This is a genomic window from Nocardia sp. CC213A, from assembly GCF_030766805.1.
Lineage (GTDB): Bacteria > Actinomycetota > Actinomycetes > Mycobacteriales > Mycobacteriaceae > Nocardia > Nocardia otitidiscaviarum.
Window position 1 is genome coordinate 172,537 of record NZ_JASFXA010000009.1, and the last position, 56,154, is coordinate 228,690.

At 68.6% G+C, this 56,154-nt stretch carries 56 protein-coding genes and 3 pseudogenes (2 of these 59 cut by a window edge); 30 read left to right on the top strand and 29 right to left on the bottom strand.

The annotated features are described in order from the left end of the window. The 3 genes from QJS31_RS18600 to QJS31_RS18610 form a co-directional block, all read right to left on the bottom strand. Positions 1–816 carry the 5' portion of a carbohydrate ABC transporter permease gene (locus QJS31_RS18600; RefSeq protein WP_372341573.1) on the bottom strand. 87 nt of this gene lie to the left of the window's left edge, so 816 of the gene's 903 nt are visible here — the first part of the coding sequence; it begins with the start codon at positions 814–816; its stop codon lies off the left edge, out of view. Between the two features lie 319 nt (positions 817–1,135). Beyond that, entirely contained in the window at positions 1,136–2,041 is a 906-nt protein-coding gene (locus tag QJS31_RS18605; protein WP_282782312.1) for an Ig-like domain-containing protein, read from the bottom strand. A gap of 278 nt (positions 2,042–2,319) precedes the next feature. Then, positions 2,320–3,729, bottom strand: coding sequence for a cytochrome P450 (locus QJS31_RS18610; RefSeq protein WP_306357262.1), 1,410 nt, complete (start codon positions 3,727–3,729; stop codon positions 2,320–2,322). A gap of 259 nt (positions 3,730–3,988) precedes the next feature. On the opposite strand from QJS31_RS18610, the gene QJS31_RS18615 reads away from it, so the two are divergent. Next, positions 3,989–4,606, top strand: coding sequence for a hypothetical protein (locus QJS31_RS18615; protein ID WP_306357263.1), 618 nt, complete (start codon positions 3,989–3,991; stop codon positions 4,604–4,606). 101 nt (positions 4,607–4,707) lie between these two features. On the opposite strand, the gene QJS31_RS18620 is transcribed toward QJS31_RS18615, so the two are convergent. Next, complete coding sequence (locus QJS31_RS18620; RefSeq protein WP_306357264.1) at positions 4,708–5,382, bottom strand: S1 family peptidase; 675 nt, start codon at positions 5,380–5,382, stop codon at positions 4,708–4,710. 463 nt (positions 5,383–5,845) lie between these two features. On the opposite strand from QJS31_RS18620, the gene QJS31_RS18625 reads away from it, so the two are divergent. The 9 genes from QJS31_RS18625 to QJS31_RS18665 all read left to right on the top strand — a co-directional run bounded on the left by QJS31_RS18625 (position 5,846) and on the right by QJS31_RS18665 (position 15,545). Next, complete coding sequence (locus QJS31_RS18625; RefSeq protein ID WP_372341572.1) at positions 5,846–6,715, top strand: MlaE family ABC transporter permease; 870 nt, start codon at positions 5,846–5,848, stop codon at positions 6,713–6,715. Between the two features lie 3 nt (positions 6,716–6,718). Continuing rightward, positions 6,719–7,582 carry an ABC transporter permease gene (locus tag QJS31_RS18630; RefSeq protein WP_029932436.1) on the top strand — a complete coding sequence of 288 codons (864 nt, stop codon included), beginning with the start codon at positions 6,719–6,721 and terminating at the stop codon, positions 7,580–7,582. A gap of 9 nt (positions 7,583–7,591) precedes the next feature. Next, complete coding sequence (locus QJS31_RS18635) at positions 7,592–9,091, top strand: MCE family protein (RefSeq protein WP_282782565.1); 1,500 nt, start codon at positions 7,592–7,594, stop codon at positions 9,089–9,091. Further along, positions 9,088–10,116, top strand: coding sequence for an MCE family protein (locus tag QJS31_RS18640; protein ID WP_282782563.1), 1,029 nt, complete (start codon positions 9,088–9,090; stop codon positions 10,114–10,116). Before QJS31_RS18635 ends, QJS31_RS18640 begins: the two co-directional genes overlap by 4 nt. Continuing rightward, positions 10,113–11,108: an MCE family protein gene (locus QJS31_RS18645; RefSeq protein WP_282782561.1), complete on the top strand. Its 996-nt coding sequence runs from the start codon at positions 10,113–10,115 to the stop codon at positions 11,106–11,108. Before QJS31_RS18640 ends, QJS31_RS18645 begins: the two co-directional genes overlap by 4 nt. Continuing rightward, positions 11,108–12,202, top strand: a complete 1,095-nt coding sequence (locus QJS31_RS18650; RefSeq protein WP_306357265.1) for an MlaD family protein — start codon at positions 11,108–11,110, stop codon at positions 12,200–12,202. The genes QJS31_RS18645 and QJS31_RS18650 overlap by 1 nt, the downstream gene beginning before the upstream one ends. Continuing rightward, the gene (locus QJS31_RS18655; RefSeq protein WP_306357266.1) at positions 12,199–13,320 is read left to right on the top strand and encodes an MCE family protein; all 1,122 of its coding nucleotides are present in this window, start codon (positions 12,199–12,201) and stop codon (positions 13,318–13,320) included. Before QJS31_RS18650 ends, QJS31_RS18655 begins: the two co-directional genes overlap by 4 nt. Further along, complete coding sequence (locus QJS31_RS18660; protein ID WP_282782556.1) at positions 13,317–14,489, top strand: MlaD family protein; 1,173 nt, start codon at positions 13,317–13,319, stop codon at positions 14,487–14,489. Before QJS31_RS18655 ends, QJS31_RS18660 begins: the two co-directional genes overlap by 4 nt. 108 nt (positions 14,490–14,597) lie before the next feature. Then, a complete protein-coding gene (locus tag QJS31_RS18665) occupies positions 14,598–15,545 on the top strand; it encodes a hypothetical protein (protein ID WP_306357267.1) in 948 nt (315 codons plus the stop codon). 261 nt (positions 15,546–15,806) lie between these two features. On the opposite strand, the pseudogene QJS31_RS18670 reads toward QJS31_RS18665, so the two are convergent. The 6 genes and pseudogenes from QJS31_RS18670 to QJS31_RS18695 all read right to left on the bottom strand — a co-directional run. Beyond that, positions 15,807–16,322, bottom strand: a pseudogene (locus QJS31_RS18670) (ribonuclease H); the annotation flags it as partial. A 10-nt stretch (positions 16,323–16,332) separates the two neighbouring features. Next, a complete protein-coding gene (locus QJS31_RS18675) occupies positions 16,333–16,932 on the bottom strand; it encodes an SRPBCC family protein (RefSeq protein WP_282782552.1) in 600 nt (199 codons plus the stop codon). Next, positions 16,929–18,113, bottom strand: coding sequence for an L-2-hydroxyglutarate oxidase (gene lhgO, locus QJS31_RS18680; protein ID WP_306357268.1), 1,185 nt, complete (start codon positions 18,111–18,113; stop codon positions 16,929–16,931). The genes QJS31_RS18675 and lhgO overlap by 4 nt, the downstream gene beginning before the upstream one ends. Before the next feature lie 10 nt (positions 18,114–18,123). Then, the gene (locus QJS31_RS18685; protein ID WP_306357269.1) at positions 18,124–19,122 is read right to left on the bottom strand and encodes a hypothetical protein; all 999 of its coding nucleotides are present in this window, start codon (positions 19,120–19,122) and stop codon (positions 18,124–18,126) included. A gap of 332 nt (positions 19,123–19,454) precedes the next feature. Next, entirely contained in the window at positions 19,455–20,246 is a 792-nt protein-coding gene (locus QJS31_RS18690) for a TIGR03084 family metal-binding protein (RefSeq protein WP_306357270.1), read from the bottom strand. A 67-nt stretch (positions 20,247–20,313) separates the two neighbouring features. Beyond that, positions 20,314–21,669: a hypothetical protein gene (locus QJS31_RS18695; protein ID WP_282779026.1), complete on the bottom strand. Its 1,356-nt coding sequence runs from the start codon at positions 21,667–21,669 to the stop codon at positions 20,314–20,316. Between the two features lie 101 nt (positions 21,670–21,770). On the opposite strand from QJS31_RS18695, the gene QJS31_RS18700 reads away from it, so the two are divergent. Beyond that, a complete protein-coding gene (locus QJS31_RS18700; RefSeq protein WP_282779024.1) occupies positions 21,771–22,832 on the top strand; it encodes a metallophosphoesterase in 1,062 nt (353 codons plus the stop codon). Positions 22,833–22,842: 10 nt separating this feature from the next. Here QJS31_RS18700 and QJS31_RS18705 read toward each other — a convergent pair whose 3' ends face one another. Together QJS31_RS18705 and QJS31_RS18710 are read right to left on the bottom strand one after the other, a co-directional pair. After that, a complete protein-coding gene (locus tag QJS31_RS18705; RefSeq protein ID WP_282779022.1) occupies positions 22,843–23,850 on the bottom strand; it encodes a zinc-binding dehydrogenase in 1,008 nt (335 codons plus the stop codon). Positions 23,851–23,902: 52 nt separating this feature from the next. Further along, the gene (locus tag QJS31_RS18710; protein WP_039808019.1) at positions 23,903–24,340 is read right to left on the bottom strand and encodes an Lrp/AsnC family transcriptional regulator; all 438 of its coding nucleotides are present in this window, start codon (positions 24,338–24,340) and stop codon (positions 23,903–23,905) included. A 140-nt stretch (positions 24,341–24,480) separates the two neighbouring features. Here QJS31_RS18710 and ddaH point away from each other — a divergent pair, with 140 nt between their 5' ends. Continuing rightward, positions 24,481–25,338 (top strand): dimethylargininase, encoded by an 858-nt coding sequence (ddaH, locus tag QJS31_RS18715; RefSeq protein WP_282779019.1) that lies wholly within the window; start codon positions 24,481–24,483, stop codon positions 25,336–25,338. Positions 25,339–25,372: 34 nt separating this feature from the next. On the opposite strand, the gene QJS31_RS18720 is transcribed toward ddaH, so the two are convergent. Then, positions 25,373–25,726 carry a hypothetical protein gene (locus QJS31_RS18720; protein WP_282779017.1) on the bottom strand — a complete coding sequence of 118 codons (354 nt, stop codon included), beginning with the start codon at positions 25,724–25,726 and terminating at the stop codon, positions 25,373–25,375. A gap of 145 nt (positions 25,727–25,871) precedes the next feature. Between QJS31_RS18720 and QJS31_RS18725 the strand changes: the two genes are divergently transcribed. Both QJS31_RS18725 and QJS31_RS18730 read left to right on the top strand, forming a co-directional pair. Then, positions 25,872–26,378, top strand: a complete 507-nt coding sequence (locus QJS31_RS18725; protein ID WP_282779015.1) for a VOC family protein — start codon at positions 25,872–25,874, stop codon at positions 26,376–26,378. Then, positions 26,375–27,172: a MerR family transcriptional regulator gene (locus QJS31_RS18730; RefSeq protein WP_306357271.1), complete on the top strand. Its 798-nt coding sequence runs from the start codon at positions 26,375–26,377 to the stop codon at positions 27,170–27,172. The genes QJS31_RS18725 and QJS31_RS18730 overlap by 4 nt, the downstream gene beginning before the upstream one ends. A gap of 11 nt (positions 27,173–27,183) precedes the next feature. Here the strand turns inward: QJS31_RS18730 and QJS31_RS18735 are convergent, their stop codons facing one another. Genes QJS31_RS18735 through QJS31_RS18745 form a run of 3 tightly spaced genes read right to left on the bottom strand, consistent with a single transcriptional unit; the run spans position 27,184 to position 30,042 of the window. Next, on the bottom strand, positions 27,184–28,404 hold the full coding sequence (locus QJS31_RS18735; protein ID WP_282779012.1) for a hypothetical protein: 1,221 nt from the start codon (positions 28,402–28,404) through the stop codon (positions 27,184–27,186). 28 nt (positions 28,405–28,432) lie between these two features. Then, the gene (locus tag QJS31_RS18740; RefSeq protein WP_282779010.1) at positions 28,433–29,689 is read right to left on the bottom strand and encodes a hypothetical protein; all 1,257 of its coding nucleotides are present in this window, start codon (positions 29,687–29,689) and stop codon (positions 28,433–28,435) included. Positions 29,690–29,691: 2 nt separating this feature from the next. Continuing rightward, positions 29,692–30,042, bottom strand: a complete 351-nt coding sequence (locus QJS31_RS18745; RefSeq protein WP_143983424.1) for a hypothetical protein — start codon at positions 30,040–30,042, stop codon at positions 29,692–29,694. 199 nt (positions 30,043–30,241) lie between these two features. Between QJS31_RS18745 and QJS31_RS18750 the strand changes: the two genes are divergently transcribed. Continuing rightward, positions 30,242–30,487 carry a hypothetical protein gene (locus QJS31_RS18750; protein ID WP_282779007.1) on the top strand — a complete coding sequence of 82 codons (246 nt, stop codon included), beginning with the start codon at positions 30,242–30,244 and terminating at the stop codon, positions 30,485–30,487. 203 nt (positions 30,488–30,690) lie between these two features. Beyond that, positions 30,691–33,036 (top strand): endopeptidase La, encoded by a 2,346-nt coding sequence (gene lon, locus QJS31_RS18755; protein ID WP_372341571.1) that lies wholly within the window; start codon positions 30,691–30,693, stop codon positions 33,034–33,036. A 74-nt stretch (positions 33,037–33,110) separates the two neighbouring features. Here the strand turns inward: lon and QJS31_RS18760 are convergent, their stop codons facing one another. Then, a complete protein-coding gene (locus QJS31_RS18760) occupies positions 33,111–33,782 on the bottom strand; it encodes a TetR/AcrR family transcriptional regulator (protein WP_282779004.1) in 672 nt (223 codons plus the stop codon). A gap of 367 nt (positions 33,783–34,149) precedes the next feature. Here QJS31_RS18760 and QJS31_RS18765 point away from each other — a divergent pair, with 367 nt between their 5' ends. The 6 genes and pseudogenes from QJS31_RS18765 to QJS31_RS18790 all read left to right on the top strand — a co-directional run bounded on the left by QJS31_RS18765 (position 34,150) and on the right by QJS31_RS18790 (position 38,147). Next, positions 34,150–35,601, top strand: a complete 1,452-nt coding sequence (locus tag QJS31_RS18765) for an MFS transporter (RefSeq protein ID WP_282779002.1) — start codon at positions 34,150–34,152, stop codon at positions 35,599–35,601. A gap of 99 nt (positions 35,602–35,700) precedes the next feature. After that, entirely contained in the window at positions 35,701–36,306 is a 606-nt protein-coding gene (locus tag QJS31_RS18770; RefSeq protein WP_282779000.1) for a response regulator, read from the top strand. A 211-nt stretch (positions 36,307–36,517) separates the two neighbouring features. Next, positions 36,518–36,740 (top strand): annotated as a pseudogene (gene rpmB, locus QJS31_RS18775) (50S ribosomal protein L28). A 144-nt stretch (positions 36,741–36,884) separates the two neighbouring features. Continuing rightward, the gene (locus QJS31_RS18780; RefSeq protein WP_282778996.1) at positions 36,885–37,112 is read left to right on the top strand and encodes a hypothetical protein; all 228 of its coding nucleotides are present in this window, start codon (positions 36,885–36,887) and stop codon (positions 37,110–37,112) included. Positions 37,113–37,256: 144 nt separating this feature from the next. Further along, positions 37,257–37,691: a GNAT family N-acetyltransferase gene (locus QJS31_RS18785; RefSeq protein WP_306357311.1), complete on the top strand. Its 435-nt coding sequence runs from the start codon at positions 37,257–37,259 to the stop codon at positions 37,689–37,691. Positions 37,692–37,733: 42 nt separating this feature from the next. Further along, entirely contained in the window at positions 37,734–38,147 is a 414-nt protein-coding gene (locus QJS31_RS18790) for a VOC family protein (protein ID WP_282778992.1), read from the top strand. Between the two features lie 53 nt (positions 38,148–38,200). On the opposite strand, the gene QJS31_RS18795 is transcribed toward QJS31_RS18790, so the two are convergent. The 3 genes from QJS31_RS18795 to QJS31_RS18805 form a co-directional block, all read right to left on the bottom strand. Further along, the gene (locus QJS31_RS18795; protein WP_282778990.1) at positions 38,201–38,644 is read right to left on the bottom strand and encodes a PaaI family thioesterase; all 444 of its coding nucleotides are present in this window, start codon (positions 38,642–38,644) and stop codon (positions 38,201–38,203) included. Beyond that, positions 38,641–39,213, bottom strand: a complete 573-nt coding sequence (locus tag QJS31_RS18800) for a TetR/AcrR family transcriptional regulator (RefSeq protein WP_306357272.1) — start codon at positions 39,211–39,213, stop codon at positions 38,641–38,643. The genes QJS31_RS18795 and QJS31_RS18800 overlap by 4 nt, the downstream gene beginning before the upstream one ends. A gap of 61 nt (positions 39,214–39,274) precedes the next feature. Then, positions 39,275–39,697, bottom strand: coding sequence for a hypothetical protein (locus QJS31_RS18805; RefSeq protein ID WP_282778986.1), 423 nt, complete (start codon positions 39,695–39,697; stop codon positions 39,275–39,277). Positions 39,698–39,857: 160 nt separating this feature from the next. Between QJS31_RS18805 and QJS31_RS18810 the strand changes: the two genes are divergently transcribed. Together QJS31_RS18810 and QJS31_RS18815 are read left to right on the top strand one after the other, a co-directional pair. Further along, a complete protein-coding gene (locus QJS31_RS18810) occupies positions 39,858–40,673 on the top strand; it encodes an enoyl-CoA hydratase/isomerase family protein (RefSeq protein WP_195121311.1) in 816 nt (271 codons plus the stop codon). Between the two features lie 81 nt (positions 40,674–40,754). Further along, positions 40,755–41,750: an oxidoreductase gene (locus QJS31_RS18815; protein WP_282778983.1), complete on the top strand. Its 996-nt coding sequence runs from the start codon at positions 40,755–40,757 to the stop codon at positions 41,748–41,750. Between the two features lie 211 nt (positions 41,751–41,961). Here QJS31_RS18815 and QJS31_RS18820 read toward each other — a convergent pair whose 3' ends face one another. The 4 genes from QJS31_RS18820 to QJS31_RS18835 all read right to left on the bottom strand — a co-directional run bounded on the left by QJS31_RS18820 (position 41,962) and on the right by QJS31_RS18835 (position 46,100). After that, positions 41,962–42,918, bottom strand: coding sequence for a class I SAM-dependent methyltransferase (locus tag QJS31_RS18820; RefSeq protein WP_306357273.1), 957 nt, complete (start codon positions 42,916–42,918; stop codon positions 41,962–41,964). Between the two features lie 63 nt (positions 42,919–42,981). Further along, positions 42,982–43,533, bottom strand: coding sequence for a hypothetical protein (locus QJS31_RS18825; protein ID WP_306357274.1), 552 nt, complete (start codon positions 43,531–43,533; stop codon positions 42,982–42,984). Further along, entirely contained in the window at positions 43,530–44,087 is a 558-nt protein-coding gene (locus QJS31_RS18830; RefSeq protein ID WP_282786629.1) for a TetR/AcrR family transcriptional regulator, read from the bottom strand. Before QJS31_RS18830 ends, QJS31_RS18825 begins: the two co-directional genes overlap by 4 nt. Before the next feature lie 132 nt (positions 44,088–44,219). Beyond that, positions 44,220–46,100 carry an ABC transporter ATP-binding protein gene (locus QJS31_RS18835; protein WP_306357275.1) on the bottom strand — a complete coding sequence of 627 codons (1,881 nt, stop codon included), beginning with the start codon at positions 46,098–46,100 and terminating at the stop codon, positions 44,220–44,222. 176 nt (positions 46,101–46,276) lie between these two features. On the opposite strand from QJS31_RS18835, the gene QJS31_RS18840 reads away from it, so the two are divergent. From QJS31_RS18840 to QJS31_RS18850, 3 genes are all read left to right on the top strand, one after another. Beyond that, positions 46,277–46,513: a hypothetical protein gene (locus QJS31_RS18840; RefSeq protein WP_282785740.1), complete on the top strand. Its 237-nt coding sequence runs from the start codon at positions 46,277–46,279 to the stop codon at positions 46,511–46,513. Further along, positions 46,510–46,824 (top strand): hypothetical protein, encoded by a 315-nt coding sequence (locus tag QJS31_RS18845; RefSeq protein ID WP_039807994.1) that lies wholly within the window; start codon positions 46,510–46,512, stop codon positions 46,822–46,824. Before QJS31_RS18840 ends, QJS31_RS18845 begins: the two co-directional genes overlap by 4 nt. Positions 46,825–46,953: 129 nt before the next feature. Further along, positions 46,954–49,713 (top strand): FAD-binding and (Fe-S)-binding domain-containing protein, encoded by a 2,760-nt coding sequence (locus tag QJS31_RS18850; RefSeq protein WP_306357276.1) that lies wholly within the window; start codon positions 46,954–46,956, stop codon positions 49,711–49,713. Between the two features lie 94 nt (positions 49,714–49,807). Here the strand turns inward: QJS31_RS18850 and QJS31_RS18855 are convergent. Beyond that, positions 49,808–50,098: pseudogene (locus tag QJS31_RS18855) on the bottom strand (3-oxoacyl-[acyl-carrier-protein] synthase III C-terminal domain-containing protein); the annotation flags it as partial. 431 nt (positions 50,099–50,529) lie between these two features. Between QJS31_RS18855 and QJS31_RS18860 the strand changes: the two are divergent. Then, complete coding sequence (locus tag QJS31_RS18860) at positions 50,530–51,462, top strand: DNA-3-methyladenine glycosylase (protein WP_306357277.1); 933 nt, start codon at positions 50,530–50,532, stop codon at positions 51,460–51,462. A 246-nt stretch (positions 51,463–51,708) separates the two neighbouring features. On the opposite strand, the gene QJS31_RS18865 is transcribed toward QJS31_RS18860, so the two are convergent. Together QJS31_RS18865 and QJS31_RS18870 are read right to left on the bottom strand one after the other, a co-directional pair. Further along, positions 51,709–51,909, bottom strand: coding sequence for a hypothetical protein (locus QJS31_RS18865; RefSeq protein WP_282784096.1), 201 nt, complete (start codon positions 51,907–51,909; stop codon positions 51,709–51,711). After that, on the bottom strand, positions 51,890–52,093 hold the full coding sequence (locus tag QJS31_RS18870) for a hypothetical protein (RefSeq protein WP_029932399.1): 204 nt from the start codon (positions 52,091–52,093) through the stop codon (positions 51,890–51,892). The genes QJS31_RS18865 and QJS31_RS18870 overlap by 20 nt, the downstream gene beginning before the upstream one ends. A gap of 476 nt (positions 52,094–52,569) precedes the next feature. On the opposite strand from QJS31_RS18870, the gene QJS31_RS18875 reads away from it, so the two are divergent. Continuing rightward, positions 52,570–53,472, top strand: a complete 903-nt coding sequence (locus QJS31_RS18875) for a helix-turn-helix transcriptional regulator (protein ID WP_282784099.1) — start codon at positions 52,570–52,572, stop codon at positions 53,470–53,472. Then, on the top strand, positions 53,469–53,672 hold the full coding sequence (locus QJS31_RS18880; protein ID WP_282784101.1) for a DUF397 domain-containing protein: 204 nt from the start codon (positions 53,469–53,471) through the stop codon (positions 53,670–53,672). The genes QJS31_RS18875 and QJS31_RS18880 overlap by 4 nt, the downstream gene beginning before the upstream one ends. Positions 53,673–54,086: 414 nt before the next feature. On the opposite strand, the gene QJS31_RS18885 is transcribed toward QJS31_RS18880, so the two are convergent. Together QJS31_RS18885 and QJS31_RS18890 are read right to left on the bottom strand one after the other, a co-directional pair. After that, positions 54,087–54,836, bottom strand: coding sequence for a succinate dehydrogenase/fumarate reductase iron-sulfur subunit (locus tag QJS31_RS18885; protein ID WP_282784103.1), 750 nt, complete (start codon positions 54,834–54,836; stop codon positions 54,087–54,089). A 2-nt stretch (positions 54,837–54,838) separates the two neighbouring features. Continuing rightward, positions 54,839–56,154 carry the 3' portion of a fumarate reductase/succinate dehydrogenase flavoprotein subunit gene (locus QJS31_RS18890; RefSeq protein WP_282784105.1) on the bottom strand. It continues 613 nt past the right edge of the window, so the window shows 1,316 of its 1,929 coding nt (coding positions 614–1,929); the start codon falls outside the window, past its right edge; it ends in the stop codon at positions 54,839–54,841.

A 56,154-nucleotide genomic window follows, 5' to 3' on the forward strand; every position in this document is an offset into this window, starting at 1 on the left:
GTATCCGGCACGGAAGTTGACGAAGGATTCGCGGTAGACCTGGACCACCATGGTGGTGGTGCCGGTGCCCAGCGGCCCGCCGCGGGTCATCGTGTAGATGATGTCGAACACCTGCAGCGAGTTGAGCAGCACGGTGATGGACAGGAAGAAGGTGGTGGGCCGCAGCTGCGGCATGAGCACGCGGGTGAAAGTGGTCCGGCGGCTCGCACCGTCGATCTCGGCGGCCTCCATGAGATCCTGCCGAACCCCTTGCAGCGCCGCCAGATAGATGACGAAGGTGTAGCCCAGGTTCTTCCACAGGTAGGTGACGGTCACCATGAACAGGGCCCAGTTCGGGTCCTGGTAGAAGTCGGGCACCGGCAGCCCGACCTTGCGCAGGATGTCCTGCACCAGGCCGAATCCCGGATCGAAGACGAACTGGAAGGCGACGCCGATGGCCGCGCCGGAGATGACGAACGGCGCGAACACCGCGGAGCGGACCACATTGCGGCCGAACAGCTTCCGGTCCAGCAGCAGTGCCAGCGCCAGGCCGAGGGCCATGCTGCCGACCACCGCGGCGAGGGTGAAGATCACCGTATTGGTGACCACCTCCCACGAATCGGCGCGTCCCCACCACTCCCGGTAGTTGTCGAAACCGATGAAGGTGGCGGCGGTGTCGGAGATGTTCCAGTCGAAGAAGGACAGCCGGATATTGTCCAGCAGCGGCCGATACACGAAGACCGACAGCAGGATCAGATTCGGCGCGACCAGCACGACGAACAGCGCGTAGTCCGACCACGGCCGACCCCGCCAGCCGCGGACCTTCGGTTGCGGCAGTACTCGCTCGGGCCTCGATCGCACCGGCGCAGCCTGACGGCTGCGGGCAAACGAGCGGTTACCACCCGATGCCCGGAATCTGAAATGTCGGCGCGAGCGCGGTTCGGCCGGAATGTGATCCAGATCTCTCCGCACCGCACGCATGCGCGAATCGTACGGCCGCCCAGTATGTTCCGTCCGCGTATTCGATCAATGCGGGCTGTGGCCCGGTATCAATGCGGGCTGTGGCCCGGTGGCGAACCCGCCCGCATGCGACTGTGCGCCCTGCCCGTCGGGGGCAGGGCGCACGAGAAGGCTTGTGGTGCGGCGGGGCTCGGAGCTAGTTCCAGTCTCCGTAGCCGTCGCCCGCGTTGAGGGTGCCGCCCTGGGTGTTCACCACGATGACCGGGTCGCCCTTCTGCACGTTCTCGAAGTACCACTTGGCATCGGCGGGGCTGACGTTCAGGCAGCCGTGCGAGGCGTTCGATACGCCCTGCTGCGCCACCGACCACGGGGCGGAGTGCACGAAGATGCCGCTGTTGGACATGCGCACCGCGTACTCGACCTCGAGCTTGTAGCCCTCCGGATCGGTGACCGGCACCCCGTAGGTGGAGGAATCCATGATCATCTTGCGATTGCGCTCGCTGGTGATGTAGGTCCCGTTCGGGGTCTCATGCCCCGGCTTGCCCATCGAGGTCGGCATCACCCGCACCACCTCGCCGTTGCGGGTCACGGTGATCTCGTGGGTGCTGTCGTCGGCGGTGGCGATGAACTCGTCGCCGATCTCGTAGGCGACGTGGGTGCCGCCCGCCTCCACGGTGATCCGCGAACCGGCGGGCCAGAACGACTCGGGCCGCCACCGCACCTGCTTGTCGCCGAACCAGTAGAAGTGGCCGCTCACCTTGTTGGTGGAGGTGATGCGGATGGCCTTCTCGGCGGTCTCGTGATCGGTGACCGGTTCCTTGAAGTTGATGATGATCGGCTGGGCGACGCCCACCACCTCACCGTCGCCGGGGCTGATGTTCGGCGCGGCGAAGTTGGCCGGCGGCACCGGAGCCTTGGCATTGGGTGAGTTCGGGGTGTCACCAGGTTCCGGCTGCGGCATGACGGCCGAGGGAACGCCCGGGATGTCGGGTCCGCCCGGCCACAGCGGGGCGGCCTGTGCGGGGGCGGCGAGCACCAGTCCGGCGGCCGCGGTGGCGGCGAGGGCAAGCAGTCCCGTTCTCCGGTACGTGGTCGTGCGCAAGGCGGTGTCCTCTCCGGTCTTTCGGTTCGCGCGCGGATGTGCGCCACGCGCGCAGAGCGCGAGCAGGTATCTCGCGGCAGGCCCCAACCCCGCATTCATTCCTACCGTGCGATCACCGGCATTCCAATCACGTTCTGGCGGTTATGCATACCGACCAACTGGTGTGAAGCGCGGCACGCTCACGATGGTGGGCGACTCACCGTGAGGCGACACGCTGTTCGCCCCGGCGATTCGCCGTCACGTCCCGGGTGGCGGGCGCGAACCCCACCGATGTGATCTCAAACCTCCATGTGATCGAAATCACCGATATCGCCGTCGGATTTGAGCACATCGAAGGTGATGGCCGCCCGCGGGCCGGTGGCGAGATTGTGCGGCACCGAGATGGGGACACGGCCCGTGCCGAACCGCGGCGACAGCCGCAGCCGCACCCGGCTCAGCAGTGTCGCGAGCACGATGCGCAGTTCGTAATCCGCCAGCGCGGCGCCGATGCAGCGTCGATGCCCGCCCCCGAACGGCGCGAACTCGAACGGGCCGTACCGCCGTTCCAGGAACCGCTCGGGCCGGAACCGCTCCGGTCGCTCCCACACCTGGGGATCGGAGTGCAGCAGCGGCACCGCCAGACCCATGGTGTCGCCCGCCGCCAGTTCCCGGCCGCGCAGCGTGTACCCCGCCCGCAATCGGCGCAGCACGATCGGCACCGGAGGATGCAGTCGCAGCGTCTCCTGGCACACCGCGTCCAAGTACGGCAGCCGCGCCAGCTCGGCGGGTTCGGCCCCGGCATGTGCGGCCAGTTCGGCCCGCAGCCGCGCCAGGACGGGCGGATGCCGGTGCAGTCGGTACAGCGCCCACACCAGGACGGTCGCCGTGGTCTCGTGCCCGGCCACCAGCAGGGTGCGCACCTGATCACGCACCTCGGCCGCACCGAGGCGGCCGCCGTCCGCGCACCGGGCGGCGAGAATCGTGCCGAGCACGTCCGTGCCCGGCGCATCGACGGGGCGAGCGGCGATCTCGGTGTCGATCAGGGCGTCGAGCCGCTCGCGCGCGGCGATGAACCGATCCCACGGCGACAGACCGAACGCGCCGCGCCGCAGCGCGGGCAGCAGCATCAGCGGCCCGCCGTAGGCATTCAGGAATTCCGTTGTCGCGCTCGTATATTCACCGCGCGCGCGAGCATCGTGCACGCCCAGGGCGGCGGCCAGCACCACCCGCAGGGTGATGGCGCGCGCGGCCGCCCGCGCATCCACCCGGGCACCCGCCCGCCATGGCGCACCGGTGCGCTCGCCGGTCAGCTCCGCCACCGTCGCATCCTGGATGACGGTGCCCCAGGCGCGAATTCGGCTGCCGTGGAAGGCGGGCGCGAGCATGGTGCGATCCCGCCGGTGTCGCGCACCCGCCGTCAATATCAGGGAGCCCGTCCCCACCATCGGCTCGATCGGATTCGGCAGCGGCGGTTCGACCGAGTCCGCGGGGGCCCGGAACAGCTCCCGCGCCCCCGCCGCCGTCCCGGTGAACAGTGCCGTCCCGAAGCCGGGAAACCCCACCACGAACGGATCTCCGTCGCGGCCGCGCCGCCACCGGAAGTACCCCTCGAAGTCCATACCGGCCCGCAGCGCGTGCCACAGCACCGGCCGCGGCCCCCGCAACGGTGCGACCGACGGGGTCCCTCGGGTCCCGGCTCCAGCGCTCATGTCCTCCACTACGTTGTCGGCCCCGCGCGGGTTCGAATCCGGACCACGCCGGGCATGTTCTCCGCCGCGGTGTTCACATCCGCCCGGCCGCGCCCGATTACCGAGTGGTTCGCGGTTCTCGATCGAGAACCGCGGGTCCGCCACCGGACGCGGGATGTTCGCCTGCCCCGAGATTCTCGGGGTGACGGTTCCCCGGCGAGTGGTGTATGCATTCCAGGAAGCAGAACCTTGACGTTACTAAGGAAATACAGGACTCATCGTGTCGCGACAGTCGTTCTCTCTCCGGGTCGCCGTTTCCGCGTTCGCAGCAGCGGCCGCCCTGGTCCTCGCGGGCTGTGGGTCCACCGTGACCGGCACTCCGCTGGCGGCCGACAACGCCGGACCCGCCAGCACCGCGCCCACCACCTCGGCAAGTTCTCCGACCACCACCAGTGCCGCGCCCACCACCGGTGTGAACAAGGGCGGGTCCACCGACTTCCAGGCCAATATCGGTGATTGCGTGCAGTTGGGCGGCACCACCGACAACGCCACCATCGTGCGGGCGTCCTGCGGTTCGCAGAGCTCCAACTACAAGGTGGTCGGCAAGGCCCGCACCAACGACCAGTGCCCCACCGACGTCGACCAGGCGTACTACGAGACGCTGAACGGCATCGAGACCGGCGCGCTGTGCCTGGACATCGACTGGGTCATCGGCGGCTGCCTGGAACTCGGCGGTGAGGATCCCGAGCGCATCGACTGCTCCTCGACCACCGCCATCGAGGGCGTGCAGGTGCTGGCCATCGAGCGCAACACCACCAGCGTCGACGACTGCACCCAGGGCGACCAGGGCTACGTCTACGACGAGCGCCGCTTCGTCGTCTGCGTGACGCCGCTCTGAGACGGGGCTTTCGACAGGCCGGGTGGTCCGTACAGCAGCGGGGCGGTGATCCGGATGGATCACCGCCCCGCTCGGCTTTCGTCGGTGCTACCGCCCGCCGCTCAGATCGGATGGTAGCCCGCGCCCGCGCCGCCGCGGGCATTGATATCCGCCATGATGGCGTCCATATTGGTGCCCACCTCGGGGCCGAAGCAGGCGATGGCCAGGTAGGCGTTCACCATGCCCACGAGGGTGCTGCCCACCACGACGGGCGCGCCGGAATCGCCCTCGACCACGCACATCTGGGTCCACGTCTCGTAGTTGGTGGCGAAGACGTCGCCCCAGGTGACACCGCAGGTGTTGCCGGTGGTCCGGCCTTCCTTGCAGACGATCATCGGGAACTGCGGCGGTGCGCCGAGACCGGTGATGGTCACGTTCCCGATCCGGTTGACCGGGATGACCCGACCGGGCTGGAATTCGATGACGGCGTAGTCGAGCGCGTGATTGGAGTACACGAACTTCCCGATCACGCCGTAGCCGCGGGCCGCCTCCGCGTACACCTGCGCGCCCGGGTCACCGCAGTGTCCGGCGGTCAGTCCGACCAGTCGGCCGGCGGCGTCGTGCCCGATCGTCGTGAGGGTGCATTCGTACTCGTTGTCGATGACGATTCCGGAGCCGCCGCCCAACACGGGGGGTGCGGGATCTGCTAGTGCGGTCCCGGCTCCCGACCCGAGCAGCGCCGCGCTCATGGCGACGGCGAAGGCGGCCTGGGCCACCTTGGCGAGTTTCCTGATCATGTCCCTCCAGACGTCGGATGCCGATCTGTCAACGGTGTCAGCACATCCTGTCAGTATTCGTCCCCGATCGCCCCTTGTACTGCCACATGTTGCGTAGCCGTGTCCTGACTCATCGCTGCGGACCGGTCGGATGTTGCCGACTCGACACCAACTCGCGGAATCATTACGCACCCTGGGTGGATTTCGGATAAATTATTTCCACTTAATTAATGGGGCGGGGGTTGTGATTGTGCTGAGATCGGTGAACGATTGTTCAAGAACTAGAACGAGTTCTAGACCCCTGCCTGGTTCTTTGTGATATTTCCCAACCATGTTGTCGCTGTTCACATCAGTTTGCGGAAAGTGATCCGGCTCTATGACGGACAGCACAAGAGCGTGATGTGTTTTTCCTAACTCCGTAGTAAGGTGCGTCAAGCAACAGTCGCCGGAGGCAGGTCACCGGCGTCGAGAGGGGTAGCCAGTGGTGCAGTTGACCAAGAGTCCGGGCGGGGCGGGGTCATCAACGGAATCACGTCTGAACACAGCGGTTGACTGGACCAAGAGGTACTGGGAAGACCATCCGAAACGGTCTCTGGAGACCGGCGGCCGCATGATGGCCATGGGGGTCTCGGCCGTCGCCGAACTCTTCATCGCCATCTTCCGCAAGCGTTTTCCGTTCGGTGAGTTCGTCCGGCAGTGCGCCTTCATGGCCAATGTCGCCGCGGCACCCACCCTGCTGGTCGCCATTCCCATCGGTGTCATCGTGTCGATCCAGGTCGGTTCGGTCGCCGGACAGGTCGGCGCCACCTCGTTCATCGGCGCGGCCAACGGCCTCGGCATCATTCAACAGGGCGCGCCACTGGTCACCTCGCTCATGATCGCGGGAGCGGTCGGCTCGGCCATCACCGCCGATCTCGGTTCGCGCACCATCCGCGAGGAGATCGACGCCATGAAGGTGATGGGCGTCGACCCCATGCGCCGCCTGGTCGCCCCGCGCCTGGGCGCGGCCATGCTGGTGTCGGTGCTGCTGTGCGGTTTCGTGGTCTTCGTCGGCTTCCTCACCGGCTACGTGTTCAACATCTTCGCCCAGGGCGGTACGCCGGGTTCCTACGTCGGCACCTTCTCGTCCTTCGCGGTGACCCTGGATCTGCTTGTCGCGCTGCTCAAGTCGCTCATCTTCGGCCTGCTCGCGGCTATCATCGCCTGCGATACCGGCCTGAACACCCGGGGCGGCCCGGGCGGTGTCGCGAACTCGGTCAACACCGCGGTCGTCATGTCCGCGGTGATGCTCTTCGGCGTGAACCTGATCCTCACCCAGGTCTACAACACCCTCTTCCCCCCACAGATGGTCTGAGTCGTGTCAGCAACGTATGTTCCGCCGCTGCTGCGGCCGTTCCAGAAGATCAGGAGCACCGGGCGGGCTCCGGTCGACTTCATCGCGCGGGTGGGCCACCAGGTCTTCTTCTTCCTGCGCTCGCTCGCCTCCATCCCGTTGGCCTTCAAGCAGTACCCCAAGGAGGTTTGGCGGCTGCTGTCCGACGTCACCTGGGGCAACGGCAATCTCGTCGTGGGCGGCGGCACCATCGGCGTGGTGATCATCCTGTCGGCCTTCGGCGGTATGACCGTCGGCATCCAGGGGCACACCTCCCTGAACCTGCTGGGCCTGAGCCCGATCACGGGCGCGATCTCCGCCTTCGCCACCACCCGCGAACTGGGGCCGCTGCTGGCGGCGCTGGCCTTCGCGGCCCAGGCGGGCTGCCGCTTCACCGCACAACTGGGCGCCATGCGCATCTCCGAGGAGATCGACGCGCTGGAGTCGGTCGCCATCCGGCCGCTGCCGTATCTGGTGAGCACCCGCATGATCGCGGCCATGATCGCCATCGTGCCGCTGTACTGCCTGGCGCTGCCGGTGGCCTACATCTCCTGCTCGATCACCGTGCAGCTGATCGGCGGCACGGCCGCGGGCACGTTCCAGCACTACTTCTATCAGTTCCTGGTACCGCAGGACGTGCTGTATTCGATGCTGAAGGCGATCCTGTTCGTCGCCATCACCACCTTCATCCAGTGCTACTACGGCTTCTTCGCCTCCGGCGGCCCCGAGGGCGTGGGCGTGGCGGCCGGTCGCGCGATCAAGCTCTGCATCATCGCGGTGGTGTTCGCCGACCTGTTCATGACATTGGCCATCTGGGGCGTCGACCCCGGCATCCGGATCTCGGGATAGGGGGCGAGCATGATCATCGATCCGAGTGGGCGTGGACCGACCATGCGCCAGCTGCTCGTCGCGGGCATCTGCGGGCTGGCCGTCTTCGCCTTGATCCTGGGCTTTCTGATGGCGCGCTATCAGGGCTATTTCGTCGAGAAGGTCAATGTCACGGCCAATCTCACCACCACCGGTGACGGCCTGCCGCAGAACGCCGACGTGAAGTTCCGCGGTGTGCTGGTCGGCGTGGTCGACGAGGTGTCGGTGGCCGCCAAGGGCGAGCTGCAGAAGGTGCACATCGAGATGAAGCCGGAGTACGTCTCCGGCATCCCGGCCAATGTGACCGCCCGGGTGGTGCCCTCCAACCTGTTCGCCGTGACCTCGGTCGAATTGGTCTACAACGGACCCGATCCCGCCAATGCGCACCTGAAGGAGGGTTCGGAGATCCCGGAGGACCGCTCCAAGGGCACCATCGCGCTGCAGGACACCCTCACTACGGTGCGCGACATCCTCAGCAAGATCGATCCGATCCAGTTCGGCCGCGTGCTGGGCACCCTGTCCTACGCCCTGGACGGCAGCGGGCGCGTGCCCGGCTCCACCGTCGAGCGGGTGGACCGCTGGCTGCTGGCGGTGGACGAGTCCATTCCGGACCTCGGCGTCATGCTGGACGACTTCTCGCAGTCGTTCCGGGCACTGAACCAGTCGGCGCCCGAACTCATGAACGTGCTGGCGGACTCGGTGCAGACCGCGCAGACCATCTCCGACCGGCGCAGCGAACTGGCCGCGCTCATCACGGGCACGGGCGGCACCGTCGACAAGGTCAACGACCTGTTCGCCCGCAACCCCGATGTGGGCAAGGAGGTCACCGTCGGCACCAGTGCGCTGTTCGGCGCGATGTCCGACGATCCCGGCGCCATTCCGCAGGCCATCGAGAACCTGAACAACTCGGTGCGCGCGCTGGCCAGCACCTTCCACTGGGGTCCGCAGCGGCAGATGGTGTGGAATATGGGCCTCACCTTCACGCCGTACAAGCCCTACACCCAGGCCGACTGCCCGCGCTACGGCGAGCTGGCCGCGCCCAGTTGCGCCACCGCGCCGGCGGAGTCGAGTCCGGGCGAGCTGCCGGAGTCGTTGCGGCCCAGGGCCCTGGAGTCGGCGGCCGGGCTGCCGCCGGTGCAGCTGCCGGAGGGCTTCCCCGGCATTCCGGGACTGACCACCGCCGAGACCACCGAGCCGGGCGCACCGGGCGCACCGGGTGCGCAGCCGGGCAACCCGCTCAGCGGTACTCCGCTGGAAGGGCTGTTCCCGAACCTGTTCGGAGCAGCTCCGGCCCCCGCGCCCGCCCCGGCCCCGGATCCCGCCGCGCAGCCGCAGACCACGCCGGCCGCGGCCGGGCCGATCTCCTACGCCGGTGACGACGCGATCGTGGCCCTGCTGGGTCGCAAGCCGACCATCGCCGAGTACCTGTTGTTGAGCTCGATCCTGAGGGGTGGAACCTTGCAAGTGACCGAAACCGGAGGCGGCCGATGAGCATTCGCAAACCGCTGATCGGGTTCAGTCTCTTCGCGGTCGTCGCGATCCTGGTGACCACGGTCATCTGGAACACCCTCGCGCGCACCGTGGAGGGCTCCACCAACACCTACAACGCCACCTTCTCCGATGTCCTCGGGCTGCGGGAAGGGGACGACGTGCGCATGGCGGGCGTGCGGGTCGGCAAGGTCGAGGCGATCGAACTGGATTCCGACAACAACGCCCGGGTGAGCTTCATCGTGCAGCGCGACCAGTCGCTGTTCAACAACACCAAGGCACTGGTGCGCTACCAGAACCTGATCGGCCAGCGCTACATCGCGCTGGCCCCGGGACAGGGCGGCGACACCTCGGAACTGAAGAACAACGGGTCCATCCCGATCGAGCGCACCGAACCGTCCTTCGACATCTCGGGCCTGCTCAACGGGTTCCAACCGCTGTTCCAGGTGCTGTCCCCGGAGCAGGTGAACAACCTGTCGGAGACCTTCATCCTGGCGCTGCAGGGTGACGGAGTCTCGTTGAGCGCCTTCATCACCCAGGCCGCGGCCCTGGCCACCGACTTCCAGCGCCGCGACGCCATCCTGTCGGACGTGATCACGAACCTGTCCGGCGTGATGTCCGGCCTGGCCCGGCGCGGCGGCGAACTGGAGACCCTGGTCGCCCAGACCCGGGCGCTGATCGGCGGGCTGTACGCGCAGGGTCAGTCGCTGCAGGCGTCCACGGTGCAGATCGCCGACGCCACCGGCGCGCTGGTGAACATGCTCGGCGTGATCCAGCCGAAACTGGCGGTGGCGCAGAGTTCCACCCGCGACGCCCTGACCCTGCTGCTCGCCAATGGCGCGAAGTTGGATCAGGCCGCGATCGACCTGCCCGCCATCCTGGCCAATGTCGGCAAGTTCACCCAGAACGGCACCTACGCCAACGCGTACGTGTGCTCCCTGGACGTGTCCCTGTACGGCGTGCTCTTCCCGCGCGGTCTGTTCAACCAGATCGGCGGCAACTCCCACTCGGCGGTGTGCCGGCCATGATCGAGACAATCAAGAACCGCTTCCACAGCAATCGCAACTTCTGGCTCGGCCTGATCGGTGCGCTGGTCATCGTGGCGCTGCTGCTGGCCTCCAATGCCTATCGCCTGATCGGCGTGGGTGAGCAGTCCATCGAGGCCGAGTTCGCCCAGACCGCCGGTGTGAAGGTCGGCGACAAGGTGGACGTCTCCGGCGTTCCGGTCGGCCGGGTGGCCGGTATGGAACTCGAGGGTGACCACGTGCTGATCACCCTCCAGATCAGCGATGACGTGAAGCTCGGGCCCGATGCGCGGGCGGCCATCAAGATGGCCACCCTGCTGGGCGCGCGCTACATCGACCTCGATCCGGGCGACGGCTCCGGACTGCCGGGCGACCGGATTCCCGTGAACAACACCGATGTCCCCTACAACCTGGCCGACGTGGTGCAGGAGGGCACGCCCAAGTTCGCGGCCCTCGACACCCAGAAACTGGCCGAATCGCTGAACCTGATCAACCAGCAGCTCGGCGACACCCCGCAGCTCACGGTGCAGGCCCTGGACGCGGTCGGTGCGCTGGCCAAGACCATGAACGACCGCAAGAACGACGTCGACCAGCTGCTGAAGGATCTGGACAAGGTCACCAGGATTCTGGCCGACAACCGCAACAGCGTGCTGCTGGTGATCACCCAGGGTGAGGCCATCGCCAATCGGGTGATGGAGCGCCAGGGCCTGCTGCGCTCGCTGCTGGACAACATCGCCACCCTCAGCCGCCAGCTGCAGGAGATCGGCGCGCAGAACGACAACCAGTTCGGCCCGACACTCCAGCAGCTCAACACCATGGCCGAGGGTCTGCAGAAGAACAAGGACAACCTGGACCGGCTGCTGTCGATCATGCCGCCGTCGGTTCGGCAGTTCAACAATGTGTTCGGCAACGGCAATTACGGCGAGGTCGGTCTGCCGTGGCTGTTCCCGGACAACTGGCTGTGCTTCGCGCATGTGGCAGAGGGGTGCCAGTAATGACCAAGTTCACGCGAATCGCCAAGGCCGTCATGATCGGCGCGGCGGCCCTGGCCGTCGGCAGCTGCTCCGTCGTGCCCATCGGGGTGAAGGACGCCGTCGGACAGACCCAGCACTTCACCGCCGACTTCCTCAATATCGCGGGCATGTTCGAGGGCAACCCGATCACCGTGCTCGGCCTCGAGGTCGGCAAGGTCGACAAGATCGTGCCCAAGGGTGAGTACGTCGAGGTCCACATGACCGTGGACAAGGGCATCAAGATTCCGAAGGACGTGACGGCGGCGCTCATCTCGCCCTCCATCGTCACCGACCGGCACATCGAGCTGACCCCGGTGTACACCGGCGGTGAGACCCTGCCCGAGGACGCGCACCTGACCACCCAGCAGACCCGGACGCCGGTCGAGCTGGACCAGATGATCAAGACCATCGACGCCTTCGCCGAGGCGCTCAAACCGCAGGAGGGGCAGGAGGGCATCGGCCCGCTGTCCGGTCGGGTGCTCTACCCGATGCTCAACGGCCAGGGCGAGAAGATGCGCGACACCCTCGACGCCCTCTCCGGTGCGCTGAAGGTGGGTGTGGACAACAAGGACGCGGTCTCCAGCATCATCATCAAGCTCAATGAGCTGACCACCATGCTGGCCGAGAACGACCAGGCGGTCCGGGATTTCAGCGACAAGATGACGCAGATGTCCACGCTGCTGGCCGAGCAGGCGCCCGGCCTGCAGGCCACGCTGGATCAGCTCAATGCCTTCCTGGCCAATACCAGCGGTGCGTTCGCGGAGTACCAGAACGAACTCAACGGCACGCTCACCGGTCTCACCAATGTCACCCAGCAGCTGCGCGACAACGCGGCCGGTGTGGTCGAGATCGTGGACGTGGCACCGCTGCTCATGCAGAACCTGGACCGCTCGGTCAACCGTCAGGGCCGGTTCATCCGCCTGCACGCCGTGCTCGGCACCGCGCTCTCCGGTGAGATCGTCAGCCTGTTCTGCGAGCGCATCCAGATGCGGGCAGACGGCTGCCGCACCGGCAAGATTGAAGATTTCGGACCCGATCTCGGGCTCACCGCGGCAATGTTGGGACTGACACGATGAGCAACCGACTGAGCCGGGACGCCCGGCGCACCAAGCGGATTCGCCGCGGCGTGGTCGCACTGGCCGCGACCGTCTCGACGCTGGCGGTCTCCGGCTGCGGTGTCACGGTCGAGAACCTGCCGCTGCCGAAACCCGGTGCGGGGCGAGATACGTACACGATCCACGCCGTTTTCGAGAATGCGCTGAACCTGCCGGACCAGGCCAAGGTCAAGATCGGCGGCTCCGACGTCGGTGTGGTCACCAAGATCGAGACCAAGAATTTCGAAGCGCATGTGGATCTGGCGATCCGCACCGATATCGAACTCCCGGCCAACAGCACCGCCGAACTCCGCCAGGCCACCCCGCTCGGCGATGTCTTCGTGGCGGTGTCCAAGCCCAAGGACGAACCGGGGCAGCAGGTCTTGGAGGACGGCGACACCCTCAGCCGCGAGCAGACCTCCGCGGGCGCGACGGTCGAGGAACTGCTGCTGTCGGTCTCGCTGCTGTTCAACGGCGGCGGCATCGCCAGCCTGACCAAGATCACCAACGAGCTGGAATCCATTGTGGGCGGGCGAGGTCCGCAGCTGGCCCACCTCATCACCCAGATGACCGGTATCACCGCCAGCCTCAACGACAACAGCGCCCGGGTGGACCAGACCCTCGCGGGATTCAGCGCGCTGGCCACCACCCTCGAGGCCAATCACAACGAACTGGGCCAGGTGGCCGACAGCCTGCCGAACATGATCGGCGCCATCGCCGAGAACAACCAGGCCCTCGGCGAACTGCTCACCAAGGTCTCGACAACCAGTGCGGCCCTGGGCGACTACGCCAACACCACCTCCGCCGAACTGGCCAGCCTGCTCGACAACGTGCGGCAGCTCATGGACGCACTGGCGCAGACGGAACCGAATCTCGGCCCGGCGCTCGACGCCCTGCGCGAGATCCGTCCCATGGCCGACGCGTCCTTCAAGGGCAACACCCTCGCCGTGGCCGCCACCCTGACCATGCTCGACATCGGCCTGCTCACCGATCCGGCCAACAGCAAGTTCCCGGACCTGAAGGACTTCAGCGATTTCGCGGGCAGCCTCATCCAGGTGTTGCAGATCGTCCAGGGCCGGATCTCGGGGGGCCACCGATGAGCTGGGTGAAGGCGCACAAGAATCTGGTGTCGAACGCCGCGCTGGTGCTCATTCTGCTGGTGGGTGCGTCCTACCTGGCGGTGAGCGTCATGCGGGTGAATCCGCTGCGCGATACCTACCGGGTGACGGTCAACCTGGACCGTTCCGGCGGTCTGCAACCGGGCAACGACGTGACCCTGCGCGGCTACCGCGTCGGCAAGGTCGCCGAGATCTCGCTGGTCGACAATGGCGCGGGCATCGCCGCCATCGCGGAGATCGACACCAAATACAAGATCTCCTCCGATACCCGGATCGCCGTCCAGGCGCTCTCGGGCGCCGGTGAGCAGTACATCGACTTCCGGCCGAACACCGACCAGGGCCCGTACCTGCGCGACGGTTCGGTGGTGGCCTTCGATCCGGAGGCCGTGCGGACCCCCACGCCGGTATGGGCGGTGCTGGACAACTCCAGCGAGCTGATCGCCCAGGTCGATCCGGACAAGTTCAGTGTGATCCTCAACGAGTTGGACATCGCCTTGTCCGGCGGCCAGGACCAGTTGCGCGCCATGATCAACGGCATCAGCCTGGCCGCCGCCGGGCTGGACGGCCTGTTGCCGCAGACCACCAATCTCATTACGAACCTGCGCACCATCGCCGACACCACCTCGCTGGCCCAGCCGGATCTGGGTACGCTGACCGCGAATTCGGGTGTGCTGTTCCAGCAATTCAACGACGCCAACGCCGAACTCCAGCGGATCCTGGAGCAGGCGCCGGGCCAGATGGAGACCCTCGGCGCGGTGCTCGACAAGACCGCCGATCCGATGACCAGCCTGGCCCAGAACTTCGCGGCCATCACCAAGGCCGCGCAGTTGCGGGTCCCCGCGTTGCGGGCGCTGTTCCCGTCGCTCGTGGTGGGCACCTCGGCCATGGGCGTACCCGCGCACGACGGCGAGTTCTACACCATCGTGGATATCTGGCCGCGCCCGTACTGCCAGTACCCGGCCAAGACGGTGCGGCCCGAGGTCGCCACCGACAACACCTTCCCTCGGTGGACGGGCACCTGCCTCAACCCTCCGGCGGATCAGCAGATTCGCGGTTCGGCCAACGCGCCGCGGCCGGATGTGCCGAACAACGGCGCCAATCCGCCCACGGATGTCGACCTGAACGAGCGCACCCTGCCGCCCGTGAAGTGAGCGCGAGCATCCCGGTACGGTGGTGTGGGTCACCGGGCCGGGCTTACTCGCCGAGCAGAACCTAGACGGTGCGTCCGCAGCGCACCGGGAAAAGTGAGAGCAATTTCCATGTCGGATGACGCTGCCCAGAAGAAGACAACCGAAGAAGACGATTCGACGGCCGGGGCCGATGCCGTGGGCAGCGCCGACACTGCTGCTACGGAGAAGATCGAGGCCGCCGACGCCACCGCGGAATCGACGCCGGACCTGAGCAAGAAGGCCGATGCGGCCGAGCCGAAGGCCCCGGAAGCCAAGGCCCCCGAAGCCAAGGCCCCCGAAGCCAAGGCCCCCGAAGCCAAGGCCACCGAAGCCAAGGCCACCGAAGCCAAGGTCCCGGCAGCGAAGGTCTCGACCTCGAAGAGCGCCCAGCCGACCCCGCCACCCCCGCCGCGGGAGCCGCAGCGCCCCGCCGCCACCGGAGGGGGCTCGGGTGGTGGATCGCTACCGCTCATCGCCGCGTTCACCGCGGGTGTGCTGCTGGTCGCCGCCATCGCCACCGGCGTGTGGTTCTTCCTGCAGAACCGCACGCACGAGAACGAACTCGCCGCCCGCGACGAGGCCACCGCGGCCGCCTGCGAATTCGGCAAGGCGGTCTCCAGCTATGACGCCGCGAATCTGGGCGACTACTTCGACAATGTGAAGTCGCGCTCCACCGGACAGTGGGGCCAGTTCTTCAGCGGTGCGGCCGACACCCTCGAAACGGCCATGAAGAGCGTCAACGCCCGCTCCACCCTGGACGAGATCCACTGCGCCTACGAGTCCGGCGACGAGAACAAGGCGTCCATCGTGCTGATCATCACCCAGGTCCGCTCCAATTCGGTGGTGCCGCAGCCGGACATGCTGACCGTGCCCGGTGTGGCGGAGATGGAGAAGAAGGACGGCAAGTGGCTGGTGGCCAACTTCGACTCCCCCACGCTCAAGGGCCTGAACCCGGTCGCCCCCACCGGCCCGCAGCCCGGCCAGACCGAACCCGAGCAGCCCGCCCCCGACGCCGAGACCCCGGCGCCCGGTAACTGACCCCACATCCGATAGCGGACGCCCCACTCGCAACCATGCGGGTGGGGCGTCTGTCGTTCGGGGGCGGTCGCCTCAGAACAGTGTCAGGGCGTCCGGGTCGGGTGCCGCGGTGGCCGACCGGCGACGCATCGGCGGCGGGGCGGGAATGGTGTCCTGCAATGCGGCCGGATCGGCGACGGTCGCGGCCGTGGTCGCCGCATGGGCGGGCACCACCGGAATCGGCGTGGTCGGCGGGGTGGCGTCGGCGGCTCGGGTGTGGGGCGGTGTCGCGGGCTCCGCCGCGGCGGGTTCGGTGAGGTCCGGTTCGGGCAGGTCCGGATCGGGCAGGTCCGGATCGGGCAGCGCGCCCGCGGCCACCTTGCGCGCGGCCTGTCCCGCCAGCGTGTCGGCCTGTTCGTTGAAGTAGTTGCCCACATGTCCGCGTACCCAGCGGAAGCGCACGGGCCCGGGGCGAGTGGAGATGGCCTCGTCGATCAGGCGGATGAGTTCGACATTCTTGACCGCGCCACCGGTGGAGGTGCGCCAGCCATTGCGTCGCCAGCCGTTGATCCACTCCGAGGCGCATTTGATGGCGTAGAGGGAATCGCTCTCGATGAGCAGGGGTTCGGATCCGTGATGGGCGCGTACCGCCTCGAGTAGCGCGCGTAGCTCGGCGATCTGATTGGTGCCGGTGGGAGCTCCGCCACTGGCCGATCCGCCCGCGTGATTGACCCAGGCCCACCCGATGGCGCCACCCGGGTTACGCAGGCACGATCCGTCGGTGCTCACGATGATCATGCTTGGCACCCTACGCAATCCGGCCGACAAGATCCGTTCCGTGGAATCCCTCTATCTCCCTTCGCAATTGCGATTCGGTCCGTCGCACCGCCGATTGTACGGCCGGATGCAGCATTCGTGAGCACAGGCGGCCTAGAAGACCTGGCGGTTTGAAATACTCCGCCTCGGAGGTGATCACCGAACGACCGTAGCCCAGCGGATCGAATCGCAGGCTGACCACCGCGAGCGGGGAGTCCGCAGGCGCCGCCTTCCCCGGTCGGCGCCTGCGGAGTGTGTACTCGATGACCGCGTTGCGGCGGTACTCGGTGATCTCACACTCGACCGTCGGATGCCACGGGCCCACCCGGAGGGTGCACGCGAAGGTCGCCCCCGCACCGTGGTCGGTCTCCCCGACGGGTTCGAAGGCGGCGACGGCGAAGGCCCAGTCCGGCACGAACTGATGGTTGTCCGTGTATCTGAACGCGACCTCCACGGGCGCTCCGACGTCGCTCGCGAGTTTGATATGGCCCATAGGTGCTCCCTGTCCCACGGCTGCGGTTAAAAGTACTACATCCGTCCTCTTTATTGTCAGGGTTACCGAGCCTTTGCCGCATTCCCGATATGTGATCAACCGTCCAATTCATTGACGATGTGAGCCGCGATGGGCAGCGCCGATGTCGCGGCGGGTGAGGGGGCGTTCAGGACGTGAACCGACCGATCCGTTTTCTCGAGCAGGAAATCGTGGACGAGCGTGCCGTCGCGCAGCACTGCCTGCGCCCGGATGCCCGCCTCGCGCGGCAGCAGGTCGTCGAGCGTGAGCTCCGGGCAGTAGCGCCGACATTCGGCCAGGTAGCCGCGCTTGAACAGCGAATTGCGCAGCTCCCGAACGCCGGTCCGCACATTGGCCGCCGCCACCCGGTGAAAACCCCGGAATCCCAGGATCTCCCGCACATCACGCAGATCGACGCTGCCCTTGCGGTAGCCCTCGCGGGCCAGACCCAATACCGCGTTCGGCCCGACGGTCAGGTCACCGTCGATGGTGGGGCTCAAATGCACACCCAGGAAGGGCAATTCGGGGTCCGGGATGGGATAGATGAGGGTGCGCACCAGATCTTTGCGGGCCGGCGGCAGCTGGTAGTACTCGCCCCGGAACGGCACGATGCGCAGCTGGGTCCGCAGGCCCGCCAGCCGCGCCAGCCGATCGGCCTGCAGACCCGCGCACACCACCAGCCGCCGGGCCCGCCAACGTCCGGCCGGGCCGGAAACGGTGACCGCGTCGCCGGTTTCGTCGATGGCGGTGATCTCCGCCCCGAGTATCACGGTGCCGCCCGCGGCCCGCACCTGCGCCGCCAGCGCGGCCGTCACCCGGGCGTAGTCGATGATCCCGGTATCGGGGACGAACAGCGCGCCCACCCCGGTCACCCGGGGCTCGCGCCGCCGCAGTTCGGCGGCGTCGAGCAGTTCCACGTCCACGCCATTGGTGGCCGACCGCTCGTACAGCGCCAGCATTCGGGCATGCTCGGCGGAATCGGTCGCCACCAGCAGTTTTCCGCACACCTGGAACGGAATGCCATGTGCCGCCGCGAATTCCTTGGTGCGCCGCGCCCCTTCCCGGCACAGCCGCGCCTTCAGGCTGCCCGGCGCGTAGTAGATGCCGGAGTGGATGACGCCGCTGTTGTGCCCGGTCTGATGGGTGCCCAGCGCGGCGGCCTTCTCCACCAGCAGCAGACTCGCCCCGGGGTGGCGGGACAGCAGCCGGTGGGCCGTGGCCACGCCGACGATGCCGCCACCGATCACGCAGAAGTCGTACACGCAGCAAGTGTCACACAGTGGTGAGGCCGCCGACCTCCGGTGCGACAGGGGTATGCGGCCGCCCGGCCTGGGTTTCCAGGGGCGCGACCGGTTGCGGAGCGGGAGCGTCGGCCGTGACGGGTTGCTGGGGTGCGCCGGTGCGCCCGAGCGCGGTGTCCGGCTGGGGCGCACCGCCGAGCGTGGTGTCCGGCTGGGGCGCACCGCCGAGCGTGGTGTCCGGCTCGGGCCCAGCGCCGAGCGTGGTGTCCGGCTCGGGCCCAGCGCCGAGCGCGGTGTCCGGCTCGTCCGATGCCGATGCGTTCGCCGTGTCCGGGGTTATCGCGGCCGGTTCCGGCGCGGTCGCCGCGGCGGGTGCCGGATAGCGGGTCAGCCGCACGCCGACCTCGCCGAGTTCGGTGTCGGAGAGCGTGAGGGTGAGCTCACCGCTCCTGGTGTCGAGCTCGGTGTGCAGTCGGGTGGTGCCGGCCGGTCCGAGGTCGATCCCATCGCCGCGGGTGGCGGGCAGCACCAGATCGGCGACGGTGCCGAAGACATTGGTGTCCACCGTGATGGCGACCGAATTGCGTGGGTTTGGGACGACCTGCGCCCCCACGAAGGTGTCGCCCACGCGAATGCGTCCGGCCAGGCCGGGCGCATCCGCAGGTTGCTGGCCGGAGGTCAGGATGCTGGGGCGCGCGGCCGCCACCGCCGACTGGGTCGGCGAGTCGGTCAGCGGACCGAAAAGCGAAGCGAGCTCGATCTTTTCGGCAATGGGTGTGACCACCGGGCGTTCCGGCAGTCCCGGGACGGTCCCGGTGCCCCCGCGAGGATGCGGCGGTGCGGGTGGTGCGGCGATGACAGGGTCGGGACGCTGTGCCCCGGGTAGCTCATTGGCGATATAGGTGCCCGCGGCGACGGTGAGGCCGATGCTGGCCATGCCCGCGCCGACGACGGCGGTGTGGCGGAGGATCTGTGCGGCGCGCCGAGTGTTACTGGTAGCCGCGCCCCGCGTCGCCGGATCGTGCGACATCTGGTGCGGTCCTTTCCATTTCCCCTCGTCCCCCTGCTCCCCTGCGGCGTACGACCCGCACCGTTGAAAGTCGTACGCCCGTCCAGGTTACGGTGCCGTCGGGTTACACATGTCCCTCGTGAGAGCAGGATCACAGCTCGGCAACTGAACGCATTAGTGCGTTTCCGCCGTCTGACGGCGGGGTAAATATTCGGGTAGCTGGCGAGCGTCATCTCGACTGCCACGAAGACCTCCGGCCAACGGCGTCCGGTCGGCACCAGGCACGGCGCATCTACAGTGACGCTCGCCCGCTCTCGTCTACGCCGAGGTCGGAGGTCGAAACGTACGGCGGGTCAGGCGAACTGGCCCGCCGCACGACCGACTCCGGGGGGACCGGCGAAAGCCTGTGCGAGACTCACCCATTCGGCCGCGTCGTCACCGACCACCGCGAGATCCAGATCGTCGAGGTGGCGGCGCTGGGTCACCAGCTGGCAGAAATCCAGAGCCGAACCGCTGATGCGCTGCGCCGCGTCCGCCGGACCCCAGGTCCACCGGCTGCCGTCGGGTGCGGTCAGCTCCACCCGGAACTCCTCGGCGGGTGCGGTGCGGCCGTGCACCAGGTACGCGTAATTCCGGGTGCGCACGCCGAGATGGGCGATGTGCCGCAGCCGGGCGGTGGGGGTGCGCACCACGCCGAGCGCATCGGCCACGTCCTGCCCGTGCGCCCAGGTCTCCATGAGGCGCGCGGTGACCATGGACGCCGGACTCATGGGCGGCCCGAACCAGGGCAGCTTCGTTCCCGCGGGCACCTGTCGCAGCGCGTCGATCAGTGCCGTTCGGCGCGAACGCCATTCGGCCAGCAGTTCCGGCGCCGGTGTGCGGGCCTTCTCCGCCGCCGCCTCGTCCACGAAGGTCAGCGCGCGGGGTCCGGCCTCCTCGACCAGCTTCACGAACCGCTCGGGGTCGGTGGCGGCGACTGCCGCCACCTCGTCTGTCCAGGTCAGATGCCCGATCTGATGCGCGATACTCCACCCGGGCGCGGGCGTGTCCCGCCCCCACTCGGCGGGATCGAGATCCGCCACCAGCGCATCCAGCTCCGCGCACTCGGCGGCGAAATCCTCGAGCAGCGCCTCCACGTCGGCCATGCCGGTCAGCATCGCAGTGCGCCGAGAAGAATGCAAGCAAGCGTGCTTGTATTTGTGCGGCCGACCCCTACCAGCCGAACAGAATCAGGTGCATCGCGCCGACGCCCAAGCCGAGCACCGCGCCGTGCAGGTACAGCAGCCAGGCGTCCTGCTCCACCGAGGCGTAGAACATCTCCATGAACTCGCCGGGAGTGAGCTGCTGGAGTTTGCGGGCCGCGAACTCGTCGATCTTCTCGGCCTGTTCGGCCGCGAAGGCTTCGTCCTCGACCAGGCTCGGGGCCAGCCCCACCGCCGCGCCGACCGCCCCGACCTTCAGATTGTCGAACTGCCGCCGCCCGAAGGCCGCCCGCACCACCGACCGGGTGGGTCCCAGCTGTCGATGGATGGAATCGGAGATGAGCCGCTCCAGCAGCCGCCGGGTCTTGTCCCCATTGGGCCCGTCCAGCAGCTCCTTCGCCAGATTCGGCAGGGTCAGCACCTGGTAGGCCAGGATCTTGGCCAGATCCTGCGCCGCCTCGGGCTGCCGCTTGGCCAGCAGCGCCTGTTTCCACAGGTATTTGTAGCGCGGCTGCGGATCGCCGGGTTCGAACACCATCTTCACCGCGATCACATTCACGATCACGCCGATGGCCGCCGTGGCGAGCAGCACCACGAGCCAGCTGGGAATCCAGCCGACGACCGGAATGTCGTGGTGCACATGCAGGTATAGCGCCAGCAGCAGGCCGAAGGGCGCGCCGAGCAGGCCGATCCGCACCATGAAGCGCAGTTCCGGCGCGGCGATGGTGGTGGTCAGATCCTTGAGGATGGTCGGATTGTCCCGCAGGTAGCGGATGACGAAATCCTTGATGTCGATGAGCTGTTCGACATTGTCACCGAGGTGATCGAAGGCCCGCCGGGACAACAGCGGCAGCTCGCGTTCCACCCGCTGATAGATGATCTGCTTCACCGCGCGCGGCACGGTGGCCCACAGATCCGGGTTCTCCCGCATCATGATCTCGTCCACGATGGGCTGCACCTGTTTGCGGGCGATCTCGGCGATGTAGTCGGCGATGCCGTCCAGATCGAGTTCGTGGATGAAGTCGCGCGGACTGCCGATCCGCATGAGCGCCTTGTCCACGCAGATACTGGCCATCTTCTCGGCGCGGGCGGGGATGAAGCCCTGGAAGCCGAGCTGTCTGCCGTCACCGGAGAAGGTGGGCAGCACCTGCACCCGGCGCGGGAAGTAGGGATACAGCACATCCAGGCCCGGCACCCGGAAGCCGCGGAAGTAGACCGGCCAGAAGAGCATGAGCACGCCGGTCCAGTTGGTGAGCCAGCCGGCCACGGCGCTGAACAGCGGGAAACTCACCAGGTCGACCACGAGTTTGGACTGGCCGGTGAGGTGCTCCCAATCGATGAAGAGCCCCGAGGCCAGTATGGTCATCGCAGCGTCCCCCTACGGTGCCGGTGGGTGAGAAATAGTGCGCATAACACTCTCACCGGGCTGGGGCGGTGTCAAAGCTATGAGAGGTAGGGGTGAACAGGATGAATTTGCACCGCCGCGGTTTCCTGGCCGGAGCTACCGCAGCCGCAGGAATCGCCACATTGGCCGGAACCGCGACCGCGCAGGCCGCACCGGTTCCCGTGGTGACCAAGGCTGCCTTCCCCACCGGCGATTCGCTGCGCGTTCTGGTCACCGGCGACGCGGGCACGGGTGCCCGCCCGCAGTGGCAGGTCGCCGACGCCGCTCGCGCCCTGCACGCCCGCACTCCGTTCTCGCTGGCCCTGGCGCTCGGCGACAATGTGTACGAGAACGGCCCCTGGTCGGACGAGGACGCCCAGTTCGCCGCCAAATTCGAGGACCCCAACCACGGGCTCGACTTCCCGTGGCTCATGGTGCAGGGCAATCACGACAACAGTTCGATTCTGCCGGGTGACGGCGGCTGGCTGCTGCGCGGCGACCACGAGGTGGCCTATCACGCGCGATCGGCCCGCTGGTACATGCCCGCCCGCTACTACTCGGTGCGCGTCCCCGAAGAGAATCCGGTCGTCGAATTCTTCGTGCTGGACCTGAATCCCATCGCGGCCTACCTGCCGCCCCTGTTCGCGCCCTACTGGGCGGCCGACGGCCAGTTCATGACCGAACAGGCCGCGTGGCTGGACAGCGCCCTCGCCGCCTCACCGGCCACGTGGAAGATCGCCTGTACCCACCACCCGTACCTGAACAACGGCCCGCACGGGAACGCCGGGAACTACGAGGGCCTGAATATCGAGCCCATCAACGGAATCCACGTCCAGCGTTTCTTCGAGAACCATGTGCTGGGCCGCTGCCAGTTCATCCTGTCCGGCCACGATCATTCGCTCCAGGTCCTCGACCCGACCACGGCCTCGAAGGGCACCCGCCAGCTCATCTCCGGCGCGGCCGCCAAATCCGTGCACGGCGACCGCGCGCGTGGACAGCAGCCGACGCCCGCGCTCTACGAGAACTACGACGACCTGGGCTTCATGGTGCTGGACCTGAACCGCGCCGCCGCCGACCTGAGCGTGGTGACGGTGGACCTCGCCACGGGTGCGGGTACCACCGCCTTCCAGCGCCGCCTGTCCTAGCCCGGCCCGATCACGGCTTCAGGACGAGCCGAATCGGATTGCCCTCCTTGGCCTCCAGCGCGTGCACGGCCTTCGGTGCGTCCGCGAGCGGCAGCACCGCGCTGACCGAGCGCGCGAAGTCGATCCGGTGCAGTCGCCGCAACCGCACCAGCTCGGTCACATGCTCCGGGCGGGAACCGTAGTGCCCGCGCAACTGCTGCTGGAAGAAGCTGAACGCGGTGCCGCCCTTGATGGTGATCGGTTTGTCGGTGAGACCCACCAGCACCAGCCGTCCCTGCGGCGCGAGGCACGTGACGGCCTGCTCGCGGACGGCGGCGACACCGGCGAAGTCGAAGGCCGCCGCCAGCCCGGTTCCACTCGCCGTCCAGATCCGCTGCCGCAGTTCCGGATCGGCGGGATCCAGTGCCAGGTCCGCGCCGAGTTCGAGCGCGCGCTCGCGTGCGGCGGGCAGCGGATCGACGGCGATGATGGGCGCGGCACCGATCATGCGCAGCAGCTGCACCCCGTGCACGCCCAGCCCGCCCACGCCCCAGACACCCACCGGCTCGGCCGGTTTCACCTCGGCGGTGGCGGTGATGGCGGCCCACGGCGTGGAGACCGCATCGGGGATGAAGCAGGCCTGCTCGAACGGCAGATCGTCCGGGATCGGCACCAGCGTGTCGATACGGGCGAGGGTGTACTCGGCCCAGCCGCCGTCGTAGTCCACGCCCCGCGTGAAGGTGGCTCCGTCGCGAAGTTCCCCGGCCTGCAACACCACTCGGTCACCGACCCGGGCGGTGGTGACGCCGGGGCCGAGCGCGTGCACGGTGCCCGCGACCTCGTGCCCGAGGGTCACCACATCGCTCTGCAGGAACAGCGGGGTCAGCGTGCCGTCGATGAGATGCACGTCGGACAGGCATACGCCCGCGGCCGCCACCTTGATCAGCACGTGATCGGGGCCCGGCTCCGGAACCGGCACCTCGTCGAGTTCCAGTCGTCGCTGCGGTCCCAGGTGTAGTCGCGCGGCCAGCATGGTCATCGGCTCCTTCCGACGGTCGTCCCCCGCCGGGCCCAGCGTATGCGCGCCGCGGTCAGGTGCGCGGTCGTTCCAGGATGCGGGACATGACGATGCTGCTGCGGGTGCGTCCGACGCGGGTGTTCTCCCGGATGCGTTCGACGGTCCGCTCGATCTCGGCCATATCGGTCGCCATGACGTGCACCAGCGCGTCGGCCTCGCCCGCGATGGTCCACACGCCCACCACCTGCGGGATGGGTTCGAGACTGCGTTTGAGTTCGGCCGGGGTGATGTTGTCGCGGTAGTAGACCTCGACGTACGCCTCGGTGCGCCAACCCAGTGCCGACGGGTTGACCAGGGCGGTGAATCCGGTGATCTGGCCGCCCGCCACCAGCTTGTCCACCCGCCGCTTCACCGCGGGGGCCGAGAGGCCGACGGTCGCGCCGATCTCCTGGAAGGACGCGCGGGCGTGCCGCAGCAGATGGGCGAGGATGCGGCGGTCGATCTCGTCCACGGGGGCACCGTCCGTTTCGTCGGTGCGCAATGATCCGCTGTTCTTGTCCGAATCTGCGCAACAGATCAGTGTTTTCCACGCAACGATACGCGCAATACCGTCGTGATCACTGCTGTGTCACCGATTCGGACGGAGTGTCGATGACCTCGATAGCCACGCTGCGCGCCCCCGAACCCCCCGGCGCGCGTCGCCCGATCTCCCGGCACTACCTGATGTGCCGCCCCGAGCATTTCGACGTCACCTACGCCATCAACCCGTGGATGGACGTCTCCGCGCCCGTGGACCGGGCGCTGGCCCTGGCCCAGTGGGACGCCCTGCGCGCCGCCTACGAGCGGTGCGGCCATCGGGTGGATGTCATCGCCGCGGAACCGGGGCTGCCCGATATGGTCTTCGCCGCCAATGGCGGCCTGGTGGTCGGCGGCGCGGCGCTCTCGGCCCGCTTCGCCAATGCCGAACGGGTGCCCGAGGGCCCGGCCTATCACCGCTGGTTCAGCGCCCGCGGCCTGACCCGGGTGCGCGCCGCGACCGAAATCAACGAGGGCGAAGGCGATTTCGCGGTCGTCGGCGGGCGCATCCTGGCGGGCACGGGTTTCCGCACGGCACCGGCCGCGCATCGGGAGGCCGAGCGGTTCTTCGGTCGTCCGGTGATTTCGCTGGAGTTGGTGGATCCCCGCTTCTACCACCTGGATACGGCGCTCATGCCACTCGGTGACACCATCGCGTTCCATCCCCCGGCCTTCTCGTCGGACAGTGCGCGCCTGCTGCACGCCATGTTCCCCGACGCCCTGATCGCCACCGCGGCCGACGCGAATGTGCTGGGGCTCAACGGAGTCTGCGACGGCTACCACGTATTCCTGACCGATCGCGCCACGACGCTGCCGGATCAGCTGCGCGAGCGCGGCTACCACCCGGTCGGCATCGACCTGTCGGAGCTGCTCAAGGCCGGGGGCAGCGTCAAATGCTGCACCTTGGAGCTGCACCGGGCCGCACCGGCCTGATCTGATCTGATCGGGACCGGCGGACCGGCGAGCCTCAGGCGGCCCGGGCGGCGCGGGTCAGCGTGCGCAGGGCCGCCTCCGGATCCTCCACGTCCACGACCAGGCGGGTGAAGTCGGTGCCCGCCAGTTCGACGAGCACGGCGCGGCCGTCGAAGCGGGTGTCCCAGAATTCCTTGCGGCCCTTGCCCCGGAAGATTCCCGCGGCGATCACACCCGGAAAGAAGGTGCCGGGCGCGCGCAGCCACGGCGGCCGCATATCCACCGGCGCGGGTCCGATCCCGGTGACGTGGGCCAGATCGAAGCGCACGTGTTCGCGCAGGGCGAGTACCCGGTGGGTACCGGTCACATGCACCGTCGCGGTGGTTCCCTCGATCTCCAGCTCGACCATTCGGCACCCCTAGCTCACATCGGCACGTTCCATCACTGCCCAGGGTGCCCGGCGCGTCTGGACATAGCCTGTGCGTTTCCTGCGGTTTCTCTCAGGAAACGACGTGATTTGACCCTCACGCGACGTCAGGCCCGACGCTGTGGTCATGACAGACACCTACCCCGCCTTCGACGTCAGCCCCGTGCCCGTGCCCGGTCCGGACGCCCAGCCGCCGGAACTGTTCCGCGGTATCTACGGCATGCCCATGTTCGTCACCCTGCCGACCTCGGACCTGTCCGCGTCGGTGGATTTCTGGGAGCGTGGCCTCGGCTTCTTCGACCTGTTCACCGTGCCCGGGCAGGTCACCCACCTGCGTCGCTGGATGTTCCAGGACGTGCTGCTGGTTCCGGGCGAACAGCCGGCCGCGACACCGGTGCAGAGCGTCACCTTCTCCTGTGTGCTCGGCCAGCTCGATGGGATCGCCCAGGCGTGTGAGCGGCTGCTGCCCGGCTGCACCACGGGGCCGCGCGTCATGCCCTGGAACTCGGTCGAACTCGAGATCGTCACCCCCGAGCGCGCCCGTGTCATCATGACCGCCGCGCGCCCGTACGATCCGGACAGCGCCTCCGCCGAATATCTGCGCTCCGTCGGAATCGAAGGGCCATCCGAGTGACCGAACCACCGCGGGCTCTCACGGTCGGTGCCGTCGCCACTCTGGTCGGCGTCACCGTCCGGACCCTGCACCACTGGGATTCCATCGGCCTGGTCCGCCCCTCCGATCGCAGCGGTTCCGGCTATCGCCTCTACACGCCCGCCGATCTGGCCCGCCTGCACCGCGTGCTGGTCTATCGGGAGCTCGGCGTCCCCCTCACCGAGATCGCGGCGCTGCTGGAGGCCGACGCCGACGACGCCCTGGAATCGCTCCTGCGCCAACGGGATCATCTGCGTGAGCGCATCGCCGAACTACAGCGTATGAGCACCGCCCTGGACCGGCTGATCGAAGCCCGCGAGTCCGGGTTGCTGCTCTCCCCCGAAGAGCAGGTGGCGATATTCGGCGGCGACTGGAAACCGGCCTGGGTCGGCGAGGCGCGGGAACGCTGGGGCGATACGCCGCAGTGGGCGCAGTACGCCGAACAGGCGGCGCAACGCTCGCCCGAGCAGTGGCGAAACGTAGTCGCTTCCGTGGAAGCACTGCACGCCGAGTTGGCCGAAGCGTTCCGCGCGGGCGTCACCCCCGGCAGCGCCGCGGCCGCCGAGCTGGCCGAACGCCATCGCGATTCCCTGCGCGCGTACTTCCACTGCACCCACTCCATGCACGTGCTGCTGGCGCGCGGCTACACCGAGGATCCGGGCTTCGCCGCCTACTACGACGCCATGGCGCCCGGTCTGGCCGTCTGGCTGCGCGCCCTCATCGAGAGCAATGCCCGTGCGCACGGCATCGACCCGGAAACCGCCGTCTGGGAGTGAGATTCGTCCGGTCAGCGCTTCGAGATGGCGGTGATCAGCGCCCGCTCCCCGTCGGTGCGGGTGGTGACGATCTGCGCGAACTTCTGCGGGCTGGGATCGGTGGGGTACTGCTCGTGCAGTTCGACCTGCCAGGTGTTGCCATCGGCGTCGGCGCGGGTGAGGAATACGCAGTAGCGGGTGCCGTCGGGCACCTCGTCGATTCCGGCCTGGATGGTGGCGGCGTCGGGCACGGTGGCGTCGGCGGCCACGTGTTCGCGGGCGCGGGCGGCATTGCGGTCCACGTAGTACGCCCATTCGAAGGCCAGGATCGCGCCGGGCGCGGTGGCGGGGTCGCCGGGTCCCGCACCGATGACGGTGGTCTCGGTGCGGGTGGCGAAGCAGTTGGCGGTGGCGTGCGGATAGTTCTCCGGTACGGGCGTGACGCTGTCGGTGGTGGCGGGCACCAGCGTGACCGTGCTGGTGACGGCCGCGGTGTCGGCGGTGTCGCCGAGGTTCACGTTGACCGCCACGATGACGCCGATCAGCAGGGCGGCGGCACCCACCGTGGCGACGGCCACCAGGGTGCCGCGCGTCCGGGTGCCCTCGTAGTCGTCGTGGTCGCGGCGGGGGGTCAGGCGGCCGAGTACCGGTTTGATGCGGCCGGTCCGGTCGACGACGCTGCGGCGCGCGGTGGTGCTGTAACCGGAGTAGCCGGTGTCGTCGTCGGGGGTGTCCTGCTCGTCGTCGGCGCGCGCGTTGGTGTCCCGCGGTAGGTGTTCCGCGCTGCGGCCCCGGGCGGGACCGGCGAGCCATTCATCCCAATTGCCGGTGTGGGCGGCGACTTTGGCCGGGATCGGCGCGGGCGGGTCCACGCCGGTGGTGTCGGCCCCGAGCACGGGATCGACGGCGCGGTTCGGTGCGCCGTACACGAATTCCTCGTCCTCGGGGTCGGGTAGGGCGTGCCGTCCGCGGCCGGTGGGCACGTTCCAGCTCTCACCCCGGTCGGTCACGCTCGCGGCGGGGCCGTCCTCGTGGTCGTGGTCCGCGTAGTGGGCGTTGGCGGGTTGTCCCCAGGTGTCCCCGTTGTCGGTGACGCTGGCGGCGGGGCCGCCGTAATCCGGTTCCGGTTCCTCCGATTTCGCGGGCTCCGATTCGGGTGCGGGAGCCGGTGGCAGGTCGGGCATTCCGGCGTAGGCGGGCAGGCCCGTCCCACCGCCCAGGACGAATGGGTTCGGGGTCTGATCCTTGGTCACGTGATTCCCCCTGGGGTCCGCGGGCGGTTCAGCTGGTGCGGGCCGCCGGTGTCACGCCGAGCTGGCCGTCGCGCCGGGGTGGGCGTTCCTCCTGGGGGGCGGGTTGGGCGACGATCGGGGGCGGCAGCACCCCGCCGGGCCCGGGACCGGCGTCTTCCTCCGGCAAACCCGCCGAGGGGGCCGAATCCTGCTGCGGCGCACTGTTTCCGGTATCCGGCGCGGTCGGGTACGGGGCGAGTTCCGCCGGTTCGTCGCCGAGATTGAAGCTCAGATCCGGTGTGTCGTCGGGTATCTCGGGCTCCGCGGGTGCCAGGCCGGGGAACAGTTCGCCGCCGGGCGTGCTGCCGGTGCCGTTGTTGTTCTGGTTGGCGGTGGCGGGGTTGACGGCCTGGGTGACGGCGGTGGTGCCGACCGTGGCGAGGGCGTCGATGCCGGTGGTCGCCACTTCCACGCCCTTGTCCATGGCGTGGGTGATCACGCCGGCCACGGTGTCGATCAGGTGGGTGCCGACCGAGACGCCCGCGTCGATGAGGCTCGAGCCCAGGCTGACTCCGCCGTTGATCAGTGCCAGTTGCAGCGCGTGCTGCGCGGCCAGTACGGGATCGGTGGTCGTCGCGGTGTCGGGGCGGTAGGTAAGCGTCGGAGTGCTGTAGTAGCCGCCGCCGGAGTAACCGCCGCCGGTGCCGCCGATCCCGTTCCAGGTGGGCGCGCCGGGGTGGAAGCCGGTGGGCACGGTGACCCGGGGCGCGTTCTCGCCCAGTCCGAGGGTGTTGACGGTGGCGGTGTGGGCGTCCATCTCACCGTTGGCGGTCTGCACCACCCGCACCCCGTCCCGGATGTAGTCGGTGGCGAGTTCCACGATCTGGTCGGCGTCGGCCTGCGAGCGTGCGTTGTTCGCCAACACCGTTGCCTTGGCCCGGAAGTCGGCGATGAGCTGATCGAGTTCGGCCGCGGCGGTGTCGCGGGTGGCGTAGGCGGCGGCCAGGGTCGCCCCCAGCCCCGTCGAGGTGTCCACCAGCGCCGCCACCTCGTCGCGCGTGCGGGTGATGGCGGGCACCGCCGCCACCGCCGTCCGCGCCGATTCCAGTCCGGTGGCCCCCACCCGATGCGGTTCGTCGGAATCCCGAATGGCGGCGGGCACGGCCCCGAGCGCCGCCAGGGTGGCCGCGTCCGGCCGCGCCCCGTCACCGAGCGCCGCCCGTAGTCGCAGCAGCGGTCCGACCAGCGTGGAGACGATGGTGGGCTCGGTGACCACCGTGGTGGTATCCGCGTCGCTCCTGACCACGACTACACCTCTCGCACCGTCGTATCGGCCACCGCGGCCCCGATCGCTCCGGCATTGTGCGCGTCCGTGGCCGCCATGACCTCCCCCCAAGCCTTGACGGCCTGCCCATAGGCATCGGTGAGCACCGCCGCCGTCCCCACGGTCTTCCCCAGATTCCCCCAGGCCGCCGCCCACGCCACAGCGAAATCCTCACCGAGCGCACCCAACCCGGACAGGTCGAACGCGGCAGCCCGCGCGGCCCCACCAGACGCCGCGGACAGCAGCTCGGCAGCCTGGGCGGCGGCAGCGGTATAAGCGGCCGAAGCGGTGTAATCGAACACCACTTCACCGGAAGTATTGGGACTGTTGCTCATAGTCGATCTCCCCGAACGGTGGAGGACGTGGATGCCAAGCCATGCTGCCACGAATCGTCCGGTTTCGGCTGGGCGAACGGACAACCGACGCACCCGGAGAACTATCGGCCGCACCGGTCGCACCCCGCTGGGTGATGCGTGCGAGTGCTGTCAGCGGAAGCTAGCTGGTTGTCGAGCGGTCGACGTAGCATCGACAGGTATGAGCGGGTCACACGCGGATCGCGCCGACGCGCTGGCGGCAAAGGCGAACCAAGCACTCCAGGAACTGCTGGAGCAGACGCAGTCCCGTGCGGAGGGCAAACCGATGTCCGCCTTCGCCCGCGCCGCGCAGCCAGGGACCACACAAACCGACGTCCTGTGGATGCGACTCCAAGCGCTGCAGAAGCAAGCACAGATCCACGCCACGCTCGCCCTCAACGACACCTTGGCCGCCCGCGACCTGTAGCTCCCGTACACGCGACGGTTCTTGAAGGAAGGAATCGAGCGAGGGCTCACCCGTGTTCGCCAGGGGCGAACCGGTCGGTCGGAACAAGACCGTGGGGTGCGGGGTTGAGTAGGTAACGCTCAACCTTGGAAGGGGTCGAAGACGTGAGTACTGCACAGAACCTGCCGGTCCTGTTCCTGACCGATCCGATCGTGCTGCCCGGCATGGTCGTGCCGATCGAGCTGGACGAATCCGCGCAGGCCGCCATCGATGCCGCGCGGGCCGGCAAGGTCGAACAGGTGCTGCTCGCGCCTCGGCTGGAGGAGGGGTACGCCACCTACGGTGTGGTCGCGACCATCGAACAGGTCGGTCGGATGCGTGGTGGTGCGCCCGCCGCGGTGTTGAAGGCCGAGCGGCGCGCCAAGATCGGACACGGCGTGACCGGGCCGGGGGCGGCGCTGTGGGTGGAGGCCGAGGAGGTCGAGACGCCCGCCGTCGACGGTCGCACCACCGAACTGGCCGACGAGTACAAGAAGCTGGTCGTCGCCGTGCTGCAACGTCGTGAGGCGTGGCAGGTCATCGACGCGGTCAACCAGCTGACCGATCCGTCCGCCCTGGCCGACGCGGCCGGGTGGGCGTCGTGGCTGAGCAACGAGCAGAAACGCGAGTTGCTCGAAACACCGGATACCGCAACGCGGTTGACCAGCCTGATCGCCTGGACCAAGGCGCATATCGCCGAAACCGAGGTCAGCGAGAAGATCAGCGAGGATGTGCGCGAGGGGGTCGAGAAGACCCAGCGTGAATTCCTGCTGCGTCAGCAGCTCAACGCCATTCGCAAGGAGCTGGGTGAGGACGAGCCCGACGGCGCGGACGACTACCGCACCCGGGTGGAGAACGCCGACCTGCCCGACTCCGTGCGCGAGGCCGCGTTGCGCGAGGTGGGCCGCCTGGAGCGCGCCAGCGATCAGAGCCCCGAGTCGGGCTGGATCCGCACCTGGCTGGACACCGTCCTGGAGCTGCCCTGGAACGAGAAGACCACCGACAGCACCGATGTGGCGGCCGCGCGGGCCGTCCTGGACGCCGATCACCACGGCCTGGACGAGGTGAAGGACCGCATGGTCGAGTACCTGGCGGTGCGCGCCCGGCGGGCCGCGCGCGGCCTGGAGGTCGTGGGCGGTCGCGGTTCCGGCGCGGTGCTGGTGCTGGCCGGCCCGCCCGGCGTGGGCAAGACCTCGCTGGGTGAGTCCGTGGCGCGGGCGCTGGGCCGCAAGTTCGTGCGCGTCGCCCTGGGCGGGGTGCGCGACGAGGCCGAGATCCGCGGGCATCGCCGCACCTACGTGGGCGCGCTGCCCGGTCGGATCGTGCGCGCCATGAAGGAGGCGGGTTCGATGAATCCCGTCGTCCTGCTGGACGAGATCGACAAGGTCGGCTCCGATTTCCGCGGCGATCCCGCGGCGGCGCTGCTGGAGGTGCTGGACCCGGCGCAGAACCACACCTTCCGCGACCACTACCTGGATCTCGATCTGGACCTGTCCGATGTGCTGTTCATCGCGACCGCGAATGTCATGGAGACCATTCCCGGCCCGCTGCTGGACCGCATGGAGGTGATCACCGTCGACGGCTACACCGAGGACGACAAGGTGGCCATCGCCCGTGACTTCCTCATCCCGCGGCAGTTGGAGCGCAATGCCCTGACCCCACAGGAGGTCTCGATCACCGCCGCGGCGCTGCGCGAGATCGCGGCCGACTACACCCGGGAAGCCGGTGTGCGGCAGCTGGAACGGCTGATCGCGAAGGCGTTGCGCAAGGCAGCGACCAAGCTGTCCCAGGACGGCTTCGACGAAATCGTCAGTGCTGGACTGGGTTACGACCCATCGCTGGGCTACGAGGACGCCGACCGGGCATCGCTGACCATCGACCTGCCCAACCTGAAGGACTACCTGGGTCGTCCCCGCTTCACCCCGGACTCGGTGGAACGCACCGCGGTCCCGGGTGTGGCGACCGGGTTGGCGGTCACCGGCCTGGGCGGCGACGTGCTCTACATCGAGGCCAATGCCGCCGAGGGCGAGCGCTCGCTCACCCTCACCGGCCAGCTGGGTGACGTCATGAAGGAGTCGGCGCAGATCGCCCTCACCTACGTGCGCTCCCACCTGGAGGAGATCGGTATCGAACCGTCGGTGCTGGATCGCAATATCCACATCCACTTCCCGGCGGGCGCGGTGCCGAAGGATGGTCCCTCGGCGGGCGTCACCATGGTCACCGCTCTGGTCTCGCTGGCCCTGGACCGCAAGGTCCGCGCCGATGTCGGCATGACCGGCGAGGTCACCCTCAACGGCCGGGTGCTGCCCATCGGCGGCGTCAAGCAGAAGCTGATGGCGGCCCAGCGCGCGGGCCTGAAGACCGTCTTCATCCCGGCCCGCAACGAGCCGGATCTGGACGAGGTGCCCGCCGAGGTGCTGGAGGCGCTGGACGTCCGGCCGGTCGCCGATGTGGCGGAGATCCTGGCCTACGCGATCGAGCCGGTTGCCGAACCGGCGCTGGAGGACCGTCGATTGGCCAGGACAGCCTGACGGCAACCTTCCGGCGATCTCATGCGGGCCGTGACTGTTTCACATGAAACAGCCACGGCCCGCATGCTTTTCGGCTATCGGTACTGTTCAGGGGGTGCTGCGATATTCATCGGTGACCGGGCGGGTGCCGCGTAGCCCTCGTCGTGGTGACCTCTCGGTGGTCGGTGATGTGACAAGCAATGGCGCAGCAGGGCGCTGATCTGCTCGGCGGTGGGCGGGGTGTCGGTTGCTATGCCGCGCAGGGTGATTCCCTGTGCGGTATCGGTGAGCAACGCCGCGGTGTCGGTGTCGGTGTAGTGGGCGTACATGGTCCGGGTGGCTTCGGTGAACCGGTCGGCGATCGGGCGCAACGCGGGACGCCGAATCGCGGCGACGTACAGCTCCAGCTGCACGGTGGTGAGAGTGCGTTCGGTGGTGAAACAGCCGATCAGGGCCTCGGCGGTCTGATCGATGATCCCTTCGATCGTCATGGCCGGGTCTGCTGCCGGGATAGCGGCCATGAGCGCGGCGTAGTCCGCGACGCAGAGTTCGAGCGCCGCGGTCAGCAGTTCTTCTTTGTCCTTGTAGTGGTAGGTGGTGCCGGCGATCGGGACGTCGGCGGCCGCGGCGACCGCGCGATGGGTCAACCCCTCCACGCCGCGTTCGCCGATGACCTCGATCGCGGCGCGGGCGATGCGTTCGCGCCGGTGCGGGTCGAATCGGCGGCGCCGCGGCGGGGTTGGGCGCTGCTCGAGCGGCTCGCTCATCGGCACCTCCCGTCTCGGCCCGTCCGGATTCTCCTCGCGGACCCTCCAAGGTACATAGGTACCTAATGTGAGTCGGCTCATATCGACTGCGCCGGCGACTCCTTTAAAGGTACAAATGTACCTAGCGGTAATCCGTAATCCGCTCCGATCGAGTTTCGAGGTGATGACTTATCTCCCAGGCCAAGTAGCCGTTGTTCCGGCACCGACCTCGTGAGCCGCCGCGTGCGTGCCCGGGTCGGGTCGTGGACGGCTTGTACCCCGATGGCCTGGGCTTTGTCGTACCCTCCCCACCCCTCCTGTGCGCAGTTGGCGTGCGTGGGCCCCGGCCTACCCGTATCTCTACCAGCTGTCAGAACAGGAGGTTTTCGTGTCTTCGGAAACCCTCGACACCGCCCGTGCTCGCGGCCCCCTCGGCGCCGCGGGACGGGCTCTCACCATCACCCTGGTGGTGGTACTGGTCGCCGAGTTGATGAATGCGCTCGACGGATCGATCGTGCACACCGCGCTGCCGACCATCCAGGCCGAGACCGGCGCGACAAGTGCGGCGGTGCAATGGATTCCGGCCGCGTACACCCTGGTGTTCGCGCTCGGGCTGATCACCGGCGGCCGCCTCGGCGACCTGTACGGCCGCAAGCGCGTGTTCCTGCTCGGCACCGGCGCGTTCACCCTGGCCTCACTGCTGTGCGGCCTGGCAACCGGACCGGCGATGCTGATCGCGGCGCGAGCGCTACAGGGCGGGGCCGCGGCGGTCATGGTGCCGCAGGTACTGGCCACGCTGTATGTCAGTTTCGACGGCGCGGCGCGCGCCAAGGCATTCGGCCTGTACGGGTTGATCATGTCGCTGGGTGGGGTGCTCGGCCCGGTGCTCGGCGGCGTGCTCACCGGCGCGGATCTATTCGAGCTGGGCTGGCGCTCGATCTTCCTGATCAACATTCCGATCGGGCTGGCCGCGGTAGCACTCGGGCTGCGGTTCATCCCGGAGTCCAGTGACCCGCACGCGCGGCGTCTGGATCCGCTCGGCATCCTACTGTGCAGCTCCGGACTGCTGCTGATCGTCTATCCACTCACCGTGGGCGGGCAGTACCACTGGCCCGCGTGGAGTGTGGCGATGATGATCGGTGGTGTCGCGGTGCTGACGGCGTTCGTGGCGCACCAGCGCACCAAGATCGCTGGGAACGGATCACCGCTGCTGGCGCTGACACTGTTCCGGAGCCGGTCCTTCGTCGGAGGCGTGTCCTCCCAGCTGATCTTCGGGCTGGTCTCGGGGGTGTTCCTGCTGACCTGGACCCTGTTCATGCAGGACGGTCTCGGGCTGTCTCCGGCGCGGTTCGCACCGGCCGCCGCGGCCGTGGCGATCGGCGGCATGGGTGGTGCGATGATCGCCTCGAAACTCGCTCTCGCACACGCGCGTCGAGTCCCCCAGGCCGGCGCGCTGCTGGTCGCGGCGACACTGCTGGGCTATCAGCTGCTGGTCAGCGTGCAGGGCACCGAGGTGCCATTCGCCGCTGCGGTCGCGCCGATGCTCGCGCTCGGATGCGGTTTCGGCATGATCGGCGCGGGCCTGGCCGGATTGGCACTCGGACAGGTCGATCCGGCGGATATGGGTGCGGCGTCGGGTGTGTTCAACACCGCGATGCAGGTCGGCACCGCACTGGGCATCGCACTGACCTCGGTGGCGTACTTCGTGCACGCACCCGCGGGCGCGCACGGCACCGAAGTGACCGACGCGTTCGCCGCAGCGCTCCGGTACGTCATCGGCGCACTCGTACTGATGTGGGCGCTGATATTCCTCCTGCCGCGCCGGCAGCCGCGAGGCTGAGCCCGAGCCGTCCCCTACCGGATGTGTGGGGACGGCTCGGGGGTGCCTTCGGATGTCCATTCCTCCGATCACGTCGGCATTGCCGGAAACGGAAGTCCCATGATTCGAGTACTGATCGCGAGCGGCCTGCGGCTGCCCCGCGAAGCGATGGCCGCGGTGCTGTCCGGGATCCCCGGGATACAGGTGGTCGCGCAGGTGGCCACCGGTACCGAGGTGGCGCCGTGCGCCGTGCGCACCGCTCCGAGTGTCGCGGTGCTGGACGCCGATCTGCCCGGGCTGGACGGGATCTCGGTCGCGGTCCGACTTCGATCCGCGCCATCGGACTGCAGGGTGGTGCTGGTGACGCCACCGAACCGGCCCGACCTGCTCGGCCGCGCACTCACGGCCCCGGTGGACGGGCTGTTGAGCAGGAGTGCACCCCTGGAAGCGCTGACCGACACCGTGAATCGCGTCGCGCACGGCGAACGGGTGCTGGAGCCGCACGCTGTGGCCGAAGCCCTGCACACCCCCGACAATCCGCTCGGTGCGGGCGAGGTCGGCATCCTGCGACTCGCGTCGTACGGGCACACGCCGGAGGAAATCGGGGCGGCACTGCACCTTTCGGCAGGGACGATTCGCAACAAGCTCGCCGCCGTCAACCGCAAGATCGGTGCCCGCAACCGCATCGAGTCCATCCGGATCGCCACCACCCGGGGCTGGATCTGAACTCGTGCATTGTGCATCGAATCGAATGCGATTCGCACGATCCAGCGGGCGCCAGAACCGGCTTCCACGATGTTCCGGCGCTGGTCAGCGTGCGGATTTTCGGTGAAGGGCGACCGGAAGTCGGCTCGCGCATTCCGTGATCGCGTCCAACGCTGTCCCTTGTGATCCGCCGATCGGACCGACGGCGAACACGTTCGAGAAAGGAGAGTCCATGTCTGCCCACTGCGATGTGTGCGGCAAGAAACCCAGCTTCGGCAAACGCGTCGCGCGCGCCGGGCGCCGCGCCCAACAGCGCTATGTCAAAGGGCACCAGCCGCCGGTTCAACCCGAACATCCAGTCGGTACGCGCCGTGCAAGACGGCACTCCCGTACGGATGAAGGTGTGCACCTCATGCCTGAAGAAGGGCAGCGTGCAACGGCGTGCGACGGCGTGAGGCACCGCCATGGCGGCAGTGATTCGGCCCCTGCGGCAATCGATACGCCGACTCGTGCGGCGTATCCGAACGGTGGAGGGGCGGCGAGGTACCGGGGAATCGTCGCGTCCCGCGCGAGCGGAGTTCCCGTGCCATGACTGCGCGGTGCCGACCGCGCCGCTCGATGGCCCCGACGAGTGGTACACCGTGCACGACGCCCTCTGGCAGCACGCGGGAGCCCGACCCGACAGCATCCTGTGTATCGGCTGCCTCGAATCCCGGCTGGGACGGCGACTGCGGCACAACGATTTTCTCGACGCGCCGCTCAACGATCCCGGATACGGGCAGCACAGCGAACGGCTGCGGCATCGGCTCCGTCCCATCACCCGCTGACACGCGGACCCGGCGCGGCGGTGCGGTGGGTGCTCGACACTCGTTCAGCACTCTCCGAACCTCCCCGACACCGAGGTCATCATGCTTACTTCCCAATTCACCTTGCGTGCGAGCACATCCGACGATCAACCGTTCTTGACGCGCATGCTGATCGAAGCCGCCCACGCCTCCGGGCACCTGCTCACCCTCGATGAGCTACCCGGCACCCCGGACTCCTACCGGTATGTCGCCGACTGGGGTGGTCCGACCGACCTGGGCGTCATCGCCCAGGACGCGCACGGCACGCCCGTCGGTGCGGCCTGGGTGCGGCTGTTCGACCGATCGGTCGCCTCACCGGCATTCGTCGACGACCACACCCCCGAACTCACGATCGCCACCACCGCTGCCACACGCGGCCGTGGTCTGGGGACCGCCTTGCTGCGCCAATTGCAGGACACCGCCGCCCAGGCGGGTGTGCGGTCCCTGGCGCTGGGTGTGCATCGCGACAACCAACCCGCCCAACGGCTCTACCGCACGCAGGGCTGGACACCCCATAGGCTGGCGGGCGACTACGACATCCTGGTCAAACACCTCGACTGAGCTCGTATCCGCGGCTAGCCCACGAAACGAAAGGACAGACACATGCCGTTCGTCCCCTGTCTCGGCGTGCAGGACACCGCCGTGAGCAAGGCGTTCTACGAGAAGCTCGGGTTCACCGTGGACAGTCGAACCGCGACGGGCCCCGAGGATATCCACATGCTCGTATTCGACGGCCAGTTCTGCGGCATGCTGTATCGAAATGCGCAATTGCAGGACTGGTTGCCGGAGTTGACGGGCAAGCCGATCGGGTTCACCGGCATGTTCTATCTCGAGGTCCAGGACTTCCAGGCCATGCTCGACACCTGTGCCGCGGTCACCGACATCCTGCGTGGACCCTCGACCGATCACACGGGCACGCGTGAGTTCTACTTCGCTGATCCCGACGGCTACATCATCGGGGTCAATGACGCCGCATCCCGTCAGAACAGCGATCTGGTCGGCGGCTACACCACCTGAGCCGGGCTTCCCGCCCAAACGCGCGGGCGGCGATGACCGCGGATGCGCTCAGCTCAGGCGGTGCCGCTTCCGTTCAGTTCGCGTTCGACCGAGCGGGTAGTCCCCTGCGCGACCGCGCACAGCGCCGATTCGCCGTTCTCGTCATCGGCGTAGATCTCGCAGTGGCCGACGGCTTGGCGTGTGGTCGACCCCGTGACGGCGGCGACTGCGCGCAGCCGCACGCCGGTGGCGGGGCGCAGATAGGTGATGGTGAATCCGCCGGTGAGGACGTTGGCGCCCAGGACCGTTCCGGCCGCGAAGGTGAGGGCGTTGTCGGCGGCGTAGGCGAGGACGCCGCCGTGGACCAGGCCGAACTGCTGGCTCAGTTCCGGGCGGATAGGGATTTCCAGTGTGGCGGAACCGTCGCCGAAGGCGGTGATCCGGGCGCCGACGAGCCGGCTGAAAGCCTGGGCCTCCAGCACCGTGCGGGCGAGGTCGAGGTCGAGGGTCTTGGTCACGCGGGTCCTCGGGTCGGGGATGTGCGGAGGGACTGCCAGGCGGCGTCGGCCAGCGGATCGGCCACATCGACCGGGGCGGTGTGGATCTCACCGCCCAGCCACAGGCGCGCGTACTGCTGGGCTGGACCCAGCCAGAGTGCGTAGAGCAGGTCGAAGTCGAGTTCGCGGACCGTGCCGTAGCCGGCATGGGTGCGCCACCAGCGCAGGACGGCGCGCAGGAATTCGCGGTTGCTGTCGCTCTCGTGCACGCCGGGGGGTCGGGCGGAGGTCAGAACCTGTGCACGGTGGCGGTTGTCGGTGACCCAGCGCAGGTGTGCCGCGACTCCGGCGCGGATCCCGGATTCGGCGTCGGCGCTGTCGCCCACCGCCGTCCAGAAGTGGCGCTGGTAGTCGGCCAGGGCATTGGCCCAGACCTGACGGTAGAGCTCGGCCTTGTCCGGGAAATGGTGATAGAGCGCGCCGACGCTGGCTCCGGCGTCGGCGCGGATGCCGCTCAGGGTGGCGTCGAGCGCGCCGTGTTCCGCGAACTGCCGCTCGGCCGCGAGCAGCAACCGATCTCGAATCTGCACATACAGAATCTAGTTCTGTTCGGATGACGACGCAATGGTCCGCTGCCGAAGCGGCCGCGGGTCAGTGCGGGCTGCGCCCCTTGAACCAGGTCCCGAGGTACCGGTACGGGTACCGGGCCTTCACCACGCCGGACTCGACATGTCCGCTCACCCGCACCACGCGGGCCCCCGGGAACGGCTTGCGCTTGACCCGGTTCACCACGCGTCCGGCGTCGGTGCGCACCTCGTCGAGGTGTACCCGCCATCCGCGCGGCACCACCAGCACCACCGACCCGGAGCCGACGTCGACGCGCATATCGATTTCACGGTGCGGACAGAACGCGCGGGTGAAATCCACTGTCACAGTGCCTTTCGGGGACTCCGCGCGGATCTGCATGGGAACAGCCCACTCGCCGTTGACTTTTCGCCTACTTCCGGTCGAACTCAGCTCCAATGGATGGGTTTTCACTGCCGACGCGTGCCGCTGCATATTGGAACCGCTCACCGATGCTCCTCCACGAAAAACTGCGCTCGAGCATACGACGGCCCGAACCCATCGGACACGAACTGTTATGCCCCCGATACCGAATGCGAAACGGGGCCTCGGCAGCACCTCCGGCAGCCGGATTTGCCATGCTGTCCGCAAGCGACGAAAGGGATCACCCATGAGCGAGCGCAGCGAGCGACCTGAGATCACGGCCGAGTTCGAGACGATCCGGTTCGAGCGGACCGGCGATATCGCCCGCATCACGCTGAATCGTCCCGAGGCCGCCAACGGCATCAACGCCGCCCTCGGCCGGGAGTTGGCCGCCGCGGCCGGACAGTGTGTCGACGATCCGACGCTGAAGGTCGTGATCCTCACCGGCGCGGGCCGCTTCTTCTCCGCCGGCGGCGATCTCAAGGGGATGGCCGCCGCCGAGGAGGGCCCCGGCGCGTACGTGAAATCCCTCGCCGAGGATCTGCATCAGGCCATGTCCTCGTTCGCCCGGATGGACGCCCTGCTCCTGGTGGCCGTCAACGGCACCGCGGCGGGCGCGGGTTTCAGCCTGGCTATTGCCGGCGACCTGGTGGTCGCGGCCGAATCCGCCGCCTTCACCATGGCCTACACCCGCGCGGGCCTGAGCCCCGACGGTGGTTCCTCCTACTACCTGCCCCGCCTGATCGGCCTGCGCCGCACCCAGGAACTCATGCTCACCAACCGCACCCTGCGGGCCGCCGAGGCGCTGGAGTGGGGCCTGCTGCACCGCGTGGTCCCCGACGCCGACCTCGCCGCCACCGTCGACGACCTGGCCGAACAGTTCGCCGCGGGCCCGAGGACCGCCAACGCCCACGTCAAGAAGCTGCTCCTGGTCACGCACGGCCACACCCTGGAGGAGCAGATGAACACCGAGGCGGATTTCATCTCCGCTGCCGCCGGTTCCGCGGACGGTCAGGAGGGTATCGCCGCCTTCCTGGGCAAGCGCGCCCCGAAGTTCTCCTGACCGACTCGCGCTCGGCGCACCCGCATCCGCACCCGACGCGACGCTGCCCCCGTGATCGGCGGACGGCCTATGCTCGGCTGCATGGCGTTCTCGGCGATGGTGGCACGCGAATCCGACGGCACCGTGGTGCTGGCCCGCGAGGAGGTCGGCGACGACTTCCTGGGCGCGGGCACGGTCACGATCAAGGTGCACTTCTCCAGTGCGAATTACAAGGACGGTCTGGCCATTACGCCGCGCGGCGGGGTGGTGCGCGAATACCCGATCATTCCGGGTATCGACCTGACCGGTGAGGTGGTGTCGTCCGAGGACCCGGCCTTCGCGCCCGGCGATCCCGTGCTGGCCCACGGCTACGAGATCGGTGTTTCACGCAATGGTGGATTCGCCGAGTACGCCCGCGTTCCGGCGGAGTGGGTGGTACCGCTGGAGGGCCTCACACCCCGCGAGGCCGCCGCACTCGGCACCGCCGGCTTCACCGCCGCCCTGAGCGTGCGGGCCCTGCTGGATCGCGGACTCACCCCCGAGTCCGGGCCGGTGCTGGTCACCGGCGCGACCGGCGGGGTCGGCAGTGTCGCGGTGGACATCCTGGCCGGTCTCGGTTTCGAGGTGGTGGCCTCCACCGGCAAGACCGACGCCGGTGAGCTGCTCGGCACCCTCGGCGCGGCATCGGTGATCGGCCGCCTGCCCGAGGATCCCGATGCCAAGATCCGTCCGCTGGGCAAGTCGCGGTGGGCCGGTGTGGTCGACAGCGTGGGCGGCCGCTCACTCGCCCACATTCTCTCCACCGTGAACTACGGCGGCTCCGTGGCGGTGTCCGGGCTGACCGGCGGTCCGGACCTGCCCACCACGGTGCTGCCCTTCATCCTGCGCGGCGTGTCCCTGCTGGGGGTGGACTCGGTGAACCTGCCCATCGAACCCCGGCGGGAACTCTGGGCGCGACTGGCGAAAGACCTGAAACCGCGCCATCTTTCGCTGCTGGAGAACTACGCGCCGGTCACCGACGCCCCGCGGGTGCTGCGCTCGATCCTGGACGGCACCCACTCCGGGCGCACCGTCCTCGGCGTAGCCGGAGAGTTCTGAGCACAGCGCTCACCGAGGTCGGCGGGCTGCTCGCGGCACCGGGCCCGGCCGTCGGACGGTCCGGGCGGCGTACCGCTACGCCACGGCGATCCGCGAGCATTCCGGCCGGAACGATCACCGGAGGGGGTACGTAGCGGAGCAGCGCACGCCGCTCCCGTGGAACCGGCGGTCGCGCACTGTGACCCGCCGAGATTCGACGGCCGCCGGCTGTTCAGCCGTGGCGGCCCACGTGCACGGTGGCGGCGCTGAGTAGGAAGATGTCGTCGCGGCGACCGACATAGGTGTCGGCCGCCGGGTCGAGCAGCGCCCGCAGCGCGTCCCGATCCGATTCGGACAGTTCCTCGTCCATGCGCTCGCTCATCATGCTCAGCCACTCCACCGCGGCCTCGCGCACCGCCGGGGCGGCGGGCGCGGGGTGGTCGGTGAGCACGCTGAACGAGGTCACCTCCGCCATACCGGCCTTCGCCAGCGCGACGCCCCACCCGTACGGCATGCGCACCGATCCGGGCATATCCGCGCGCATCCGCGCGAACCAGATATCGCGTGCGGCATTGAGACGGTCCTGCAGGCCGGGCTCGCCCAGGCCCAGATCCCAGGGCAGATAGCGGGTGGCCAATCCGCCCTCGGCCAGCGCCAGGTAGCCGCCGTCGCGCACCAGCCGGGCGAGTCGGTGCACACCGGCCTGCTCGTCGGGGAGATGGTGGACCGCACGGGCCGCCCAGACCAGGTCGGCCACGGGTACGCGGTCCAGCAGTTCATCGGCGGCCGCGTCGGCGTGCACCTTGTCCACGCGCACCGATTCCGCCGCGACGCCTCCGCCCAGTGCGGTATGCACGGCCTCCTCGGCGGCGGTCAGCAACTCCGGGACGGCGTCCACCAGCACGACGCGCCCGCCGCCGCGGGCCGCGAGGGCGGTCGCGAAGGCCGCCGCCTGGCCACCCGCGCCGGAGCCGATATCGACAATGGTGGCCCCATCGGGCAGGCCGCCGACCAGTCGCGCCGCGATACCGGCGCAGGCCTCGGCCGCCACCGCGTCCTCGCGCCGCAGGTGCCCGATGCGGGTCGACCAGTCGATGCCGTCGTGGGTCAGGTGGTCGTGGCCGCCGTGTCCGTGTCCGTGGCCACCGTGCGCGTGTTCGTGGGTATGTCCGTGTGTCTGTGCGCCCATGGCTACGACGCTAATCGCCTCCGCCGGTGTGGCAATTTTCCTTGCTGTTTCGGCAACACGCGACTAGCGGGCCGACGGCGCGACCGTGCCGCGCACCTCATCGGGTTGCAGATGCGCCAGCAGCAGCTTGATCAGCAGCACCGGTGTGAGCCAGAGCAGCACGGCCGGAATGTCGAGGGGTATCAGCAGCGCGAGGGTCACCCACGCGAAACCGAGCGGTCGGCGCGACCCGGCGGGTGCGGCCAGGACGGCCAGTGCGCCGCCCAGGGCCAGCAGATACACGAATGCCGCGCTGTACCAGGTGAAGTCGGGGACCACTAAGGCGAGCAGGAACGGCTGCACATGGACGGCCACGAATCCGAGGTGGTGTCGCGCGGTGCGGCCGGGCCGGTGGAAATGCCGTTTGGCCGAGGCGGTGGCATTGACCACCGACCCGCCGAACAGGTCGAAGGCGATGACGGCGATGACCCCGACGGCCAGCGCGGACAGTTCCGCGTGCACCGCGAGTGCGGCGGCCCCGGCGGCGCCGAGCGCGGCCGCGCCGTAGCCGAGGACGCGCTCGGTGCGGGTGGCGTCGGGCGCGATGAGGTAGTCGGAGATGGAGCGGGAGGTCATGGGCGTTCTCGCAATCCGTCGAGCACGATATCCAGCATCGGCTGCGCCAGTTTCCCGATGGGCACGTCGGGATCGACGAGCCACTGCAACAGCACCCCCTCGATGACGCCGACGATCACCGTCGCATGCGCCTCCCCCAGATCCGGCCGGATGTCGGCGAGCAGTCCGGCGATGACGCGCCGCTGCTCGCGGTACACGTCCTTCATGTAGTCGGTGGCCCACAGGTCGAAGAGAATGCGGGCGTGGTCGGGTGTGCCCGCCAAGACCTCGAAGACGCCGCGCACCAGCTCGGCGAGCCGGTCCAGCGCCGGGGCATCGCCGTCGACGGCGCGCTGGACGGCGGCCAGCGCCTCGGCGCTGTACTGCTCGAAGGCGGCCTCGAGCAGCGCGTCGCGGCTGTCGAAGTACAGGTAGACGCTGCCCTTGGCGATGCCCGCCGCGGCGGCGACATCGTCGATTCGGGAGGCGGCGAACCCTTTTCGTGCGAAGACTCGCACGGCGGCGTCGAGTATCTCCTGTCGCCGCGCGGTCTTGTCGACCCGTTTGGGGGACATGATCACTCCTATTATGACTGACTGTTCAGTCATAATAAATATCGAGACGGACACCCGCAACCCCCCGAACAGCACGGGCGCGGTGCCGAAAGGCACCGCGCCCGGAGGAGAAGTGGCGTCGCGCAGCCGAATTCAGGCCGCCGCCGGTTGGCTGTCGTCCGCGAACTGGGTCCGGTACAGCTCCGCGTACCGCCCCTGCTCCGCCAGCAACCGGGTGTGCGTGCCGCGCTCCACGATCCGCCCGTGCTCGAGCACCACGATCTGATCGGCATTGCGAATCGTCGACAGCCGGTGTGCGATGACCAGGGCCGTCCGCCCGTCGAGCGCCTCGGCCAGTGCCGCCTGCACCGCCGCCTCCGAGGTCGAGTCCAGCGAGGCGGTGGCCTCGTCCAGGATCACTACGCGCGGCTGTCGCAACAGCAGCCGGGCAATGGTCAGCCGCTGCCGTTCACCGCCCGAGAGCCGGTAGCCGCGCTCGCCGACCACAGTGTCCAGGCCGTCGGGCAGCGATGCGATCAGCTCGCTCAGGCGCGCCCGGCGCAGCGCGTCCCACAGCTCCTCGTCGTCGGCCTCGGGCCGGGCCAGCAGCAGATTGTTGCGAATGGTGTCGTGGAACAGGTGCCCGTCCTGGGTGACCAGCCCGACGGTGGCCTGGATGGAGCTGCCCTTCAGCTCTCGCACATCCACCCCGCCCAGCCGCACCGCTCCGGAGTCCACGTCGTAGAGCCGCGAAACCAGTTGCGCGATGGTGGATTTCCCGGCCCCCGAGGAGCCGACCAGCGCCACCATCTGACCTGGCTCGGCGCGCAGCGACACCTGGTGCAGCACCTGTTCCCCGCCGCGGGTGTCCAGCGTCGCCACCTCCTCCAGCGAGGCCAACGACACCTTGTCCGCCGATGGGTAGCCGAAGTCCACCGCGTCCAGTTCCACCGACACCGGTCCGTCCGGCACCGCCCCCGCATCGGGCGCGTCCTCGATGAGCGGCTTCAGATCCAGCACCTCGAAGACCCGCTCGAAGCTCACCAGCGCCGACATGATGTCCACCCGGGCGCTGGCCAGCGCCGTAAGCGGCGAGTACAACCGGGTCAGCAGCAGCGAAAGCGACACCACCGCACCGGCTTCCAGCTGTCCGCGCAGGGCGTAGAACCCGCCCAGGCCGTACACCAGCGCGATGGCCAGCGCCGACACCAGGGTCAGCGCCGTGATGAACACGGTTTGCAGCATGGCCGTGCGTATACCGATATCGCGCACTCGACCCGCCCGCAGCGCGAACTCCGAGGACTCCTGCGTCGGTCGCCCGAACAGCTTCACCAGGGTCGCGCCGGGGGCGGAGAATCGCTCGGTCATCTGCGTGCTCATGGCGGCATTGAGTCCGGCCGCCTCCCGCTGGATTCCGGCCAGCCTGCGCCCCATGGCCCGCGCCGGCAGCACGAACACCGGTAGCAGCAGCAGTGCGAGCAGCGTGATCTGCCAGGACAGCCGCAGCATGACGGCCAGCGTGAGCGCGAGCGTCACCAGATTGGTGACCACTCCGGACAGCGTGGAACTGAAGGCCCGCTGGGCGCCGATGACATCGTTGTTGAGGCGGCTGACCAGCGCGCCGGTGCGGGTGCGGGTGAAGAAGGCCACCGGCATGCGCTGCACATGGTCGAACACCGCGGTGCGCAGGTCGAAGATCAGCCCCTCGCCGATGCGCGCCGACAGCCACCGGATGATCAGGCCCAGTGCGGCATCCAGCACCGCCACTACGCCGATGACGATCGCCAGCATCACCACCACACGCGGAGCGGACCCCTGCACGATGCCGTCCACGACCCGTCCGGCGAGAACCGGACCGGCCACCGCCAGCAGCGCCGAGATCACGCTGAAGCCGAGGAAGGCCAGCAGCCTGCGGTGATGCCGCTGCGCGAAGGCCAGAATCCGCCGTGCCGTCGCCAGCCGCAGCGGACGCTGCTCGTTGGGCGCGTGCACCTGCCGGTACAGCTGATCCCACGCCACGGATTCGATACTCATGCTCGCTCTCCTCACCGCTTCGGGTCTATGGAACCCGAGGGCACCGACAGTAAGACCTCAACAAAGGTTGAGAGCAAGCCCATCCGCCGGGCGACACGCCTTCGCTCTGGGCGAAACGCCGCGCCCGGCCCGCCGCGGTCTCCCCCGTGCTCCTGACCGCCAGTAGCATTTTCGGTGTGACCGAGAAGCTCAGCATCACCATGCCCGATCGGGTGGCCGCTGCGGCTCGGGCCGCCGCCGCGGCCGCCGGGAAACCCCTCTCCACCTGGATCGCCGAAACCATCGACCGCGTCACCTACGCCGATGCCCGGCGCAATGACGTGGCGCTGATGGAACAGCACAAACTGCTGGGCGGCGAGTGGGCGCAGCAACAGGCCGCCGCCTTCCAGGCGGCCCGGGGAGTGCGTGGGTGATCGCCCAGCGGGGCCACATCATCCTCACCCAGGCGGCCACGGTCATGCCGGGCGGCACCATGTTCCTGGTCGTCTCCGGCGACAACTACAACAACGATCAGCCCGGCCTGCGGCTGGTGGTCCAGGTGGTCGGGCCGCAACTGCGCCCCGCCGCCGGGGCCTACCTCTACGACCTCGGCACCGTGGGCACCGCCGTCCTGGTCGCGCCGACCACCCTGCCCAGCGACTGGCTCACCGGCGAACCCATCGCGGTCATCGACCAGGACACCATGGACGACATCGCCACCCGCATCGCGCGGCTGTACCTGTGAAGACATGTCCGATCGCCTGGCACGACGGACGATCCGGCTGTGCCCAGCGCGGCCTCCGCCGCCGGGATGTCTCGTGCAGCTCCCCGCCGGTGGGCACCGTCGCTGCGGTGGGCCGCCTAGGCTGACAGCGTGACCGATTCGCTGGAACGGGCGCTGCGGGGCCGGATCGCGGGTGAGGTGGACGCCTCGCCGCGGCGGCGCGCCGAGTATTCCACCGACGCCTCGAACTACCGGGTGCCGCCCCGGGCGGTCGTTTTTCCGCGCACCGTCGCGGATGTGGAATCCACGCTGGCCTTCGCGCTGGTGGAGGGCCTGCCCGTGACCGCGCGCGGAGGCGGAACCTCGGTGGCGGGCAATGCGATCGGGTCCGGGATCGTGCTGGACTTCAGCAGGCATATGCACGCGATCCTGGAGGTGGACGCCGAACGCGCGCTGGCCCGGGTGCAGCCGGGGGTGGTGCTGTCCACCCTGCAGCGCGCGGCGGGCGCGCACGGCCTGCGCTTCGGGCCGGACCCGTCCACGCAGAACCGCTGCACGCTGGGCGGCATGATCGGCAACAATGCCTGCGGCCCGCGCGCCGTGGCCTGGGGGCGCACCTCGGATACGGTGCGAGAACTTCGCATTCTCGACGGTACCGGCGTCGAGCGCACCCTCGCCGACGATCCGGCCGCAGTGCCGGGGCTGCCCGAATTCACTCGTGCGAACCTGGCCCTCATCCGCACCGAACTGGGTCGCTTCGACCGGCAGGCATCCGGGTATGCGCTGGAACACCTGCTCCCGGAGCGCGGTTCGTCGATCGCCAAGGCGTTCGTCGGCACCGAGGGCACCTGTGGCCTGCTCCTGGAGGCGACCGTCGGGCTCGTGCCCATTCCGGCCGCCACCGTGCTGGTCGTGCTCGGCTATCCCGATATGCCCACCGCCGCGGACGATATCGCCGCCGTCATGGCGGGCGCGCCCATCGCGGTGGAGGGCCTGGACGCTCGCCTGGTCGACGCGGTGCGAGCGCATCGCGGCACGGTGCCGGAGCTCCCGCGCGGCGGTGGCTGGCTGTTCGTGGAGTTCGGCGGCGACAGCCCCGATCAGGTGCGGGCGGCGGCCGAACGGCTGTGCCGCACCGCCCATGCGCTCGATTCCCGAATCGTCACCGATATCGCTGTGGCCCAGGCACTCTGGCGGATTCGCGCCGACGGTGCCGGGCTGGCCGGTCGTACCCCCGACGGCACTCCGGCCTGGCCCGGTTGGGAGGACGCCGCCGTCCCGCCCGAGCGTCTGGGCGCGTATCTGCGCGAATTCCAGGCCCTCACCCGCGATCACGGCCTGGACGGCCTGCTCTACGGTCACTTCGGCGACGGCTGCATTCATGTGCGCCTGGATCTGCCGATCGCCGATGCACCGCAACGTTTCCGGTCCTTCCTGGAGGATGCCGCCGATCAGGTGGTGAAGTTCGGCGGTTCACTGTCGGGCGAGCACGGCGACGGTCGTGCCCGCTCGGAACTGTTGGCGCGCATGTACTCCCCCGCCGCGCTGGCCGCCTTCGCCGGATTCAAGGCGCTGTTCGATCCGGATGACGTGCTCAACCCCGGGGTCCTGGTCGACCCGCGCCCGATCGACACCGATCTTCGGCTGGCCGGGCTGCGGCCGGTGTCCGCCGCCGGCGGCTTCGCCTATCCCGGCGACGGCGATATCGGCACCGCGGTGCACCGCTGCGTGGGCGTCGGCAAATGCCGTGCCGATACCCGCGCCTCCGGCGGCTTCATGTGTCCCTCCTATCTGGCCACCGCCGACGAGAAGGACAGCACCCGCGGCCGTGCCCGCGTACTCCAGGAGGTGGCGCGCGGCGCGCTCGACTGGCGTTCGGACGCGGTGGCGGAATCCCTCGATCTCTGCCTGTCCTGCAAGGCATGTCATGCGGACTGCCCGGCCGGTGTGGACATCGCGACCTACAAGTCCGAGACCCTGCACCGCCGCTACCGGGGGCGACGCCGCCCGCTCGACCACTACTCGCTCGGGCGGCTGCCGCGGTGGCTGGCGGCTGCCTCGCGGCTGGCCCGGCCGGTCAACGCCCTCGCGAAGATCGGCCCGCTGCGTCGAATCGGCTTGCGCGCGGCCGGAATAGATCCCCGCCGACCGGTGCCCGCGCTGGCGCACAAGAGTTTCCGTCGCGGATGGACCGGCAGCACGGCCGTCGGCCCGGAGGTGATGCTGTGGGTGGACACCTTCACCGACGGCTTCGACCCCGATATCGCCTCGGCCGCGGTGGACCTCATCGAATCACTGGGCTACCGGGTGCGGATTCCCGAGCGCCGGGTGTGCTGCGGCCTGACCTGGATCAGCACCGGGCAGCTGGACGGCGCGCGCACCCGGCTGCGCGTCACCGTGGACGCCCTCGTCGACCATGTGCGCGCCGGCGGCCTGGTGGTCGGGCTGGAACCGTCCTGCACCGCCGCCCTGCGCGACGACCTGCCCCGCCTGCTGCCCGGCGACGAGCGCTCGGCCCGGGTCGCGGCGGCGGTGCGGACCCTGGCCGAATTCCTGCTGGAGCAGCCGCGGTGGCGGCCACCCGATCGCGCCGCCACCACGGTGGTGGTGCAGCCGCACTGCCACCAGCACGCGATCATGGGCTTCGCCGCCGATCGCGAGGTCCTCGCCCGCACCGGCGCGACGGTGGTCCCGATCGCCGGTTGCTGCGGCCTCGCCGGCAACTTCGGCATGCAGCGCGGCCACTACGACCTCTCGGTCGCGGTCGCCGAGAACACCCTGCTGCCCGCCCTGCGCGCGGCGGGCCCCGACGCCGTCTTCCTGGCCGACGGCTTCTCCTGCCGCACCCAGGCCGACCAACTGGCCGGACGTCCCGCCCAACACCTCGCCCAATTCCTGCGGGACACCTGAGCCGCGCGACGCACCACCGCGCACGATTGCCGCCCGCCTTCGGTACGCCCATCTCAGCACGACCTCATCGCGCGCCCACCGACGCCATACCGCGTCAGCGCGGAGACCCGACGGACAGGCCCGCGCCGAAGGCGATGAGCAGGGCGGTGCCGCCGGGCTTGGCGTCGCCGTCGCGCAACAGCTGCTCCATGGCCAGCGGGATCGAGGCGGCCGAGGTATTGCCGGTCTCCTCGATGTCATTGGCCAGTGCGCAGCTCTCCGGCAGCTTCAGCACCCGCGCCATGATCTCGATGATCCGGCCGTTGGCCTGGTGCGGGATCAAGGCGTCCAGGTCGCTCATCTCGATACCGGCGACCTCCACGGCATCGCGGCACACCTTTCGTATGGCGTCCGGTGTCGCGAACTCGCCGAGTGGCGCAGGTACACGAGCGGAAGATGCTCGCGCCCTGCTGAGATGACGGCACCGATCGCGGCGCGGCGCTGTGTGCTCACGGCATCCTTGCCGTGAGCATGGTGGCGTGCGGGGACGGCCCGCGTCGCCCGCAGCATGTGGGCGGCCGTCAGTGCTGCACCACCCTCTCGTGCGCGGCTGCTGTGGCGCGGCCACTGTGTTGCCGCATTGCTGTCGCGGTTGCTCCATCGCCGTCGCGCGGATGTCATCGACCGGGCCGCGGCGCGGCCGAAGTCCCCCGTTGTCGCTCCATGGCGACGGGACGTCATGGTGCGCTGCCGGGCGTCGTGGCAGCGGAGTGGTGCGGCTCACCCGGTGGCGGGATACCGGTCCGAACCGTCCGCGCGATAGCGCAGAATGGCGCGGTGACCGCAGCCACGACGGAGACCCCGCGAACGCGGACCGTGCGCTCCGATCGTCCGATCGACCTGGCCGGTACCGTCCTGCCGCTGCGGCGCGGTCCCGGTGACCCCTGCTACCGCATCACCCGCGACGGCGCGCACTGGCATGCCTCGCGCCTGCCCAGCGGGCCGGTGACGTATCGGCTGCGCCAGGCCGACCGGCACGGGGTCGACGCCGGTGCCTGGGGGCCGGGTGCGGAGGAGTTCCTGGAACGGCTGCCCGGGATGCTGTGCCTGGACGAGGACCTGAGCGGTTTCGCCCCGGCGCACCCCAAGATCGCCGAGGCGCTGCGGCGCAATCCCGGCTTGCGCATGCTGCGCACCGGCCGGGTGTTCGAGGCGCTGGTCCCGGCGGTGCTGGAGCAGAAGGTGCATACGGTCACCGCGCATCAATCCTGGCGGAAGCTGGTGTGGCGCTACGGGACTCCCGCTCCGGGCCCGGCCCCGGACAGCCTGTGCCTGATGCCGGACGCCGAGACCTGGCGCCATATCCCGTCCTGGGTCTACCACCGCGCCAATGTCGGCCCGCAGCGCTCGAAAACCATTGTGCTGGCGGCTCGAATGGCCGCGAAGCTGGAGCGGGCGGCGGACCTGGACCACGCGGCCGCCGCGCGACTGCTGTGCACCGTGCCGGGCATCGGCGTCTGGACCGCCGCCGAAATCGCCCAGCGCGCCTTCGGCGACGCGGACGCCCTGTCCGTGGGTGACTTCCACCTGGCCGCCACCATGGGCTGGACCCTGCTCGGCCGCCCCATCGACGACGACGCCATGGTCGAGTATCTGGAACCGCTGCGCCCACACCGCTATCGCGCGGTGCGCCTCCTGGAGTTGGCGGGTTTCGCCCACAAGCCCAAATTCGGCCCCCGCACCCCGTACACCGACCACAGCCGCATCTGACTCCGCGGTACCCGTCCCGCGACCGACAGCGGGTACCGGTCCCCGCGCTGGAGCGACAGCGTCCACAGCCTTATCGGGGCCGCGCCCACCGGACTCGAGGTCGGAAACTGTCGGGTCGGCGCTGAAAGTCGGGCCCGAGGCGGCCGTTCGGCGGTGTGACGGCCGCCCCGGACCCGACGCCGAACCTTCGCGCGGGTGTGACCGGGGGTGATCGACGCCCGTCGCGATGTCGGAACCTCACCGGATCTACCGGCGGTGCCGGGCGCCTTCCCCAGACGTGCCCGGTTCGGCCTGCCACTTCCGGCGGGCGGGTACGGGTGGCTGCCGGGTCGGTGCGGCGAGCAGGGCCCGGCGAATATCGACCAGCAACCACACCAATCGGTGGGTGGCGCGGTCGAGCAGATCCGGTCCGTGCGCGGCGGTGCGGTTATGGCAGGGCGCGCTCATCGAGAACACACCGCCCCTCGTCGACGAGGGTGGCGCGGGCCCGCCGCCGCACCCGACAGGTGTCCACCGTGCAGTCCAGGTGCATCTGCATGGCCGCGTGCGCCTGGTCGACGGTCATGATGCCGGGGTCGGTCCGGCACCGCATGAGTCCGGCGACATGCATGTTCAAGGAGGTCAGCTGCATTACGCCACTCCCGCCGCGCACACCGTGCGGTGTGGCGTCGGAGGGTGACAATCCCAGGTTGTCCACCCGTTTGCCAGACGGGCGGTGTGGATACGTCTGCGGATACGACGGGGGGTGACGCGTTCAGCCATAACTCCTCGTTCCTGCGTGTGAATCCTGTCCCTGCGTGCGAGTTGTGGAGCGTGCCCGGAGGTTTCAGTCAAGGTAGGGGCCGAGGTGCTGTCCGCCCCGGGCACATTCTCAGCACACCATGAGCAGACATTCGGCGTAGTGATTTCACAGATTCCCACGGAAAAACGCGCGAATTCCCAGCAGCGAATCCGTTCGGGAGAGCAGGATTGTCCATAGTGGACGAAGCCCCCCTGCCATGCTGTCGATGAACACCGATCTGCGTACCGGGCGGGAGCCGGTGTGCTGCACGACTTTCAGCGTTTTGGTGACCGCCCGCGCGTGAACACTCGAGAACGGAGCGCGCTGTGTCAGTTGGTCCCGCGAATTCCCCGAGCGCCGCCTCGACGCTGCCGCGCCGTCAGCTCGGCCGCTATCTGCGGGATTGGCGCACCCAGGCAGGATTGACCATCGCGGAGGCGGCCAAACTCATGGAGTGGGGCGCCAGCACCCTGCAGCGCCTCGAGAAGGGCAATGCCGATCGCATTCGCACCATCGATATCCAGGAGCTGTGCCGTATCTACGGCATCCCCGACGAGATCGCCGAGGGGCTCAAGGGTTTGGCCCAGCAGGCCGCGGTGAAAAGCTGGTGGCATTCCTACGGCGACCTCATTCCGGAGAATTTCGACGTCTACGTGGGTTTGGAGGCATCCGCGCAGCAGCTTTCCTGCTACCAGTCCGAACTGGTACCCGGACTGCTGCAAACCGCCGACTACGCGCGCGCCCTCAACCGGCTCGGATACCCGGACGACTCCGAGGCGGAGCTGGAGCGGCGCGTGCAGTTGCGGATGCAGCGCCAGGCCCTGATCACCCGCCGTCACCATCCGGCCAGCGTCGCAATGGTGTTGCACGAATCGGTATTGCACCGGTTGGTGGGAAGTGCCAAGGTGATGGCGGCGCAGGTGCGGCACCTGGCGGAGCTGAGCACCCGTGACAATGTCGCGCTGCGCATCCTGCCCTTCAGCGCCGGTGTCCCGCTGGGACTTTCCACCGGCCCGTTCGTGATTCTCGAGTTCGGAACCGACGGCAGAGGGCAGTCGGTGGAGCCGCCGGTGGTCTATGTCGAGGGCTTCACCGGGGATCTGTATCTGGAACGACAAGGCGACGTGCAGCGCTACAGCCGGGCACTGGACTGTCTGGAGCGCTGCGCGTCGGACATCCAAACCAGTAGGAACCTGCTGCGGCAGGTGGCGAAGGAGTATTCGGCATGACTATGGATCTGGCCGGGGCGCACTGGTTCAAGAGCAGTCGCAGCGGCGCGGGCAAGGAATGCGTGGAGGTGGCGTTCCTGTCGGGCGGTCGCGTCGGCGTCCGCGACAGCAAGAATCCGGACGGCCCCGCCCTGATCTTCGCGGGCGGCGACTGGTCGAGCTTCACCACGGAGATCACCGAGGGCGCGTTCGACGCCTGACGACCCCGGCGGCGGGCGTACCCCACCTGCCCGCCGCCGGGGCGTTCCCTCCCATCCCCGGGAAGATCACGATTGTGCACCCGTTCGGCAACGGCAGTATGTTTGCCCGCGCTAAGTACGGGTAATCCAATATGCGTGGACCGAGGGCTCAGGAATTCTCATCCGCCCCGGTACCGCAAATTGCTCCCGGACGATTGGGTCGAACGTCTGATCGTTGGAATGCTCTTCGCGGTATCGGCGGTAGGCATATTCGTACTGACCGGCGCATTGGTACCCGCGCTGGCGGTCGGTGTATTGGTGGCGGCGGTCGCCGTCGGCGTGGTGGAGATGCTGTGACCACCCCGATGCCGTTCCGACGTGGTTTTGGCTGGAATCACGGGTGGATTCCAGCCAAAAGCGGGCCGGAGGCGGCGTCTACTTGCGGCGAAAGAGCTTGTTGCCCAGCCAGACCAGTGGATCGTACTTGTGGTCCACCACCCGCTCCTTCAGCGGGATCAAGGCGTTGTCCGTGATCTTGATGTGCTCGGGGCACACGTCGGTGCAGCACTTGGTGATATTGCAGTAACCGAGCCCGGCCTCGTCCTGAGCGAGTTCCCGGCGATCCGCCACGTCCAGCGGATGCATTTCCAGTTCGGCGATGCGCATCAGATACCGCGGGCCGGCGAAGGAGACCTTGTTCTCCTCGTGATCGCGCACCACGTGGCAGGTGTTCTGGCACAGGAAGCATTCGATGCACTTGCGGAATTCCTGCGACCGCTCCACATCCTGCTGCCGCATCCGATACTCACCCGGTTTCAGATCCGCGGGCGGCGTGAAGGACGGGATTTCGCGCGCCTTCGTGTAGTTGTACGACACATCGGTGACCAGGTCCCGGATCACGGGGAAGGTGCGCATGGGCGTCACCGTTACCACCTCGTCCTGGGTGAACGTGGACATGCGGGTCATGCACAGCAGCCGCGGTCGCCCGTTCACCTCGGCCGAGCAGGAACCGCACTTGCCCGCCTTGCAGTTCCACCGCACCGCCAGATCTGGAGCCTGGGTGGCCTGCAGGCGGTGGATGATGTCGAGCACCACCTCGCCCTCGTTCACCTCCACGGTGAAATCCTGCAGTGCACCGCCCTCGGTGTCGCCGCGCCAGACCTTGAATTTCGCCTCGTACCCCATGGCTAGGCATCCCCTTTCCCGGACGCGGGATGAGCCGCGAGTTCGGTTGGGCTGTAGTACTTCTCGAGTTCCTGCAGGTCGAACAGCGCGAGCAGGTCGGCGCGCATGGGCGGCTGCTCCTCCGGCGTCACCGTCACCGACGGCACCGTGAAGCCCACCTCGTCCGGATCGACCCGGCACACCAGCAGCTTGTTGCGCCACGCCGGATCCATGCCGGGGTGATCGTCGCGGGTGTGCCCGCCCCGGCTCTCGGTGCGCAGCAGCGCCGCCTGCGCCACACATTCGCTGACCAGCAACATATTTCGCAGATCGATGGCCAGGTGCCAGCCCGGATTGAACTGCCGGTGCCCCTCCACGGTCACGTCGTCGAAGCGGTCCCGCAGTTCGGAGAGCCTCTCGACGGCCTGCTTCAGCTCATGCTCCTTGCGGATGATGCCGACCAGATCGTTCATGGTCTGCTGCATATCGGTGTGCAGCGTGTACGGGTTCTCCCCCGGCCCGGTGGTCGGCGGATCGAACGGCTGCAGTGCGGCTTTCGCGGCCGCGGCGATATCGGCGTCCGCGATGGCGGGGCGCTCGCTCAGCCCCTCCACGTAGGTGGCCGCGCCCAGGCCCGCGCGGCGACCGAAGACCAGCAGATCCGACAGCGAGTTGCCGCCGAGGCGGTTGGAGCCGTGCATCCCGCCGGAACACTCACCGGCCGCGAACAATCCGGGGACGGTCGCCGCGCCGGTATCCGGATTCACCTCGATGCCGCCCATGACGTAGTGGCAGGTCGGCCCGACCTCCATCGGCTCCTTCGTGATGTCCACATCCGCCAGCTCCTTGAACTGGTGGTGCATGGACGGCAGCCGCTTCACGATCTCGGCGGCGGGCAGGCGCGAGGCGATATCCAGGTACACGCCGCCGTGCGGGGTACCCCGGCCCGCCTTCACCTCCTCGTTGATGGCCCGCGCCACCTCGTCACGCGGCAGCAGATCCGGTGTGCGCCGGGCGGAGTCGTTGTCCTTCAGCCACTGGTCGGCCTCCTCCTCGGACTCCGCGTACTGCCCCTTGAACACCGAGGGGATGTACTCGAACATGAACCGCTTGCCCTCGGAGTTCTTCAGCACGCCGCCGTCACCGCGCACGCCCTCGGTGACGAGGATGCCCTTCACGCTGGGCGGCCAGACCATGCCGGTCGGATGGAACTGCAGGAACTCCATATTGATGAGCGTGGCCCCGGCGCGCAGCGCGAGCGCGTGTCCGTCGCCGGTGTACTCCCAGGAGTTCGAGGTCACCTTGTACGACTTGCCGATACCGCCGGTGGCCAGCACCA

Excerpts from the sequence above, each read along its gene's own strand:
- QJS31_RS18610 (WP_306357262.1), bottom strand. The coding sequence starts at position 3,729 with ATGAGCGCTGGAGCCGGGACCCGAGGGACCCCGTCGGTCGCACCGTTG.
- QJS31_RS18620 (WP_306357264.1), bottom strand. The coding sequence starts at position 5,382 with ATGATCAGGAAACTCGCCAAGGTGGCCCAGGCCGCCTTCGCCGTCGCC.
- QJS31_RS18635 (WP_282782565.1), top strand. The coding sequence starts at position 7,592 with ATGATCATCGATCCGAGTGGGCGTGGACCGACCATGCGCCAGCTGCTC.
- QJS31_RS18640 (WP_282782563.1), top strand. The coding sequence starts at position 9,088 with ATGAGCATTCGCAAACCGCTGATCGGGTTCAGTCTCTTCGCGGTCGTC.
- QJS31_RS18645 (WP_282782561.1), top strand. The coding sequence starts at position 10,113 with ATGATCGAGACAATCAAGAACCGCTTCCACAGCAATCGCAACTTCTGG.
- QJS31_RS18650 (WP_306357265.1), top strand. The coding sequence starts at position 11,108 with ATGACCAAGTTCACGCGAATCGCCAAGGCCGTCATGATCGGCGCGGCG.
- QJS31_RS18655 (WP_306357266.1), top strand. The coding sequence starts at position 12,199 with ATGAGCAACCGACTGAGCCGGGACGCCCGGCGCACCAAGCGGATTCGC.
- QJS31_RS18660 (WP_282782556.1), top strand. The coding sequence starts at position 13,317 with ATGAGCTGGGTGAAGGCGCACAAGAATCTGGTGTCGAACGCCGCGCTG.
- QJS31_RS18665 (WP_306357267.1), top strand. The coding sequence starts at position 14,598 with ATGTCGGATGACGCTGCCCAGAAGAAGACAACCGAAGAAGACGATTCG.
- QJS31_RS18685 (WP_306357269.1), bottom strand. The coding sequence starts at position 19,122 with ATGTCGCACGATCCGGCGACGCGGGGCGCGGCTACCAGTAACACTCGG.
- QJS31_RS18690 (WP_306357270.1), bottom strand. The coding sequence starts at position 20,246 with ATGGCCGACGTGGAGGCGCTGCTCGAGGATTTCGCCGCCGAGTGCGCG.
- QJS31_RS18695 (WP_282779026.1), bottom strand. The coding sequence starts at position 21,669 with ATGACCATACTGGCCTCGGGGCTCTTCATCGATTGGGAGCACCTCACC.
- QJS31_RS18700 (WP_282779024.1), top strand. The coding sequence starts at position 21,771 with ATGAATTTGCACCGCCGCGGTTTCCTGGCCGGAGCTACCGCAGCCGCA.
- QJS31_RS18705 (WP_282779022.1), bottom strand. The coding sequence starts at position 23,850 with ATGACCATGCTGGCCGCGCGACTACACCTGGGACCGCAGCGACGACTG.
- ddaH (WP_282779019.1), top strand. The coding sequence starts at position 24,481 with ATGACCTCGATAGCCACGCTGCGCGCCCCCGAACCCCCCGGCGCGCGT.
- QJS31_RS18720 (WP_282779017.1), bottom strand. The coding sequence starts at position 25,726 with ATGGTCGAGCTGGAGATCGAGGGAACCACCGCGACGGTGCATGTGACC.
- QJS31_RS18725 (WP_282779015.1), top strand. The coding sequence starts at position 25,872 with ATGACAGACACCTACCCCGCCTTCGACGTCAGCCCCGTGCCCGTGCCC.
- QJS31_RS18745 (WP_143983424.1), bottom strand. The coding sequence starts at position 30,042 with ATGAGCAACAGTCCCAATACTTCCGGTGAAGTGGTGTTCGATTACACC.
- QJS31_RS18750 (WP_282779007.1), top strand. The coding sequence starts at position 30,242 with ATGAGCGGGTCACACGCGGATCGCGCCGACGCGCTGGCGGCAAAGGCG.
- lon (WP_372341571.1), top strand. The coding sequence starts at position 30,691 with ATGGTCGTGCCGATCGAGCTGGACGAATCCGCGCAGGCCGCCATCGAT.
- QJS31_RS18760 (WP_282779004.1), bottom strand. The coding sequence starts at position 33,782 with ATGAGCGAGCCGCTCGAGCAGCGCCCAACCCCGCCGCGGCGCCGCCGA.
- QJS31_RS18770 (WP_282779000.1), top strand. The coding sequence starts at position 35,701 with ATGATTCGAGTACTGATCGCGAGCGGCCTGCGGCTGCCCCGCGAAGCG.
- QJS31_RS18785 (WP_306357311.1), top strand. The coding sequence starts at position 37,257 with ATGCTGATCGAAGCCGCCCACGCCTCCGGGCACCTGCTCACCCTCGAT.
- QJS31_RS18790 (WP_282778992.1), top strand. The coding sequence starts at position 37,734 with ATGCCGTTCGTCCCCTGTCTCGGCGTGCAGGACACCGCCGTGAGCAAG.
- QJS31_RS18810 (WP_195121311.1), top strand. The coding sequence starts at position 39,858 with ATGAGCGAGCGCAGCGAGCGACCTGAGATCACGGCCGAGTTCGAGACG.
- QJS31_RS18815 (WP_282778983.1), top strand. The coding sequence starts at position 40,755 with ATGGCGTTCTCGGCGATGGTGGCACGCGAATCCGACGGCACCGTGGTG.
- QJS31_RS18820 (WP_306357273.1), bottom strand. The coding sequence starts at position 42,918 with ATGGGCGCACAGACACACGGACATACCCACGAACACGCGCACGGTGGC.
- QJS31_RS18825 (WP_306357274.1), bottom strand. The coding sequence starts at position 43,533 with ATGACCTCCCGCTCCATCTCCGACTACCTCATCGCGCCCGACGCCACC.
- QJS31_RS18830 (WP_282786629.1), bottom strand. The coding sequence starts at position 44,087 with ATGTCCCCCAAACGGGTCGACAAGACCGCGCGGCGACAGGAGATACTC.
- QJS31_RS18835 (WP_306357275.1), bottom strand. The coding sequence starts at position 46,100 with ATGAGTATCGAATCCGTGGCGTGGGATCAGCTGTACCGGCAGGTGCAC.
- QJS31_RS18865 (WP_282784096.1), bottom strand. The coding sequence starts at position 51,909 with ATGAGCGCGCCCTGCCATAACCGCACCGCCGCGCACGGACCGGATCTG.
- QJS31_RS18870 (WP_029932399.1), bottom strand. The coding sequence starts at position 52,093 with ATGCAGCTGACCTCCTTGAACATGCATGTCGCCGGACTCATGCGGTGC.
- QJS31_RS18880 (WP_282784101.1), top strand. The coding sequence starts at position 53,469 with ATGACTATGGATCTGGCCGGGGCGCACTGGTTCAAGAGCAGTCGCAGC.
- QJS31_RS18885 (WP_282784103.1), bottom strand. The coding sequence starts at position 54,836 with ATGGGGTACGAGGCGAAATTCAAGGTCTGGCGCGGCGACACCGAGGGC.